The organism is Bacillus sp. FSL K6-1006, assembly GCF_038593175.1.
GTDB lineage: Bacteria > Bacillota > Bacilli > Bacillales > Bacillaceae > Bacillus > Bacillus safensis.
Map to the genome: position 1 here is coordinate 2244446 of NZ_CP151970.1, position 56607 is coordinate 2301052.

At 41.0% G+C, this 56607-nt stretch carries 68 protein-coding genes and 1 tRNA gene (2 of these 69 only partly in view); 17 read left to right on the forward strand and 52 right to left on the reverse strand.

What is annotated here, in order from left to right; genetic code table 11:
• The 4 genes from NSS65_RS11550 to sinR all read left to right on the forward strand — a co-directional run.
• Positions 1-881: the 3' portion of an SNF2-related protein gene (locus NSS65_RS11550; RefSeq protein WP_034280230.1), read on the forward strand. 790 nt of this gene lie to the left of the window's left edge; the window shows 881 of its 1671 coding nt (coding positions 791-1671); its start codon lies off the left edge, out of view; the stop codon is at positions 879-881.
• A 14-nt stretch (positions 882-895) separates the two neighbouring features.
• Positions 896-1693, forward strand: a complete 798-nt coding sequence (locus tag NSS65_RS11555; RefSeq protein ID WP_034280228.1) for a YqhG family protein — start codon at positions 896-898, stop codon at positions 1691-1693.
• Positions 1694-1876: 183 nt separating this feature from the next.
• Positions 1877-2041: an anti-repressor SinI family protein gene (locus tag NSS65_RS11560; protein WP_075623492.1), complete on the forward strand. Its 165-nt coding sequence runs from the start codon at positions 1877-1879 to the stop codon at positions 2039-2041.
• 33 nt (positions 2042-2074) lie between these two features.
• On the forward strand, positions 2075-2410 hold the full coding sequence (gene sinR / locus NSS65_RS11565; RefSeq protein ID WP_024422969.1) for a transcriptional regulator SinR: 336 nt from the start codon (positions 2075-2077) through the stop codon (positions 2408-2410).
• 67 nt (positions 2411-2477) lie between these two features.
• Here the strand turns inward: sinR and NSS65_RS11570 are convergent, their stop codons facing one another.
• The 3 genes from NSS65_RS11570 to tapA are packed head-to-tail and all read right to left on the reverse strand — an operon-like array spanning position 2478 to position 4488.
• Positions 2478-3278 (reverse strand): TasA family protein, encoded by an 801-nt coding sequence (locus tag NSS65_RS11570; protein WP_034280222.1) that lies wholly within the window; start codon positions 3276-3278, stop codon positions 2478-2480.
• Between the two features lie 57 nt (positions 3279-3335).
• Positions 3336-3908 (reverse strand): signal peptidase I, encoded by a 573-nt coding sequence (locus tag NSS65_RS11575; RefSeq protein ID WP_034280218.1) that lies wholly within the window; start codon positions 3906-3908, stop codon positions 3336-3338.
• A 52-nt stretch (positions 3909-3960) separates the two neighbouring features.
• Complete coding sequence (tapA, locus tag NSS65_RS11580; RefSeq protein WP_144496218.1) at positions 3961-4488, reverse strand: amyloid fiber anchoring/assembly protein TapA; 528 nt, start codon at positions 4486-4488, stop codon at positions 3961-3963.
• A 300-nt stretch (positions 4489-4788) separates the two neighbouring features.
• Between tapA and NSS65_RS11585 the strand changes: the two genes are divergently transcribed.
• Entirely contained in the window at positions 4789-5067 is a 279-nt protein-coding gene (locus NSS65_RS11585) for a DUF3889 domain-containing protein (protein WP_061109527.1), read from the forward strand.
• Between the two features lie 34 nt (positions 5068-5101).
• Here the strand turns inward: NSS65_RS11585 and NSS65_RS11590 are convergent, their stop codons facing one another.
• The 9 genes from NSS65_RS11590 to NSS65_RS11630 all read right to left on the reverse strand — a co-directional run bounded on the left by NSS65_RS11590 (position 5102) and on the right by NSS65_RS11630 (position 10366).
• Positions 5102-5296 carry a YqzE family protein gene (locus NSS65_RS11590; protein ID WP_024422974.1) on the reverse strand — a complete coding sequence of 65 codons (195 nt, stop codon included), beginning with the start codon at positions 5294-5296 and terminating at the stop codon, positions 5102-5104.
• A 59-nt stretch (positions 5297-5355) separates the two neighbouring features.
• Positions 5356-5739: a competence type IV pilus minor pilin ComGG gene (gene comGG, locus NSS65_RS11595; protein ID WP_144496219.1), complete on the reverse strand. Its 384-nt coding sequence runs from the start codon at positions 5737-5739 to the stop codon at positions 5356-5358.
• Positions 5736-6263, reverse strand: coding sequence for a competence type IV pilus minor pilin ComGF (gene comGF, locus NSS65_RS11600; protein WP_326134811.1), 528 nt, complete (start codon positions 6261-6263; stop codon positions 5736-5738). Before comGF ends, comGG begins: the two co-directional genes overlap by 4 nt.
• Positions 6175-6489: a competence type IV pilus minor pilin ComGE gene (gene comGE, locus NSS65_RS11605; protein WP_264315972.1), complete on the reverse strand. Its 315-nt coding sequence runs from the start codon at positions 6487-6489 to the stop codon at positions 6175-6177. Before comGE ends, comGF begins: the two co-directional genes overlap by 89 nt.
• Entirely contained in the window at positions 6473-6919 is a 447-nt protein-coding gene (comGD, locus tag NSS65_RS11610; RefSeq protein ID WP_326134812.1) for a competence type IV pilus minor pilin ComGD, read from the reverse strand. Before comGD ends, comGE begins: the two co-directional genes overlap by 17 nt.
• The gene (gene comGC, locus NSS65_RS11615) at positions 6912-7205 is read right to left on the reverse strand and encodes a competence type IV pilus major pilin ComGC (RefSeq protein ID WP_024422977.1); all 294 of its coding nucleotides are present in this window, start codon (positions 7203-7205) and stop codon (positions 6912-6914) included. Before comGC ends, comGD begins: the two co-directional genes overlap by 8 nt.
• 16 nt (positions 7206-7221) lie before the next feature.
• Positions 7222-8262, reverse strand: a complete 1041-nt coding sequence (gene comGB, locus NSS65_RS11620) for a competence type IV pilus assembly protein ComGB (protein WP_070326500.1) — start codon at positions 8260-8262, stop codon at positions 7222-7224.
• A complete protein-coding gene (gene comGA, locus NSS65_RS11625; RefSeq protein ID WP_041117979.1) occupies positions 8243-9313 on the reverse strand; it encodes a competence type IV pilus ATPase ComGA in 1071 nt (356 codons plus the stop codon). The genes comGB and comGA overlap by 20 nt, the downstream gene beginning before the upstream one ends.
• A 177-nt stretch (positions 9314-9490) precedes the next feature.
• Complete coding sequence (locus tag NSS65_RS11630; protein WP_024422979.1) at positions 9491-10366, reverse strand: STAS domain-containing protein; 876 nt, start codon at positions 10364-10366, stop codon at positions 9491-9493.
• A 97-nt stretch (positions 10367-10463) separates the two neighbouring features.
• On the opposite strand from NSS65_RS11630, the gene NSS65_RS11635 reads away from it, so the two are divergent.
• Positions 10464-10534: transfer RNA gene (locus NSS65_RS11635), tRNA-Gln, on the forward strand.
• A 55-nt stretch (positions 10535-10589) separates the two neighbouring features.
• Here NSS65_RS11635 and NSS65_RS11640 read toward each other — a convergent pair.
• A complete protein-coding gene (locus NSS65_RS11640; protein WP_007501232.1) occupies positions 10590-10970 on the reverse strand; it encodes a Spx/MgsR family RNA polymerase-binding regulatory protein in 381 nt (126 codons plus the stop codon).
• Positions 10971-11182: 212 nt separating this feature from the next.
• On the opposite strand from NSS65_RS11640, the gene NSS65_RS11645 reads away from it, so the two are divergent.
• Positions 11183-11425, forward strand: coding sequence for a DUF2626 domain-containing protein (locus tag NSS65_RS11645; protein WP_003217440.1), 243 nt, complete (start codon positions 11183-11185; stop codon positions 11423-11425).
• Positions 11426-11470: 45 nt separating this feature from the next.
• Here the strand turns inward: NSS65_RS11645 and NSS65_RS11650 are convergent, their stop codons facing one another.
• The gene (locus NSS65_RS11650) at positions 11471-12109 is read right to left on the reverse strand and encodes an MBL fold metallo-hydrolase (RefSeq protein ID WP_326134813.1); all 639 of its coding nucleotides are present in this window, start codon (positions 12107-12109) and stop codon (positions 11471-11473) included.
• A 157-nt stretch (positions 12110-12266) separates the two neighbouring features.
• Between NSS65_RS11650 and NSS65_RS11655 the strand changes: the two genes are divergently transcribed.
• Positions 12267-12440 (forward strand): DUF2759 domain-containing protein, encoded by a 174-nt coding sequence (locus NSS65_RS11655; protein WP_003217333.1) that lies wholly within the window; start codon positions 12267-12269, stop codon positions 12438-12440.
• Positions 12441-12663: 223 nt separating this feature from the next.
• Here the strand turns inward: NSS65_RS11655 and NSS65_RS11660 are convergent, their stop codons facing one another.
• The 11 genes from NSS65_RS11660 to rpmG form a co-directional block, all read right to left on the reverse strand.
• On the reverse strand, positions 12664-12978 hold the full coding sequence (locus NSS65_RS11660) for an MTH1187 family thiamine-binding protein (RefSeq protein WP_024427984.1): 315 nt from the start codon (positions 12976-12978) through the stop codon (positions 12664-12666).
• A 76-nt stretch (positions 12979-13054) separates the two neighbouring features.
• The gene (locus NSS65_RS11665) at positions 13055-14308 is read right to left on the reverse strand and encodes an MFS transporter (RefSeq protein ID WP_326134814.1); all 1254 of its coding nucleotides are present in this window, start codon (positions 14306-14308) and stop codon (positions 13055-13057) included.
• Between the two features lie 156 nt (positions 14309-14464).
• A complete protein-coding gene (locus tag NSS65_RS11670) occupies positions 14465-15589 on the reverse strand; it encodes a M14 family zinc carboxypeptidase (protein WP_342467267.1) in 1125 nt (374 codons plus the stop codon).
• 85 nt (positions 15590-15674) lie between these two features.
• On the reverse strand, positions 15675-17594 hold the full coding sequence (locus tag NSS65_RS11675; protein WP_046311768.1) for an LTA synthase family protein: 1920 nt from the start codon (positions 17592-17594) through the stop codon (positions 15675-15677).
• Positions 17595-17807: 213 nt separating this feature from the next.
• On the reverse strand, positions 17808-18761 hold the full coding sequence (locus tag NSS65_RS11680; RefSeq protein ID WP_025092968.1) for an ROK family glucokinase: 954 nt from the start codon (positions 18759-18761) through the stop codon (positions 17808-17810).
• A 13-nt stretch (positions 18762-18774) separates the two neighbouring features.
• Positions 18775-18978 (reverse strand): YqgQ family protein, encoded by a 204-nt coding sequence (locus tag NSS65_RS11685; protein WP_008342322.1) that lies wholly within the window; start codon positions 18976-18978, stop codon positions 18775-18777.
• A 70-nt stretch (positions 18979-19048) separates the two neighbouring features.
• On the reverse strand, positions 19049-20587 hold the full coding sequence (locus NSS65_RS11690) for a rhomboid family intramembrane serine protease (RefSeq protein ID WP_326134816.1): 1539 nt from the start codon (positions 20585-20587) through the stop codon (positions 19049-19051).
• Positions 20588-20673: 86 nt separating this feature from the next.
• A complete protein-coding gene (locus tag NSS65_RS11695; RefSeq protein WP_162176177.1) occupies positions 20674-20847 on the reverse strand; it encodes a hypothetical protein in 174 nt (57 codons plus the stop codon).
• A gap of 99 nt (positions 20848-20946) precedes the next feature.
• Positions 20947-21411: a hypothetical protein gene (locus tag NSS65_RS11700; protein ID WP_326134817.1), complete on the reverse strand. Its 465-nt coding sequence runs from the start codon at positions 21409-21411 to the stop codon at positions 20947-20949.
• A gap of 131 nt (positions 21412-21542) precedes the next feature.
• Positions 21543-22103, reverse strand: a complete 561-nt coding sequence (locus NSS65_RS11705; protein WP_061109354.1) for a 5-formyltetrahydrofolate cyclo-ligase — start codon at positions 22101-22103, stop codon at positions 21543-21545.
• Between the two features lie 48 nt (positions 22104-22151).
• Entirely contained in the window at positions 22152-22301 is a 150-nt protein-coding gene (gene rpmG / locus NSS65_RS11710; protein ID WP_008360061.1) for a 50S ribosomal protein L33, read from the reverse strand.
• Between the two features lie 413 nt (positions 22302-22714).
• Here rpmG and NSS65_RS11715 point away from each other — a divergent pair, with 413 nt between their 5' ends.
• Both NSS65_RS11715 and NSS65_RS11720 read left to right on the forward strand, forming a co-directional pair.
• On the forward strand, positions 22715-23062 hold the full coding sequence (locus NSS65_RS11715; protein WP_024422989.1) for a hypothetical protein: 348 nt from the start codon (positions 22715-22717) through the stop codon (positions 23060-23062).
• A complete protein-coding gene (locus NSS65_RS11720; protein ID WP_070326496.1) occupies positions 23059-23559 on the forward strand; it encodes an endolytic transglycosylase MltG in 501 nt (166 codons plus the stop codon). The genes NSS65_RS11715 and NSS65_RS11720 overlap by 4 nt, the downstream gene beginning before the upstream one ends.
• A gap of 43 nt (positions 23560-23602) precedes the next feature.
• Here the strand turns inward: NSS65_RS11720 and pstB (NSS65_RS11725) are convergent, their stop codons facing one another.
• The 9 genes from pstB (NSS65_RS11725) to NSS65_RS11765 all read right to left on the reverse strand — a co-directional run bounded on the left by pstB (NSS65_RS11725) (position 23603) and on the right by NSS65_RS11765 (position 33202).
• A complete protein-coding gene (pstB, locus tag NSS65_RS11725) occupies positions 23603-24385 on the reverse strand; it encodes a phosphate ABC transporter ATP-binding protein PstB (protein ID WP_034280173.1) in 783 nt (260 codons plus the stop codon).
• A 15-nt stretch (positions 24386-24400) separates the two neighbouring features.
• Positions 24401-25204: a phosphate ABC transporter ATP-binding protein PstB gene (gene pstB / locus NSS65_RS11730; RefSeq protein WP_170825867.1), complete on the reverse strand. Its 804-nt coding sequence runs from the start codon at positions 25202-25204 to the stop codon at positions 24401-24403.
• A gap of 32 nt (positions 25205-25236) precedes the next feature.
• Entirely contained in the window at positions 25237-26121 is an 885-nt protein-coding gene (pstA, locus tag NSS65_RS11735) for a phosphate ABC transporter permease PstA (protein ID WP_025092964.1), read from the reverse strand.
• Positions 26121-27047, reverse strand: coding sequence for a phosphate ABC transporter permease subunit PstC (gene pstC, locus NSS65_RS11740; protein WP_326134818.1), 927 nt, complete (start codon positions 27045-27047; stop codon positions 26121-26123). Before pstC ends, pstA begins: the two co-directional genes overlap by 1 nt.
• 79 nt (positions 27048-27126) lie before the next feature.
• Positions 27127-28044 (reverse strand): phosphate ABC transporter substrate-binding protein, encoded by a 918-nt coding sequence (locus NSS65_RS11745; RefSeq protein WP_046311780.1) that lies wholly within the window; start codon positions 28042-28044, stop codon positions 27127-27129.
• Positions 28045-28258: 214 nt separating this feature from the next.
• Complete coding sequence (locus tag NSS65_RS11750; RefSeq protein ID WP_024427976.1) at positions 28259-30394, reverse strand: penicillin-binding protein 2; 2136 nt, start codon at positions 30392-30394, stop codon at positions 28259-28261.
• A 122-nt stretch (positions 30395-30516) separates the two neighbouring features.
• Complete coding sequence (locus NSS65_RS11755) at positions 30517-31803, reverse strand: MFS transporter (protein ID WP_034280166.1); 1287 nt, start codon at positions 31801-31803, stop codon at positions 30517-30519.
• Positions 31804-31925: 122 nt separating this feature from the next.
• On the reverse strand, positions 31926-32534 hold the full coding sequence (gene sodA, locus NSS65_RS11760; RefSeq protein WP_007501264.1) for a superoxide dismutase SodA: 609 nt from the start codon (positions 32532-32534) through the stop codon (positions 31926-31928).
• 182 nt (positions 32535-32716) lie between these two features.
• Entirely contained in the window at positions 32717-33202 is a 486-nt protein-coding gene (locus NSS65_RS11765) for a DUF456 domain-containing protein (RefSeq protein WP_024427974.1), read from the reverse strand.
• A gap of 144 nt (positions 33203-33346) precedes the next feature.
• Here NSS65_RS11765 and NSS65_RS11770 point away from each other — a divergent pair, with 144 nt between their 5' ends.
• Positions 33347-34105, forward strand: a complete 759-nt coding sequence (locus tag NSS65_RS11770; protein WP_041117993.1) for a DUF1189 domain-containing protein — start codon at positions 33347-33349, stop codon at positions 34103-34105.
• Positions 34106-34177: 72 nt separating this feature from the next.
• Here NSS65_RS11770 and NSS65_RS11775 read toward each other — a convergent pair whose 3' ends face one another.
• Entirely contained in the window at positions 34178-34723 is a 546-nt protein-coding gene (locus tag NSS65_RS11775; protein WP_065214629.1) for a GNAT family protein, read from the reverse strand.
• Positions 34724-34921: 198 nt separating this feature from the next.
• On the opposite strand from NSS65_RS11775, the gene NSS65_RS11780 reads away from it, so the two are divergent.
• Positions 34922-35224 carry a hypothetical protein gene (locus tag NSS65_RS11780; RefSeq protein ID WP_039180007.1) on the forward strand — a complete coding sequence of 101 codons (303 nt, stop codon included), beginning with the start codon at positions 34922-34924 and terminating at the stop codon, positions 35222-35224.
• Between the two features lie 105 nt (positions 35225-35329).
• On the forward strand, positions 35330-36445 hold the full coding sequence (gene ispG / locus NSS65_RS11785; RefSeq protein WP_024423001.1) for a flavodoxin-dependent (E)-4-hydroxy-3-methylbut-2-enyl-diphosphate synthase: 1116 nt from the start codon (positions 35330-35332) through the stop codon (positions 36443-36445).
• A gap of 43 nt (positions 36446-36488) precedes the next feature.
• Here the strand turns inward: ispG and NSS65_RS11790 are convergent, their stop codons facing one another.
• Positions 36489-36851, reverse strand: coding sequence for a DUF308 domain-containing protein (locus NSS65_RS11790; RefSeq protein WP_024423002.1), 363 nt, complete (start codon positions 36849-36851; stop codon positions 36489-36491).
• A 139-nt stretch (positions 36852-36990) separates the two neighbouring features.
• Here NSS65_RS11790 and NSS65_RS11795 point away from each other — a divergent pair, with 139 nt between their 5' ends.
• Positions 36991-37569: a nucleotidase gene (locus NSS65_RS11795; protein WP_041117995.1), complete on the forward strand. Its 579-nt coding sequence runs from the start codon at positions 36991-36993 to the stop codon at positions 37567-37569.
• A gap of 66 nt (positions 37570-37635) precedes the next feature.
• On the opposite strand, the gene NSS65_RS11800 is transcribed toward NSS65_RS11795, so the two are convergent.
• From NSS65_RS11800 to NSS65_RS11820, 5 genes are all read right to left on the reverse strand, one after another.
• Positions 37636-38553 (reverse strand): ROK family protein, encoded by a 918-nt coding sequence (locus tag NSS65_RS11800; protein WP_065214628.1) that lies wholly within the window; start codon positions 38551-38553, stop codon positions 37636-37638.
• A gap of 119 nt (positions 38554-38672) precedes the next feature.
• Positions 38673-39101 carry a Fur family transcriptional regulator gene (locus tag NSS65_RS11805; protein WP_003217433.1) on the reverse strand — a complete coding sequence of 143 codons (429 nt, stop codon included), beginning with the start codon at positions 39099-39101 and terminating at the stop codon, positions 38673-38675.
• Positions 39079-39939: a metal ABC transporter permease gene (locus NSS65_RS11810; protein ID WP_034280150.1), complete on the reverse strand. Its 861-nt coding sequence runs from the start codon at positions 39937-39939 to the stop codon at positions 39079-39081. Before NSS65_RS11810 ends, NSS65_RS11805 begins: the two co-directional genes overlap by 23 nt.
• Positions 39939-40715 (reverse strand): metal ABC transporter ATP-binding protein, encoded by a 777-nt coding sequence (locus NSS65_RS11815; RefSeq protein ID WP_326134819.1) that lies wholly within the window; start codon positions 40713-40715, stop codon positions 39939-39941. The genes NSS65_RS11810 and NSS65_RS11815 overlap by 1 nt, the downstream gene beginning before the upstream one ends.
• 135 nt (positions 40716-40850) lie before the next feature.
• Positions 40851-41732, reverse strand: a complete 882-nt coding sequence (locus NSS65_RS11820) for a YitT family protein (protein ID WP_024427967.1) — start codon at positions 41730-41732, stop codon at positions 40851-40853.
• Positions 41733-41872: 140 nt separating this feature from the next.
• On the opposite strand from NSS65_RS11820, the gene NSS65_RS11825 reads away from it, so the two are divergent.
• Entirely contained in the window at positions 41873-42127 is a 255-nt protein-coding gene (locus NSS65_RS11825) for a DUF2624 domain-containing protein (protein WP_024423008.1), read from the forward strand.
• 48 nt (positions 42128-42175) lie between these two features.
• Here the strand turns inward: NSS65_RS11825 and NSS65_RS11830 are convergent, their stop codons facing one another.
• A complete protein-coding gene (locus NSS65_RS11830; RefSeq protein WP_041117997.1) occupies positions 42176-43069 on the reverse strand; it encodes a deoxyribonuclease IV in 894 nt (297 codons plus the stop codon).
• Between the two features lie 9 nt (positions 43070-43078).
• The gene (locus tag NSS65_RS11835; protein WP_034280145.1) at positions 43079-44398 is read right to left on the reverse strand and encodes a DEAD/DEAH box helicase; all 1320 of its coding nucleotides are present in this window, start codon (positions 44396-44398) and stop codon (positions 43079-43081) included.
• Positions 44399-44553: 155 nt separating this feature from the next.
• On the opposite strand from NSS65_RS11835, the gene vrrA reads away from it, so the two are divergent.
• Together vrrA and NSS65_RS11845 are read left to right on the forward strand one after the other, a co-directional pair.
• Positions 44554-45258 carry a VrrA/YqfQ family protein gene (vrrA, locus tag NSS65_RS11840; RefSeq protein WP_034280143.1) on the forward strand — a complete coding sequence of 235 codons (705 nt, stop codon included), beginning with the start codon at positions 44554-44556 and terminating at the stop codon, positions 45256-45258.
• 157 nt (positions 45259-45415) lie between these two features.
• Positions 45416-46360, forward strand: a complete 945-nt coding sequence (locus NSS65_RS11845) for a 4-hydroxy-3-methylbut-2-enyl diphosphate reductase (RefSeq protein WP_034280141.1) — start codon at positions 45416-45418, stop codon at positions 46358-46360.
• 37 nt (positions 46361-46397) lie between these two features.
• On the opposite strand, the gene NSS65_RS11850 is transcribed toward NSS65_RS11845, so the two are convergent.
• From NSS65_RS11850 to glyS, 9 genes are all read right to left on the reverse strand, one after another.
• Entirely contained in the window at positions 46398-47519 is a 1122-nt protein-coding gene (locus tag NSS65_RS11850; protein WP_326134820.1) for a Nif3-like dinuclear metal center hexameric protein, read from the reverse strand.
• The gene (locus tag NSS65_RS11855; protein WP_120208219.1) at positions 47512-48228 is read right to left on the reverse strand and encodes a tRNA (adenine(22)-N(1))-methyltransferase TrmK; all 717 of its coding nucleotides are present in this window, start codon (positions 48226-48228) and stop codon (positions 47512-47514) included. The genes NSS65_RS11850 and NSS65_RS11855 overlap by 8 nt, the downstream gene beginning before the upstream one ends.
• Before the next feature lie 120 nt (positions 48229-48348).
• A complete protein-coding gene (gene cccA / locus NSS65_RS11860) occupies positions 48349-48708 on the reverse strand; it encodes a cytochrome c550 (RefSeq protein ID WP_034280134.1) in 360 nt (119 codons plus the stop codon).
• 301 nt (positions 48709-49009) lie between these two features.
• Positions 49010-50131 (reverse strand): RNA polymerase sigma factor RpoD, encoded by a 1122-nt coding sequence (gene rpoD, locus NSS65_RS11865; protein ID WP_008342392.1) that lies wholly within the window; start codon positions 50129-50131, stop codon positions 49010-49012.
• A gap of 206 nt (positions 50132-50337) precedes the next feature.
• Positions 50338-52167, reverse strand: coding sequence for a DNA primase (dnaG, locus tag NSS65_RS11870; RefSeq protein WP_024423015.1), 1830 nt, complete (start codon positions 52165-52167; stop codon positions 50338-50340).
• Positions 52168-52200: 33 nt separating this feature from the next.
• Positions 52201-52701, reverse strand: a complete 501-nt coding sequence (locus NSS65_RS11875) for a YaiI/YqxD family protein (RefSeq protein WP_024423016.1) — start codon at positions 52699-52701, stop codon at positions 52201-52203.
• Positions 52702-52962: 261 nt separating this feature from the next.
• On the reverse strand, positions 52963-53784 hold the full coding sequence (locus NSS65_RS11880; protein WP_008342399.1) for a pyruvate, water dikinase regulatory protein: 822 nt from the start codon (positions 53782-53784) through the stop codon (positions 52963-52965).
• Between the two features lie 25 nt (positions 53785-53809).
• Positions 53810-54448, reverse strand: coding sequence for a helix-turn-helix transcriptional regulator (locus NSS65_RS11885; RefSeq protein ID WP_024423017.1), 639 nt, complete (start codon positions 54446-54448; stop codon positions 53810-53812).
• A gap of 167 nt (positions 54449-54615) precedes the next feature.
• Positions 54616-56607 carry the 3' portion of a glycine--tRNA ligase subunit beta gene (gene glyS / locus NSS65_RS11890; RefSeq protein ID WP_120208221.1) on the reverse strand. Its footprint extends 54 nt past the window's final position, so 1992 of the gene's 2046 nt are visible here — the last part of the coding sequence; its start codon lies off the right edge, out of view; its stop codon occupies positions 54616-54618.

A 56607-nucleotide genomic window follows, 5' to 3' on the forward strand; every position in this document is an offset into this window, starting at 1 on the left:
ACACAGGCATCGAGTGGACAAAACGGCATGTCAAAACGATTTCCATTGATTTCTCTCCGACAGAACAAGCATTGTATGATGAAATCTGCAAGCTGAAAGAGAATCCGTCTTATACAAAGCATATGTTTTCCATTATGACCTTGGAACGAGAATGCTGTTCAAGCCGTGAAGCAGTTTATATGACGATTAAAAAAATGCAGGAAGAAGAAAAGCATATTCTCGGATCTTCTGCTATAACGCAAATCATGGAGAAAATCAATCAAGTGGAGCAAAACTCAAAGGCGCTTGAAGTGGTCAAACTCATTCAGCAGTTAAATGAGAAGGTCATTATTTTCACCGAATACCGCGCCACACAAATTTATTTACAGTGGTTTTTACAGCAAAATGGCATCAGCTCTGTGCCATTTCGGGGCGGCTTTAAGCGGGGCAAAAAAGATTGGATGAAAGATTTATTCAGAGAACGGGCGCAAGTGTTAATTGCGACAGAAGCTGGCGGCGAAGGGATCAACCTTCAGTTTTGTAACCAAATCATCAACTACGACCTCCCGTGGAACCCGATGCGTTTAGAACAGAGAATTGGACGTATCCACCGCCTTGGCCAAGAGCGGGATGTGCACATTTACAATATGTCAACAAACGGAACAGTTGAAGAGCATATTTTAAAGCTTTTATATGAGAAAATTCAGCTGTTTGAAAACGTCATAGGCGATTTAGATGATATTTTAACGAGAATTGATATTGAAGATGTCGAAACAAAGTTGCATCAAATCCTCTTCCAGCATGAATCAGGCGGAGACATGAAAAAGAAATTAACCCAGTTTGCTTCTTATTTAACTGAAGCACAAACACCACTTTTAGAAAAAAGACAGCAGGGCTCATAAAGGAGAGTTGATCAATGGAGCAGCATGACATTCACACCTTTCTTCTCCGTTTTTTCAAGGCGAATCAATGCAGCATATTAGAAGAAAGTGCAGGACATATGACCGTACAGCTGACAATCGAAATGGATAAATTAATTATGAACCGTCCTTTTTATTGGCACTGGCTTGAAAAAACTGGCGGTGTACCTGAACCGCGGCAATTGACATTCATCACAGATCAAAAAAAAGCGGGTGATACGACCAGTGGTGAATTTATCCATTTCGGCTCCCCACGGTTATTTCAAATATTTGAGGCGGTCAAAGAGCAGGGCCGTTTTATCCGGCTTTATGAACGAGTCAGCCCGCTCACGAACAACCAGATCGCCCTTGAGCCATGGCTTGGTCTCAATGTAAAAATCTCTTATCTGGCAGACCGGAAGAAGGATAAGCTTTTATCATTAGGCCTTCATCTCATTCGCGGAGAAGTCATTGAACAATTTCAAGAGAAGCTGGAAGCTCGTGAGCTGTCATCTCAAATTCCCGATTATTGCTTTACGATGAGTACAATGATTAAGCCAGAAAGCGGAATCAAACGGCTCTACAGCCTCATGGAGCGTTATGCCCATGAAGAGCCAGATGACTGGGCAGTGCGAGCCGTTCAAAAATGGAAGGAAGACTCCGAACTTTTAAACCAATTTTATGAAGGGACTTCAGACACATCTGTAGAATATGAAATAGAAAGACAAGCACTTAAAACTTTATATGAACCAAAAATCAGTCTTACGATTGAAAATGGCGGACTTTTTTACTTACAGCAAAAAAGAGGAGGTTGACTCATGGTCCCCCTCCCCTTTTATGTGACATACAATTTTCGATCAGTCTAAAGCTAAGTTTGTCTGTTTGTATTGGGCGGAAACATGACGCAAGCAATCTATGAGGTCTTACCACCTATGTCTTTCCATTTCATGCGTTAAGTGCCTGAAATACATGATTCAGTATTTTAGGAGGGTATTTGTATGGAAAAGAAAACGAACAAATTAGACAGTGAATGGATTCAATTATTACGCGAAGCTCGCAAGGCAGGACTAACAGTTGAAGAAGTCCGTCATTTCCTCAAATCAAATGAAAAGTCCTCTGAGTCTCCCCCTCTGGTAAGAAGTCATTCTATCAAACCTTTCTGAATGTGCTATAATATCGAAAGGAAGGTGATGACATTGATTGGCCAGCGTATTAAACAATACCGCAATGAAAAAGGCTACTCACTATCAGAACTGGCCGAAAAGGCTGGGGTAGCGAAGTCTTATTTAAGCTCAATAGAAAGAAACTTGCAAACAAACCCCTCCATTCAATTTCTTGAAAAAGTCTCCGCTGTTCTGGACGTCTCGGTTCATACACTTTTAAACGAAAAAGATGAAACCGAATACGATGGTCAATTAGATAGTGAATGGGAAAAACTAGTTCGAGATGCAATGACATCAGGGGTTTCGAAAAAGCAATTTCGTGAATTTTTAGATTATCAAATCTGGAGAAAAAAGCAAGAAGAGGAGTAAAGCGCACGTTTTAGCGCATACTCCTCCAATTGCTATGCAGACCTTGATATCAGCCTAAAGACTGGCTTTATTTTTTATCTTCGCTGTGTGCTTTTTCGTTTTCTTTCACGTAGCCTTTTTCATCCGTATGCTTTTTTGGATTGATCGTTAAACCATTCCACTGAGTCGCTTCGAAGGAAAGATCAATTTGAATCGCATCGCCTTGGTATTTATTTTGGATATAGTGACCAGCTTTATCCTTCGTCTGGTCATTGATAAATTCAATGATCATTTCCACTTTATCGTAATCAAACGGATTCTTTGGAATGCCGTCATACTCTGGAGCCACTGTTCCATCAACAGTTGCTACATTAATTTTCCCACTTTCATGTAAAAACTTCTCATCGACGGCATGACGAAGCTTTTCAAATGCGGTCTGATCCTGTTTTGACGTTAATTGATGCAAGTCAAGCAGGTTTGCATGGTCTAAAATAATATTTTTCGGATAACCATTTCCACCTTCGGCTCCAACCGTAAGAACACTCACCTGAAACTGGCTGAGAAATTCTTCAGCTGTATTTTTACCGCCATTCTTCGCGGAAGATCCATCTGTAAACTGGCTATAATCAAGACTCATCAGCACTTGGTTTATCGCTAATGATCCCTTATTATCAAAATGAAATTCTTTCTTGATCCGATCACCAGGTTTTAAGTTCGCAAGGTTGATGGCGCCGGAGTTCTCTTTAGCAGATAAATCCAGCTCTCCTGTTGAGTAGACCGCGTTTGCCTTTTCAATATCATTAAACGCCGCCCATGTTCCCCCGCCAATTAATGCAAGACCTAAAGCCCCTGATAATACACCTAAACGAATTGATTTCTTCATTGCCATGAATAATAAACCCCCTAATTTATTGTTTTATTGAAACCTGATTAGGTTACAAACGATTTAAGCTTGTTCCTCTTTCATATGTACATCAGCCGTGTGTCTACGATGTTTCGCTGCGCCCACAAAATGAATGGTTGAATAAACGAGCAGCATGACACCTGGTATGATAAGGAGTAAAGCAGTTCCAGCAGATGTCCCTGCATACGAAAGAAGCTTACCCGCATAAGGAATGTTCACTCCCATATACTGCGCAGTTACCTGATCCGCTTTTACCAGCGTGCCGTCCTGATACATATTGTTGTCACCCTTCGTCTCAAACGCTTTATATGCACCCTTTCCCTTCACCCCAACAATTCGGTGGGTCACAAAGGACTGATCCTGCTTTGTTTGAAACGTAATAATATCTCCTTTTTTGAGCGTCTCAGGTGAGGCGACCTGTTTTACGACAATCAGTGACCCAGCTGAAAATTCTGGTTCCATCGAACCTGATAATACTTGCTTTAATTGATAACCGAAGATCTGAGGTTCTCCTCCTGTTGTTCTTGATGACAACACGACAATAATAGAGGCTATCATCACCGTGAACACCATCACATAAAGAATACTCCCAGACATCTTCATCCATTTTTTCATAACCCCTTCTCCCCTTCGCCTATCATTTTTTCACTTTAAAAGACAGCTCCATTCAGGACGCCTTTTCTTGACACTTTGAGAGCACCATCGGTTTAGACCAAAAGTACGCCTGATCAGATGCGCCAAACCCTTTAGGATAATAGATTTTAAATGCATAGCTTCCATTTGTTTTTGCTTTATCTGTCGTGACAGTCGCTGTTTCTTGCGACAACAGGGACTTTATGGAGCCCTTTTCAAGAATATGACCATCTTGTAATGGCTTCTGATCATTTCCTATTTTATGTAATTCCCACTTCCATTCAGAGTACGCAATAGGCTGTCCACTATTTTTTAGTGTCATGCTCAGTTTTTGAGGTGCGCAGACTGTTCCTTCGATCATCGTTTGATCGATAAGCTCCAATTGACTTAGGTCCCATTTTTTAGGCTGACAATGCTGATCTGTCTGTTCAAAATTTTCACATGTTTTCATGACAAAGTTTTTGTGCTCGACATCGTTAAAAGAAGCATTCGTTGGTGTCATGATGGAAGACGTCAAAATCAAACAAATGGCACAAAAGAGTACAAAGAGCGACTGTTTCATTCATTCCTTCAACTCCTTGAACTTTTGTTCTTTAAAAAGAACGATTATATACAGTATAAGGAAATACCTATAAAACCCAAAACGTCAAATTAGTCCATTTTGTTCTTAAACAAGAACCATTACGAGAAAATTCTCCCATTTTCTCATTTTTTCACCATATTCAATATTTTTTTGTGTGACATTTGTACTTCTTAAAACTTACATAAAAATGTAGGATTTGGTCAGGATATGAAGAGGTGAGGTGATGTTACAGTGCAATATGGAAAAATCATAATCATGCTCAGTTTACTGCTGAGTCCTATGATGCTAGAGTTCAAACCCGTTGATGCGAGAGGTTTGACTGCCGCCGCAGATCAATGGGAAACGCGGGCAGTTAAAGAAGCAAAAAAAAGATACCCGCTAACGCAAGTATTATTTAAACAAAAAGTATGGGACCGCCACCGCGATAAGGAATCTGTGAAGCAGTATCATATTACCTTAAAAGACCATACAAAGGAATTTGGGGTGTTTGTCACCATTTCCTATAATCCTTACTCAAATAAGGTGAATAAAGTGATTGTTGTGGAGGAATACAGCTAAAACGGCATAGAAAAACCGCCTGCTGGGCGGCTTTTTACTTTCGTCTATGGCGCTGGCGTTTTTTAAGCATCATGGATAAGCCAAACGGCAGAACCCCAAATAAACGCTGTGAAAACGGCGGTTTCGTTTCTATTTTTTCTTGTTTGTGTTCCTTCCGTTCGTCACGTGGTGTATTCATATATTTAATGATTTCCTGCGTCATATATTTTACATAGTCATTTGTTTTCAAGCACTTTCACCTCTTCTTCCTTCAAGTCTTACCAGGAAGAGGATGATTTTATACACTGGCTAATCAGGATTTGCCCATATCATGATTTCACCGGTCTTCCAATCCAGCATCAGTTCACGCTCATCGGATAAACCATCTTTTGTATTCACCTTCACCAAAACAAGGACAAGTTTTTTCTTAAGATCGCATTTCATCCGCTTCAGTGTCACACGGCCTTCTTCAGTATCAATATGGGTTTTCTGTTTCGCACAAATACGTTCTACTGTGCTGGCAGCTTCACTCACACCCACCCTAAAAAGCTGCTGTTTTTTATAAAAAGAAATCGTCAGCTCTGCACTTTTCAGTTCTTTTTGAAACCCCATTGTTATCGACCCTAGGATCAAGAGAAAAAATAAAATCGCCGCAAGTACATGCGGATAGATAAACCCTTCCTCTCTTTTCACGATTTACGAACCACTCCTTTATATGTGAAAAAAACGGCTTCATACACTTTACCAGATCCATCTGTGACTTTTAGAATCGCTCTATGCTGACTCGTTCTCACGTGAAATTGTTTCACCTTATGCAATAAAGGAAGATGTCCAGCTTGATCCGTTCGTTTTCGAAGCATCTCTTGGTATGGCTCAATCGTTACCACTCGCCCTTGATCGGAAATATACTCTAACACTTTTCCTCCTTTCACTGATTTCACAGCATCGGCACGACTTAATTCCTCATCTAATTGCAGGACAGTCTGTTTCCACTCCATTTGGGAAAATCCGTTGATGTCTTCAAATGGACGAGCTTTCTCAGCTGCTGAAAAGATCAGCCCACAGCCAAAAGAAAGAAATAGAAATAGCTGCAGCTGCCACAAAGCTTGTAAAAGGATAAAAGCTTTGTCATCGCTCCACATGCCGAAAGCATATGGTCTCTTTTTTTTGTACTTTGTATGAAACACATCCCTTCTGTTTACGCCAATTGAAAACATATATGATCTCGCCTCTCTTCTTTTTGATGGAAGATGTTGTCCCATTTATGAACGCTTCATTCATCTGTTCATGTAAAACCTGATATGCATCAAGCTTGGCTCTCACTTCCTTTTTCCCCATCATGAGTTTTTCATAGGCTGGCATGAGCACTAGGGCAGCAAATAGAAAGAGATGACAGGCAAACAGCGTCTCAAACGTACTAAATCCTCTATTGTTTTTGAACATGAATTCGCCCGCTTCCTAAATAAATCGTCAGTTTATACGATTGACTGCCAAATTCGACAATGAGAGATCCACCGCTGCTTGGATGTCCCTTTGCATTAAAATAGATACCTTGCGAGAATGTAGAAGTTTTGATGCTGCCCTTTTTATGCTGATAAGAAGCAATGACTTCGTTACTCTTTTGATCTATTACCTGATAAGATACATGCGGCGGATGAATCCCAACATGTACACGTGTTTTTTTGATAAATGCAGTATATGATGCCAATTGAAGATCTTGTTTCATGAGGTTTACTTGTCTTTTGGCTTCAGCGCTCTCTATTATATTTGGGATTTTCCCTCCCATAATCGACAATACAATCGATAAAACAAGTAAGACCATCAGCTGTTCAATCAGGGTAAAACCCTTCTCATGTAAAAATAATTTATTCATGCTTCACATTGCCGTTTTGAATGACAATCGCTTTTCCATTAGGACAAGTTAATCCTTTTTTGACATAACCTTCTTTTTCTAATTCAGCTAAAGATGGCGTCTTCCCATCATGCTCCAATTCATATGCCATCACTTGTGTGCTGACCATTGATTTAAGCCCTTCACAGCCCTTTGCCTGAATAGCTTGGTGATGACGTGTAATATTCGGTATGGTAATGAGTAAAAGAATGGATATTACAAGCATGACTATTAACATTTCTAACAGGGTAAATCCTTTATCATTCATGACTCTGTCCTCCTTCTTACACTTGCTCCATTAGTTGATACATTGGTAAAAGAATAGATAAATACACGATGAGTATAAGAAGTGCTGTTACCCCATAAATAACCGGCTGCAGCCAAGAAATCCATTTTTCAATTTTTAGCTCTGCATTCTCTAATAGAAATTGGCTGTACGTGTACATTTCTCTCGCAAGCATTCCGCTGGCTTCACCATGCTTGATGATGGCTGCAAAATGTTTTTCGAAAAAAGGAGACACGCTTACTTGATGGGCCATGCTTTCTCCTTTTCTTAACTCTTCCATCATTTGTTCACCTATTTCTTGAAGAAAAGGCAGGTAGCTTTGCTGTTTAAAAGCTTGCAAACCTTCGTACATCGATAACCCAGCCTGAAGCAGTCCGCTGAGCTGAAGAGAAAAAAGGTACGTATGCATCAGCTGCATCCCTTTATATAAAAAAGGCAGCTTGCTCATCACCCTCATTTTCTCAAGGGTCGACTTTTTCCTAAAAAAAACAGCATAATATCCAATAAGACAGATACACAGACAACTAGTGATGAGCAGAAAAGCATGAAGGAATTGAAATAGTCCAAACATCCCTTGAATCAGCCAAGACATGCGGGTATCCATCGATGAGTACAAAACAGAAAATTGAGGAATGATCATTTGCTGAACGAGTACCAGCACGACCAAAACCGTGAAGATGAGGAAAAGCGGGTAACGTAACATACGTTTAAACGTGTCTAACTGTTTGATTTTTTTCTCTAAAAAACGGGCGCTTTGTTCTAAAGCACGGGCTAGACTGCCATGCTTCTCAGAAAAACATAGTATAGCGATGACTTCCCTCTGAAAATGGAGTCTCTCCAGCACTACATAAAAAGGCTCGCCTTCGTGCAGCCACTGAATACCTAGCTTTAATTGCTGCCGCTGTTGTTTTGATAACTGGATATTCACCATCACTAATGCCTCAATCAATGTATATCCAGCCTGAATTAATTGAGCCAGTTTTGATAGGCATTCAGCTTGATCCTTTTTAGACCATACTTTAGAGGCTCGCTTCTTCATAAACCCAGCGATGGTAAGTGTTTTTTGATAAATAGCCGAGTGCCACTCCTTTACGAATTAATCTTTGCAGTGTTTCATATGACGAGTGAGCATATTCTCCTTTAGCCTCCTTGATACACTCACCAAGCTCTTTTCCGAACAGCAGCTCAAATACATTTGTTCGTCTGATCGGTCGATTTAATTTACAGTAAAGCTGACATCTCTCTCCGCAAAAAGGACAGGTGAGCTCGATTAATCGCTGGGCAGCAATCGCAACCATTGTTTGTTCAAGTTCATTCATCGTCACACCAAATTCAAGCATACGGTAAAGGGCTCCTTTTGCATTTTTTGCATGGAGCGTACTCAATACTAAATGGCCTGTCAGTGCTGCTCTAATCGCCGTTCTGGCCGTTTCAGCATCTCTTATTTCTCCTAGCACAATCACATCTGGATCATGTCTTAAAATAGCGCGTAATCCAGCGGCATACGTGATGCCGGCTTTTTCATTCACTTGAACCTGCAGCACTTCTTCATTCCTTGTTTCGACAGGATCTTCAAGGGTAATAATATTTCGGTTAAAATTCTTTTTTGCAAACTGAATCAATGAATATAGTGTTGTTGTTTTCCCTGAATTTGTTGGCCCAGTAAATAAAATGAGTCCATGCGAGTGGTTTAAAAAGGATAATAATCTGGCTGAGGCTTTCGGAAATAATGATAGATGTTTTATTTTCGGAACATGATCCTGCGGTAAAATTCTAATCACTAAGCTCTCATCATTCACTGTCGGCAAGGTAGACATCCGAATAAACACTTGACCGTTTCTTAGCATCACAGCTAGTGAGCCATTTTGCGGCCTCCTTTTTTCCCCGATATCCATAGAAGATAAAAACTTAAAATGTGCAATAAGCCTCTCTCCGCTTTTTTTATCAATGGTTCGCTGCTGGATTAAATCTGAATCAACACGAAATGACACCGAAGCTTCCTTTTCTTTTGGCACAATATGCACATCAGAAGCCCTCATGCGGCATGCTTCTTCTAGCAGCTCTTGCCTTAAATATTCAATCCCATACAAGTGGATCACTCCTTTCTCTGATCACATTGTAGAATGGCGGAACGTGAATGACAAAAGAGCAATTTATGATTTTCATGACTAAACAATGATGAAAACCCTCAACTCACGATGCATTACATCATTTTTTAGAAAAGAGCATATAAAAAAACCTGACTTTTACAAGTACAGGTTTTTTGGTCATGATGTGGCTTCTTGCGGCTGCTCTTCAAAGATACGAAATCCTCTTTTTTCTAACGCTTTTGCAAGGCTATGCTCAGTATTTACTTTTGAGAAATCAATGCCCAGTTTCACTACAGTTTGAGCGATCTCTGGGCGGATGCCTGAAATAATCGTCTCAATTCCTAGCAGCTTCGCACTATCGACCACTTTAAACAGCTGATAAGCCACCATCGTATCAACAACGGGAACACCAGAAATATCAATAAATAAGTGTGTTAGACGCAGTCTTGAAGCCTGTTCTAGTACGGACTCCAGAATGATTTTGGCCCGGTACGTATCGATTTCCCCAATCAGCGGCAAAATCCCAATTTCCTTTGATACTGGAATAACTGGGGCACTTAGCTCTTGAATCATTTCTCTTTGTGCATTCAGCTGACTAAGTGTCACGCGGTCATATTCTTCTGATAAACGCTCAATCATGTCATCAAATGTGGCGTGAAAGTGCTGATTCCACTGACACACATCTTGCAGCGTCACTTCAAGCTCTGTTTCTTGGGTGAATGTCTCAATTCTCGAACAGAAAATGTGGCGGAAAATCTTAAACTGTCCAATGATTTCATATAACGGCACCTCGTGCACTGCTCGATCACGTGCAATATCAACAGACCACTTTTTCAAATGGTTTTCTACTTTGTCAGACAGTGTCACAAGCGTGGCTGCAATGGTTTGAATAAACGCTGTGTTCTGTTCCTTCAGCTTCTTTTCCGTTTCCTCTGAAGCATGTTTAGAATATAATGAGCCTTCTTCTGTTCTTGTTTTTAGCCATTCTTCGGTCATGACAGGGGCTTCTTTTAGGATAAATTCGTATAATTGCTTTGATTTTTCATTTTTCATTTATTTCTTTCGCTCCTTTTTCACTAAAACTCGTGACATACAACTTTTATGTATAAATGACCGCAGATGGTGAACAATAACATTACACGTTTGATATTGGGCTATAGCCAAGTGGTAAGGCAATGGACTTTGACTCCGTGATCGTTGGTTCGAACCCAGCTAGCCCAGTTCAGCACAAAAACGAAGACGGCTGAAGCTTGTTTCAGCTGATCTTCGTTTTTTATTAGGATACCGATTGATGAATCGCTTTCTTCTTTGATATTTTCATGAGTTCTCCGGGATTATAGCCGACCACTAATTTATTCCCATCAATGATGATTGGTCTCCGGAGCAGCTTTGGTTTTTCAATGAGAAGCTGTAAGACCTCGTTTACTTTTAAGTCATTAATATTTAAATTTAAGCTTTTAAAAGCCTGACTTCGTGTGGCTAAAATTTCATCCATTCCCTCTGTTGTTAAAGAAAGAATCTTTTTTAATTCATCTAGTGTTGGCGTTTCTCTGAAAAGGTGACGCTCTTTAAAATCAATTTGATTCGCCTTTAACCAATGTTTTGTTTTGCGGCAAGACGTGCAGCTCGGGTATGAATAAAAAGTAATGTCACTCATTAGTCTTCCTCCTTAGGTCGTTAACCTTTTCTCTTATGGAGTAAGTACCCTCATGTTTTTCGGCATAAACACTTTTTCATCATTTTTTCAAAAAAATTTTTTCTGCATTCAAAATAAATTGTTCACATGATGTCAAAAATGTAAATGTTTACATAACAAGTGATGATCAGCTATAATATGAATCAAAGGGGTTTTTAAGGGGAGGGAAAGAAATGAATCGCATGTTCCGCGTTCTTGGCTTTTGGACGGGTATTTTTGCTGTCATGTTCTATTTAGGACATATGAAAGATGCATCGCTGCTATTCTTCGGTCAAACCGTTCTTTTTGTATTTTTATCCTACTTGAATTTATCCGAAAGAATGTATATTTACATTTTCGGAGCGTACTTGACGATTTTCTTTGCCGGATTTACATATTATTCGATTTTCATCATGGTTCCCGGTACCGGACATTAATTGAAAAAAGCATCTCTATAAAAAGAGATGCTTTTTTTCATACGTTTAAAGAGAAAATCCATTAATAAACGGATTTTGCTCCTGCTCCGTCAGCACAGTCGTTTCCCCGCCATGTCCGCTTAAAACAAGAGTTGGTTCTGGCAATGACAATAATTTTTGATGGATTGATTGTAGCAGCACTTCCTGACTGCCGCCTACTAAATCTGTTCTCCCGATGCCGCCTTCAAATAGCGTGTCACCAGAAATAACAAAGCCCTCTTCCGCCGAATAGTAAGACACACTGCCTGGTGAATGCCCTGGTGTATGGAACATTTCTAATGTAAACGACCCAATTTGAAGCGTTCCTTCTGACGTAATCAATTTTTCAGCTTCTTTGACCGTAATTCCATTCCCAATCAATCGAGCTGAACCGTTTAATTCAGCGTTCGTGAGCCATTCTTTTTCATTTTCGTGTACATACAGCGGCACTCCCCACTCTTCGCGCACCTCATCTGCCGCGCCAATATGATCAAAATGAGCATGTGTCAATAAGACAGCAAGCGGTGTAAGCTGTTTTTCTTTTACATAGGAAATCAGCTTTTGCGCTTCACCGCCTGGATCAAAAATTAAGCATTCTCCCTGCTCATTTTTCCAAATATATGCGTTCGCTTGTACATAGCCTAGTGGCATTCTTCTCCAATTCATTTTCATCACCTACTTTATTCATTCTTTTTTATTATGAAGGCTATTCAATAAAAATTCAAACAATCGTCAACTGGAATCTACTCGACAAGCTTTATGAAAACGGTTAAAATGAAAAGAAAGGAAATCAAGGGGATTGATGACAAAGGGGGACTTTCACATGATGCTCGTCATTATTTTTGGTCTAGTCACGATTTTAGCTGCGCTCGGCATCTATCGCTCACTAAAAAAAGTGAACGTACTTGCCATCGCTTTTGCAGGCGCTACATTTTTGGTTTTTGGATGGTTCACTGTCATGACCATCATCTATAGCGGTTATCCAACCGCACATTAAAAGCCTGCTTATAGCAGGCTTTCAGACTGTTGACAAAGGGCTAAAATGATCTTGATTTTAGCCCTTTGTCTTCTTTTCAGCGTGATAGAAAACCTTTGCAGCCCTAGGAAGGGCGAGTACCGGAGAGGAGCGAATTGAAACATTCGTGAGCACCGGAGCGCAGACCTGACACCGAATGCGAGGGTTTGTCTACACGCTGAAAGCCTGCCGATAGCAGGCTTTTTTATTGATTTAAATGCTTATTCACGCTTTCTAATTTGCTTGTAAGTGTTGTGGTTTGGTCCCGTCTGTCATCGATGCGAATATTGGTCGCTACTCGGTGCAATCCCTTTTCAAAAGGGGCTTCATGAATACGCTGAATGACCTCAAATAAAACGGATAATTCGCCTTCAATTAACGTATTCATCGGTGTTAATTGATATTTGATTTTCCCTTCTTGTTGAAAGCCTTCTAAAATTCTTTGTACATCTGCTACATAAGCACTGACACTTGGTGTTTCAGTGCCTATCGGAATGATGGTGACGTCTGCTATAGCCATAATTTTTCCCCTTTCCATTAAATTCTCATGTTTTCTCGTCCTCATTGTAACCTATCCTCATTCAATCATGCCATGCTTACGTTGCGTTTACGGCAGGTTTGTCTCGTTCTATCGTCAAATCCGCTCTCTCTACCTTCCCGATCTTTGTAAACAGAAGCAGGCATATACCTGAAACAGCTTCAATGATGCCGCCGGCCGCAATGACATACCCAGATCCAAATATTGTTGCCATATAGCCGCCAAGGAGGGCGCCTAACGGAATCATTAAGTAGGAAATCATGTTGATGATCGCATACACTTGCGGCTGATCCTCTGCCTTTACTGACAATTGAATCATCGTATGTTCGGGTACGTTAACTGCACTAATTGCTGCTCCTAAAGCAAAAGCTGATATAAACACAAGAGGCAACAATGCGTTCATACCTGTGATGAAGAAGGCGATTCCATCAACGATCCCAGCGCCTATAAACAGCAATCCATACCGATTCACTTTTATCTTTGTCAAAACAAACCCCATCAAAAATGCGCCTAGTGCAGTTGTGACTTTGATGAATGAATAGACGACCGGTCCACTATGTAAGTCTTCTGTTAAATAAATAACAGACAATGCTTCCCATGGTGCCGCAGCAAAGTTTGAGCAGACACAAAAAATCGCTAATGGAAACAAAATATGGTGGCTTCTAACAAGTGAAAAACCTCGAATTAATCTTCTGCCGTAAGATAATCCTTTTTTGGCTTTATCGATGATGACGTCTGTTTGATATGAAATCATGAACACCAATAAAGCGGACAAAAGGTAAAGAGGAATGATCACAAGCATTGTATAACCTACGCCTGCAAATGCAATCATGACACCACAAATCGTGACCGTCACAAGTCTTACTACATGACTTGCTGATTGGATGGTTGCATTCGCTTTTTGTATGAGGTCCTCATGGACAAGCTTTGGAATAATCGATACAGATGCCGGTTCATAGGAGCCTCCTGTCGCCGAATGCAGCAGCATACAGCCAATGATGAGGACTAATGGTGTGAAACCATAAAAGTAACTAACCACGATTACAAGGATAATCGCTGCTCTTGTTAAATCAGCAAAGCACATCCAGAATTTCAATTGATGCGGCTTCATCATGGGCGTAATAAATGGCCCAACAATCGCTTGAGGAACAAAGCTGACCGCAATAAAAAAAGCTGTCCCTATGGCCCCTTTCCCTCCTAGTACTAAAAGCCACAAGATGGTGTTGAAAGATAAACTATCAGCCGTAATTTTGCACATTTTAGAAACAAATAAATAAGTAAAATTTCTTTTCCACAGGCTTTGCGCACTCAATAGTCGACATCTCCCTAAATCATATCCTTTTTTTTACATCCATATCTTTCACAATAGCTTACAAGGAGACCTTCGTCAATTGCTTCAACATTGTTTTTATTGACCATAAGCAATTGATTGTTTCTCAGAATATGAAAAAGCACCAGACAGGTGCTTTTAACACTTACACGCTTCCCACAAAAGCCGCTTTGTTTTTTCATAGATCGAATCAAATTGAACCATGGAAAGAGGATTTTTCCCTAGACCAAGCTCGACTGTATAGCCCTCATTATGAAATTGATAAATAAACCAATCGCGATAGCCTGCATAGCTGTCGAGATATTGGATCGGTTTGTAGCCGCTCACTTGTTCGAATCGTTTGACCGTTTCTTTTGAGATGGCTGGCTCATGGCCAAGAAACCCCCAATAGATCTCTTCTCCTTGTGTATGAAGGGCGATCAGCCGGTCAAATCGTTTTCGCAACGCAAGATTTGCCATCGCTTTCGCTTCTGGTTCTGTTAATGGCTCGCGCCCAGGATAATCCCGGTAGGACGGTGCCTTCGACTGATGACGATAGTACTCGATCTCCCAATAAGCTGGGAATTGATTGTTTAAATCCACCCCTCGAATATTTGCTTTCCATTCCCGGTAATCAGTATATCCACCGTTTAGCAGTGTGAATTCTTCACGATGAAGACCTAGTGACTCCGGTCCATTACGAACCAAATCCACTCCATCTGGATTGACCATTGGCACGATGGATAAAGCGGTGGTCTGCAGGATATGAACCGCTTCATAATGTCTTGCCTGAACCGGGTCAGACGCTGCTAAGCAAAGCGATTTCAACCATTTTAATAAAACAGACGTCGTGATCCATTCATTTGCATGAAATGAGGCATTGAGATGAATAGAATGTAAATGCTGAACAGGCTCTGTTCGGATCTCATAAATAGGTGTATCAAGCACTGAATGGCCAATGACGCTAATATGAAGAAAAGGAAATACGGCTTTCAAGCGGCTCAGCTCTTCTTCTAATCGAGCGCTATCATATTCAAATGTTCCATTAATCCAATCATCGGATTGCTGCAGTCTGTAAGGTGAAATAAATCTCTGCACATCACCTATCGAATCAAATACATGGACTCCTTCTGGAAGTCTATATCCCGGTAAAAGAAGCTCATCAGTGCTTGTTTGATTTGATAAATGAAAAGCCGCTTTTCCTATGCCAAGCTGCTTTGCCACAGCATCCCTCCCTGCTTCATCCAGCTGCCATTCAATTTTTCCAAACGACGTTGTCTTCATTTACATCCCTCCTCTCATACTATATGAGCCGGAAGGCAAAAAAAGAAAACCCCTGCTTCTAAAATAGCAGAGGTTTTTTCATCTATTAGGACGCCTTTTTCAGCTCCGTTTCACCTTCTTTTTTGGATGGTGAATGGTCCGGGCTGTTTCGATCATAAAATCTAAGGAGATCCCCGTAGATGATTTGATCAGAGAACTGAAGCTCCTGCTTCGCCTTCTCTTCATAAGACTGACACACGTTTTTATCATCTGCTGGCTCGCCTGTTTCTTTATTGTAGCAAACACCATCTGTAAAAATGCTGTCTTTCGTAATAAAGCTTCCATCACGGAGTACTGTAAAGTCATTCTTATCTTTCGATAAAAGGTCATGACCAAATTGAATTTGTTTACTTGTATCAATCCCTAGAAGATTGAGTACAGTTGGGCGGATATCGACCTGACCGCCTACCGTATCAATTTCTTTTGGATGTTGATCTGTCACCCCTGGAATGTGTACAACAAACGGGACTTTTTGAAGCTGTACTTCTTCAAATGGCGTAATCTCTTTATTTAAAAATTGTCCCATGGCTTCGTTATGGTTTTCAGAAATTCCGTAGTGATCCCCATACAAAACAAAAATGGAGTTATCGTATAACCCAGCTTCCTTCATCTTTTTAAAGAAAAGCTTAAGGGCTTCATCTTGATAACGCACTGTAGGGAAGTACTTGTTCAGCGTTTTGCTCTTTGAATCATATTCATCAATGAGCTTATCTTCTTCATCTAAATCAAAAGGGAAATGGTTCGTTAATGTAATCAATCTCGTATAGAAAGGCTGCGGGATCGATTTCATTAATTCAGCGGACTGCTCAAAGAACGGACCATCTTTCAGTCCCCAGCCAACTGAGTTTTCTTCATTCACATCAAATGATTTAATATCAAAAAACTTATCGTAGCCAAAGCTATCGTAGATAAGGTCACGGTTCCAGAAGCTTTTGTTATTCGCATGAATAACAGAAGAGTGGTAGCCCTCATCCTTTAACAGCTCAGGTGTCGCTGTAAACTCATTGCTTGGATTTGTGAAGAACACAGCCCCTCTTCCAAGTGGATAAAGAGAATTATCTACAATAAACTCTGAATCAGATGTTTTCCCTTGACCTGTTTGGTGATAGAAATTAGTAAAGTTATAGCTCTTCTTGATCAATTTGTTTAAAAACGGAGTAATTTCTTTCCCGTTTAATTTTTCATTGATCACGAAACTCTGTGTAGATTCAAGTGATACAAGAATGACATTTCGTCCTTTTGCTTGACCAAATGTCTTTTCATTACGGTCCGTTTGATTTGCGCTTACATAGTTTTCAATTTCAGTTAAGCTATTACTGTCAGCAAGAGCTCGTTGGGCGGACTGCTTCGATTGCAATACCCCATCATAAATATGGAAGTTATATAAGCTGATATTTTTCACCAGCATCTCACGGTCAAATGAGCGAGTAAGGAGTTCTGGTCGTTCTGTTTCAGCTAAACCAAGGTTAAAGAAGAATGTAGCTGCCACAAATAAGTAATAGGCCGCTCGTTCTTTTCGTGAAATTGTGACATCTGTTCTAAAGGAAGGCTGTTTTTTATAGAGCCAAATTAAAATGATGATATCAACAAACATCAGTAAATCGACTGGTTCAATTAAAGAGGTAATACTTGACCCGAGGTCACCCATATTGTTTGTTTGAAATAGGACGGGGATGGTTAGAAAATCACTATAGAATCGATAAAACACAATGTTGGCTAACAAAACGAATGTTAGGATAAAGCTTGTCACGATGATATATCGATTGCGGTTTTTTTCTTTGAAAAATAAACCGATACCGAAGATAAACAAGAGAAAGCTAAGCGGATTAATAAACAGGATAAACTCCTGCATGAAATTTTCAATTTTAATATTGAAGCTAGATTTATAGATAACATAGGTTTTGACCCACATCAGCAATGTCGCAATCAGTAAAAATGAAATCGCCTTTAATCTATTCTTTCGCATTGTAACCTCCTTATGCTAAGCGCGCACCCAGGCTCTGGATATACCCTAATTATTGGTGCTTCTAGAAAAATAACTAAAGTATATCTTATCCTGTATATGATGGAAAATCAATGTCTTTTTCCTCATGACAAACTTATGAATATGCTAAACATCCAATTTCATGCCTATCTATCGCTTTTTTTAATAAAAATGACATCATTATGACTTTTTTGTTCAAGACAGCCATTTGGTTTTTGCCATCCATGCCCCGCCGATAACACCCGCATCGTTTCCGAGGGATGCAATTACCACTTCAACATCGTCAGCGCAAGGCGGGAAAGCATGTTGTTTCACAATGCGCTCTACTTTACTGCGAAGAAGCTCACCTGCTTTTGAAACACCGCCGCCAATCACAATTTTTGTTGGGTTTAAAGCACTAGCAAGATTCGCTAGGACAAGTCCAAGATGTGTCGTCACTTCTTCTACGACACGCATTGCAAGATCATCTCCGTTTTCTGCCGCTTCAAATACATTCTTTGCCGATAGCGAAGCGAGCTTGCCAAGTGAAGATGTATGCTGCTCGGTTTCTAATTTATCCTTTGCAATCCGGACGATGCCAGTTGCAGATGCGATCGTTTCAATACAGCCTGTTCTTCCGCAGTTACACGGTGCACCTTGAAATGGAACAGCACAAATATGGCCAATTTCTCCGCCAGCTCCTGTTTCCCCTTGAACAACTTCACCGTTGACGATGATGCCGCCGCCAACCCCTGTTCCAAGTGTGACCATCAGGATATTTTTTGCGCCATCGCCTGCCCCCTTCCACATTTCACCGAGTGCAGCAATATTCGCATCATTTTCAATGACAGATGGAAGTCCCGTCTCTGCCTCTAGGTGATCTTTCAAGGGGTAGTTTGTCCAGCCCAGATTCGTTGTTTTATAGACGATGCCAGATACTTTATCTACAGGTCCAGGTGCACCCATTCCGATCCCAATAAGTGCTGATTTCGGCATACTGATCTCAACCAGTTTATGGTCAATTGATTTGGCAATATCGACTGTGATCGTCTGCCCGGATTTATCCGTAGGAATCTCCCACTTATGCTGAATTTCACCATATAGATTAATGAACGCAAGCTTAATTGTCGTACCGCCAAGATCAATACCTACAAACCAATCCCCTGTCATATGCCCTCCACCTTCACATTGTTTTTCGATTTAATTTGGCTAGCTCCATTTGAAGAATCGTCATTGCGTTTGACCATTCGGTCCGGTCAATGATGCCTGATGTATACATTTCCTTCAATTCGTCTGCCATAAATTCTAATTCTACTTCACGATCTCCGAAATACACATAATTTCCAAATCTCATGAGCAGCTGCTGTACATCATATAACGTTTTCATTGTTTCCACCATTTCTTCTCATTAACAGTTAGGATAAGCGTATTCATAAATGCGCTTTCAGTCAAGTCATTCAACGTGTTTGACTATTTTCTATATATTGTTTCAGCTTTAAAAATTGATCATTTTGAGGATCTTGTTTTAACGCTTTCGCTAATAGATCCTCTGCTTTCGCTGTCTCTCCTTTTTCTACGTATAAAAGCGATAAATGATACAGTTTATTTGGATCATCTGGATCTTTTTCAAGCGACTTTTGTAAAAATTGAATAGCCTTATCAAGTCGGCCCTGCTGCGCTTCCGATAGTGCATAGATATGAAGTGCCTCAGCTGATGCATCTTTATCGTGCACATATTCCTCTAGTCGTTCACTTGCTTCGCTGTACTTTTTCTCATCAAATAAACTCGCTGCTTCGCTTGCTGCCGCTGCTTCCTTTTGATCGTCAGAATGAAACCCTGTATACAATCCAAAACCGCCAATAAAGAGCAAAGCAGCACTCGCAAGAAGCATTTTGACAGGCTGCACCTGTTTAGGCAGACGGACTGCTAATGCGGTGAAAAAACCGCCAACCAGGCCGCCAAGATGCCCTGCGTTATCAATACCTGATACAGTGAAGCCTATTCCTAGGTTAATGAGGATAATGACAATAATATTTGTCCCCATCGTCCGAAAGAAAAGCTTTCGATTTGAGATGGCTAAATATAACAGTGCGCCTAAGCAGCCAAAGATCGCGCCAGATGCGCCGGCTGCAATTGCCGTATTAAACACAAAGCTCGCTATGGAGCCAAAAATGCCGGAAATGAAATAGATGAGCAAAAATCTTCCCGACCCATAAATTCTCTCAACAGCCGCTCCAACGGACCAAAGAGCAAAAGTATTAAAGAGTAAGTGCGTCAAGCCAATATGTAAAAACATTGGTGTCATCAAGCGCCACCATTCACCCTCTAAGATCAGCACATTATTTTTAGCACCAAATGCTGTTAAAGTTGCGGTATTGGTACTTCCGCCTGACAGCTCAAGTAAAAGAAACATCATCACTTGGACAGCGATCAGCAAGTAGGTAAAAATGGGTCTGCCATTTTGAAAGACGGCCCGTTCTCGTTCGCGCTGCTTTTCCTGATCATCAAATGCCTGAAGCACGTTCCTTTTCAGCTGCATGGCATCCTCAGCTGTGTCTTTCTTCGCTTCTTCTACATTTACTGCAAGCGATGTATTCAGCCATTTTTGCAGTTCGTTTACATCGTTTTGAAGCGTGTCTGCATTGAGTAATACAGGAGTAACTGTCACCTTATTCTCTTTTTGCGGCTGACCGTTTAGGTCTTCCCAATCATCTACTGGAACATCAGATGTAAATTGCAGCTGTAGGAGATGAAGAGATCGTTTACGCATAGCTTCTCTCAGCTGATTGATACGATATGTTTGCTCCTCGATATCTCGAACGATCTCCTGCCTGAAATTCACATCTTTTCTATATAGACGGATGAGATCATAACCTGAGTTTCGTGGTGCTTCAAAAAATATTTCATCTTCTGGGTACGGACTTTGAATCATCTCGTATCCTTTTTGTCTTAGTTCATCAACAACTCGCCAAAATAAACTATCTATGACATTCATACATTCGCGCTCCATTTTTTACATTATTATAGCAAGAATCGTTCTTATCCGCATTTCTAAACAAAAAAATCCCGGCTTTTGCGGGATTAGAATGCTTGGCGAATAAATTTCGTCCGAAAATATGGGATTTTCATCAGCCATTTAATCAAAAAGTGTCGGACTTGATTTTGCCCTAAAACCAAATTCATGAGCCGATAACGATTTTGCACGAGAACGAATGCAAACAGTGTGAACACAATGCTCCAAATCATTTTATTCATCATATTCCCTCCTATGTTCGTATCGTGGCTTAAATAGGATTTGTTTATGCATGAACCATCGTTTTTATCGCTTAAAAGGTCCCTTTCATAAGCAGGCCTTCACAATCTAATCCCTTGCTCTTTTGATTGAATATAATAGACCTCTCCGCACTCTGATTGATCATAAGAAACGTCAAATTGATGAAGGTCGATTAAATCCATGAAAGTATGAGGCAGCTTACAATTCTGCTCTAACTCCTCCACCTTGTGCGGAAAGCAACTGTCGTATGGATTTGGTGTATAAACATATACAGCGTCTAAACCAGGGTCATGTTCGTGAATACAAATCCAAGTTTGGTATGGCTTTTCAAAGCCTTCTAGCTGTTTTAGCAGCCTATAATATAAAGCGATATGAGCTTTGATATGCTCTCTTCTTATTTTTAAGCTATTTCCCCCGACTCCAAAAAAATCAAGGTGCGTATGCCAAAAATAAAACCATAGATCACGATCAAGTTTTAAGTCACAAGTATTCACTTCCTCCCACATATGACGGAAGTATCTTTTCTTTCCACGAAATTTTTTCAAAACATATCCCCCGTCAGCTAAAATGCCTTTTTATGAAGAATGTTGATTGCTATCTTTCTTGTGACTTTTGATCACAAACAAGACCTTCGCTCAACACAAAAAGCCCGTTCTTACGTATAAGCAGCGGACTTTTATTTTGGATATATGGTACCTTTCTCACTGACCATGATTGAGACCGGGATGTCGTGCGTTTCAGCCGGAATATGCTCAGTTTGCTGTACTGTCAAGCAAAGGGCAAGCGTTTCGCCGTGATAGTCAGCTAAGTAGCGGTCATAATAGCCGCCCCCATATCCGATACGGTAGCCTTGTCGATCGAAGCACACACCAGGCACAATGATCAAATCGATTGATTCTTTAGATGCAGCAGCCGACGCCAGAGGGTCTGGCTCTATTAACCCAAAGTAGCGGGATATCATTTTCGTTTCCGGTGTATATTCATAAAACGTCATCTCTTTTGTTTCCGGAAAACAGGTGGGTACACATACTGTTTTCCCCTCCTGCCATGCTTTTTCAATTAGAGGCATTGTCGGTACCTCTTTTCCTCTAGACATGGTGAGTGCAATCGTATCCGCTTGTTTCCATGCTGACAGTTGAAACAAGCGCTCATGAAGTAAAGCAGTGCTTCGCTTGAATTCCTCGGCACTCATCTGGTCCAGCTTGGCTAATGTTTGAAGACGAAGCTCTTTTTTCACACAGATCATCTCCCATCATAAAAAAACAGCAGGAAAATTCCCTGCTGCTTACTTTGTTTCACGATGTAAAGTTTGTTTTTTATCACGTGAGCAATACTTTTTGAATTCAACGCGATCTGGATTGTTTCGCTTATTCTTTTTAGTAATATAGTTACGCTCACCGCATTCAGTGCAAGCTAGAGTAATATTTACGCGCATGTTTTTCCCTCCAAACTAAAATCAATTCACATTCAGACCTAACTATAATACCACTTCTAGCTTAGGAATGCTAGAATGTTTTTTCACCAATTTGAATTTCAGTGCAATCCATCCACGTTCTGATCCATATCACACGGTCATTTCATGAAAAATGGCCTGCTCCCCTATAAAACCTCAATCTTTGTCGTACTGTATACATGAGGAACCCTCTTTTATTTTGACAGCGAGCAAGATTTTCATACTCGTTTTTCATATAAAAAGAAAAAAGATGAAAAAAAGGTGATTTTTTCAGCAATTCCTTTTGAAACTAGCTTTTTTATGGTATAAAAAAGAAGGGTCGAAAACTGTCTGAAACAATCATGAAAGCCTTTTATGGCTTTCAGCATTAAAATATGAATAAAAGGTGATGAAACATGGAAATTGCAATTATCGGATTGCTTGTTGTCAGTATCGTACTGATCGCATTCTCATATTTTCAAAGAGAGCCGATTAAAGAAGTCGAGCAGGAACTTGAAACACTTCAACTATCTGCAATGCAAGAAATCTATAAACTGAAAAAGAAAATGAAGGTTCTTGAAGAAGAATTGCTTGAAACAAACATTGTCGTCCGCAAACATTCAGAAATTGATCCATCTATCGCAAGACAAATCATTTCAAAGCATCAAAATGGCATGTCTCCTGAGGCCATTGCGCGCGCTGAGCATGTATCTGTAGATGAAGTCAACATGATCATTAAAGACAACGAGAAGGTGCTTGTATGACGAAAAAAAGCATCCAAACGTTTGCGGCAGGTATGATTCTTGCAACTGGTGTTCTGGCGATCGTTTTTTTCCTCACTGGAAAAGATGAAGCTGCGGCTGATACAACCACAAAAGAAACACTCGCAGCGAAAGTAACAGACACTGATGTGAAAAACTATTTAGACTCTAAAAAAGAAGTCTCCGTCAGCCGTGAAACATATCAGCAGCTTCTTGATTATAAAGAAAAAGCACTGAAGGCAAATGAAGACGGCGATTCTAAAAATGATAAAGAAACATTAGACAAGCCTAAAGGCAAATCGGTCAAATTTGTTATTAAAAACGGGATGAGCACAAGTGATGTTTCAGACATGCTTGAAAAGGACGGAATTATCAACTCGTCTAAAGATTTTAATGATTACGTGATTGACGCCGGCTACCATAAAGAAATTCGTGCAGGCAAGTTCAATTTAAAAACAGGGATGACGTTTAAACAAATCGTCAAAGCCTTAACAAAATAATAACAAAAACCCCCTGGCGGCGCTGACCTCCAGGGGGTTTTTGTTATCCAAATCGACCAGATATATAATCATTTGTTCTTTGATCATTTGGCTCAGAGAACATCACATTCGTATCATTGACCTCAACAAGCTCTCCCATTAAAAAGAAGGCTGTTCTATCTGATACCCTCGCCGCTTGCTGCATGTTATGCGTCACAATGGCAATCGTGTATTTCTCTTTTAATTTCATAATCAATTCTTCAATCTTTAATGTTGAGACAGGATCAAGCGCTGATGTTGGTTCATCCATTAGTAAAATGTCTGGGCTTGTGGCAATAGCTCTTGCGATACAAAGACGCTGCTGCTGACCGCCGGAAAGACCTAATGCAGGCGCACTTAAACGATCTTTCACTTCATCCCAAAGGGCAACATCACGAAGCGCTTTTTCAGCGATTTCTTTCAATTGCTGCTTGCTCTTCACGCCATGAATTCTTGGTCCGTAGACGACATTATCAAAGATTGACTGAGGGAATGGGTTCCCTTTTTGAAAGACCATCCCGACGTTTTTACGCAGTTCCACTAGATCAACGCGGCCTTTTAAAATATTGTCGCCGTTATACATCATATCTCCAGTGATTTTCACACCTGGCACTGTTTTGACCATAAGATTTAAGGTCTTGATAAACGTTGACTTCCCGCAGCCGGACGGACCGATAATTGCTGTGACTTCATGCTCTCTAATGTCTAAATCAATATGCTTCAGTGCGTGATGCTGTCCGTACCAAAGGTTCATATCATTCACACGAAACACTTCTTTTTTGGCTGTTTCAGTAGCTATTGCATTCATCAAAATCCACCCGCCTTATCCAAATCGACCATTGATATAGTCTTCTGTTTTTTGCTGCGCAGGACGTGTAAAGATACGTTCAGTGGCATCATATTCTACTAGATCACCGTTCAGGAAAAAGGCTGTATGATCAGATACACGTAACGCTTGCTGCATGTTGTGTGTCACAATGACGATCGAATAATCATTTTTCAACTCTGATAATAACTCTTCAATTTTTGCATTTGAAATCGGGTCTAGGGCAGATGCGGGTTCATCTAATAAAAGAACGCTGGGCTTCATCGCAAGTGTACGCGCAATACAAAGGCGCTGCTGCTGACCACCGGATAATGACAAAGCCGAGCGGTGCAGACGATCTTTGACCTCATCCCAAAGCGCTGCTTTTGTTAAGCTTTCCTCTACCGCATCATCAAGCACTGATTTTCTTTTTTCCCCCGCATACTTTAACGCATGGGTAATGTTATTGTAGATCGATTTAGGAAATGGGTTTGGTTTTTGGAAAACCATGCCGATTTCTCTTCGTAAATTCACCACATTAATGCGGTCATCCAAAATATTGAGCCCTTCGTACATGATCGCCCCTTCACTTCTCGCACCTGGGATCAAGTCGTTCATGCGGTTAATGCTGCGTAAAAAGGTTGATTTCCCGCAGCCAGATGGGCCGATTAATGCGGTAATTGCGTTCTTCTCAATTTCAAATGAAATGTGATTGACTGCTCTTTTTTCACCATAATAAATGCTTAAATCCTGCACCTGTAAAATCTGTTCCGCTTGAAGTGGAGCCTTTTTTGCTGCAATCTCTTTTTTTTCTGCTAGCATTTGAACCATATCCCCTTCACACCTCTCTCACATTATTTTGACGTAAGCTTTTTATGAATAAATGAACCAAGCCATCTAGCTGCTAAGTTGAATACTAAAACTGAAAGCACAAGTACGGCTGATGCACCATTTGCAATGGCCTCTGCATCTGGAATGATTCCTTGTGTATTGACGTTCCATATATGAACGGCTAATGTTTCTGCCGGTCTAAAAATATTCAGCGGTGACGTATCAGAAAATGGACTCCAGTTTGTAAAATCAAGACGCGGTGTGGTGAGGCCTGCTGTGAAAAGAAGCGCTGCTGCCTCCCCGAAGACTCTTCCTGATGCTAAAATCGCACCGGTAATAATAGAAGGAATCGCACCTGGAATCAGGACCGTCTTCACTGTATGCCATTTCGTCACACCAAGCGCTAGTGATGCTTCCTTTTGATCCTTCGGTACAGAGCGAAGCGCGTCTTCTGTCACCCTCACCATCACTGGCAGGTTAAACACCGTGAGCGCAAGAGCTCCTCCGATGATCGTATAGCCCCAGCCTGTTAAATTGACAAACATGAGTAAACCAAACATACCAATGACAATAGAAGGAAGTGAAGACAGCACTTCAATACATGTGCGAATAAAATCAGTGACTTTGTTTTGAGGCGCATATTCAGCCATGTACACTCCGCCGCCGACACCAAGTGGTACTGTGATCAGCATTGTAATAAACAAAATGTAAAACGAGTTAAACAGCTGATCCCTAATACCGCCGCCAGAGCCAATTGCACTTGAACGGGTTGTCAAAAAGTCAAAGTTTAATTCTTTTGCACCGTTGAAAATGATATAAGAAAACAAACCAACTAGGATCGCCGTAATAATGGCAGCACATAATCCAAAAACAAACGTGGCAAAACGATCGGTCATTTTGCTATTCATTAAATCTTCCTCCTAGACGACAAGTATCTGATAATGAGAATGAACATAAACGATACAACTAGAAGGACAAGCCCCATGGACCAAAGTGTATTGTTTTCAACACTTCCATACGTTGTGTGACCCATGTTTAACGTAATAATGGTTGTTAATGTACCAGCTGTATCCATAATGCTCTCTGGTAAATTACGCGTATTTCCAATGACCATCTGAACGGCAAGGGCTTCTCCAAATGCTCTTGCCATCCCAAGAACGACTGCTGTCATTAATGTTGGAAGAGCTGCTGGTACAAGTACACGTCTAATCGTTTGCCATCTTGTAGCGCCAAGTGCATACGATCCCTCACGTAAGCTTTTTGGAAGGGAAGCCATAGCATCAGTTGCAATGGATGTAACGGTTGGCAGAATCATAATAGACAGGACAATCGTTCCTGCTAACACGCTATGCCCTGAGCCGCTTGACTTGAAATGTCCGATAAACGGCACCAATACTGTAAGACCTATGAATCCGTAAACAACGGATGGAATCCCTACAAGCAATTCAATGACTGGCTGAAGAATTTTCCGGCCCCATGCAGGTGCAATTTCTGTCATAAAGATCGCTCCTGCGATGCCTAGCGGCGCTGCAATAAGTGCCGATAGAAGCGTGACGGCGATCGATCCAAAGATAAAAGGAAATGCGCCGTACTCCGGGGTTTCTGCTGTTGGGTTCCAATTGATACTGGTTAAGAACTCAATTGGGCTTACACCATTTACGATGAAAGATTGTAAACCCTTAATGCCAAGGAAGATGGTGATGGCGATGGATACTGCAATCATTAAGAATGCGCAGAATTTCACCAAAATACTTCCTCTTACTTCATCCATTTGCCTATTTTTCTTCGAGCTGATCAGCCGATCGCTCGCTTCTGTATGTTCTATCTGCTTCATCTTTTTCTACACTCCTATGAATGTCATAAAAGGAAAAGTGAAATGCTCCACTTTTCCTTCATCAGCAATTCAAGACCTCTTACTTATCTGATTGTTTGCCTGTTGCGTCTCTTTCTACTTTCATATTAGAGACTGAGATGTAGCCTTGGTCTTTGACGATTTCTTTTTGTACTTCGTCACTCATAAGGTAATCTAAGAATTGTTTTGTTAGACCTTCCGGCTCACCTTTTGTATAAGAGTGCTCGTATGCCCAAATTGTATATTTACCGCTTTCTACATTGCTTTCTTCTGGTTTCACACCATCAATGCTAAGCGGTGTAATTTTGTCATCTGTTAAATAAGAGAATGCTAGGTATCCAATCGCACCTGGTGTTTCTGCAATCAGCTTTTTCACTGTGTTTGAAGAATCTTCTGTGATTCCTTCTGCAGGTGTTGCACCATCAAGTGCATATTTCACAAATGTTGCACGAGTTCCTGAAGAATCAGGTCTGTTGACAAGCGTGATTTTTTGGTCTTTCCCGCCAAGCTCTTTCCAGTTTTTGATTTTACCAGTGAAGATTTTTTTCAATTCGTCCTTTGTGATGTCTTTGACACCCACTTCAGGGTTTACAGCTGCGGCCATTCCAACAACTGCTACTTTGTGGTCTTTTAAAGCTTTTGCGTCGATTCCGTCTTTCTCTTCAGCGAATACATCTGAGTTCCCAATTTGTACAGATCCTTCTGAAACTTGAGAAAGTCCTGTTCCTGAACCGCCGGCTTGTACTTGAATATCGGCTTTTGGATGTTTATCCATGAATTTTTCTGCTGCCGCAAGAACTAAAGGCTGCATCGCAGATGATCCTGAGATGGTAATGGAACCTGATGCCTCATCTTTGTTTGAAGCATTTCCTTTACTGTCTTTTGAATCTCCGCTTGAGCTGCTGTTTCCGCATGCTGTGACGAATGCTAACAATGCGATAGTAAGGAAAGTAAGCAGCCATAATTTGTTCTTTTTCATTTCAAGAATACCCCCTGAATAATTTGTCCTACGAGTAATACATTAAAGGTTCTTTATTAATTTCGTTTAAATGGAATGTTAAGGTTTTGTAAATGTCGAAGTTTTGTAGAGAAATTGCGGCGTTTTTTATGAATTTTGTCAATTTATATCGAAATTTTTGAAGAAAACGTAAAAAAACGCCCACAAAAAGTGAGCGTTTTTACCTATGAAAGGTCTAGTTATTTGTTTCTGCTTCATTTTCAATTTTGTTTTTGTTTTTCGCCTGTGTATCATTGCTTTCCTGTTTTGATTTCAGTTCAAAGTACTTATCTAATACTTGTTCACCAATATCATTTGTAATTGGATAGCGCTGGTTGTAGTCTTGATACACCCATGGCACGACAACGGAAATGGCTACTTCTGGATTATCAGCAGGCGCATACGCAACAAGAGTTGTGTTATACGTCGGTGTACCGCGCTTGCTTTTAATTGGACCGTCATAGAATGATTGAGCGGTTCCTGTTTTGCCAGCTGGATTATACTTTTTGTTGCCAAAGTTTGAATAGGCTGTCCCTCTTGGGTTCTGCATCACAAGCTTGAAGCCTTGCTGGACACGCTTGATTTCATCACTTGTCATGTCTAGCTTATTCAATACATCCGGTTTGACGGATTCCGTCACAGCTCCAATGCCTCGCTGCGGATCTGGCTCTCTCACTTCTTTGACAAGCTGCGGACGTAAACGGTACCCGCCGTTTGCAATGGTTGAAACGTATTGCGCCATTTGCAGCGGTGTAAACGTATCATACTGTCCAATCGCATAGTCAAGTAAGAGCCCCGATTGTGTAGACGTTCCTCTGTAGCCCGTTGCTTCGTTTGGCAGGTCAATACCTGTTTTGACGCCAAGACCAAATTTACTGAAATTGTAGCGGAACGTATCAAATGCTTTCGGATCAATTGGGAGCGCCTGATTCTTACGATATTCGCTTTTCCCAATGGCGATTGCGGTTTTGAACATATATACGTTTGATGAACGCTCTAGTGCTGTTAAATCATTAATGAGTCCCATATTTTGATAGGATTTCTTTGGCGGCGACTGGGCGATATAGAGAGGTTCATCGTATTGGGTACTTCCAATATGAATAGCACCTGTTTTATATCCAGTCAGTACCGTTGCCCCTTTTACGGCTGATCCCATCGCATATGAGGATGTCATTGTTCCTAATGCGTAGTCATCGAATTTGTATTTTCCGTTTTTGTTTGAAATCTGCTTACCCGCAACAGAGAGAACCTCTCCATTTCTCGGGTCCATCATGACAACAAATGCGCGGTCAAGAAGCTCAGTTCCCCCTCTTTGTTTCGCACTTCTCAAGTTCTTTTCAATAATTTTTTCAACCGCTTTTTGCAGCTGAATATCAATTGTAAGCACAAGGTCTTTCCCGCTCTTACCTTCTGTTAACACTTTAGAGCTTGTGACATTGCCCTGTTTATCAGTTGTACTCTGTTCTTTTTCCTTTTGGCCCTGCAGGACATCTTCATATTGATATTCGAGATAGCTTTTTCCTACACGGTCATTTCGGCTGTAGCCGAGTGATAGATAATGCTCAAGAAGTGACTGCGGAAGACCTTCATCACTCGAAGACACACTGCCGAGCATACTGCGGAGCAGTCCTTTATACGGGTAGCTGCGTGACCAGTCTGTCGTCACATCAACACCTGGCAGCTCGTCCAAATGCTCAGAGACGTAAGCAATTTCGCTTGGCTTTACATCTTCATTTTTAATAAATTGAGGCGTAAGTGCATAGCCTCCATCCATCTGCCTTTTAATGGCAAGCACTTGTAAATCTTTTTTCGTCAGTTGATTTAATTCCTTGTCTGTGATGCGTTTTAGCTGAAGCTCATATAGTTTATCATCAGAGACCTTATCGTCACCCTTTAATTCTGATTCTTTTTGAACAAGCTTTTTCGCTTCATTCGGATGCGTTAAGATCCAGAAATCTTTTTTGTCACGATCTGTGATTTTTTTCGTACTCACATGGATCATATCCGCTAATTTTGATGCCACTTTGAGCCGCTCTTCTTGTGAAGTCGTCGAGGTTCTCGTATATGTAATGGCATTCAGCGCTTTATTGCTGACAATCGTATTGTAGTTTCGATCATAAATTTTTCCGCGCGGAGCAGATGAGCTGACATTCACATCCTCTTGTTTTTCTGCCTGCTTTTTATAATCTTCTCCATTGACAATTTGCACAAACCCGAGTCTAACGACAACGCCGGTAAAAATAATAAAGGCAGCTAAAAATAATAAATTCAGCCGGATCGGAAGTGTTTTGCGCCCTTCCTTCGCGTCTTTTTTGTTTTTCTTGTTTCTCATCACATCACCTTTTCTATCAAGAAAGAAATGGCACCCCTTTTTGTGTATAAAAGGTGCCACCATCATTTTAGCGGTTTTTCTATCATTTATCTAGAAATTTGATGTTCCATTGGTAAGAAATTTTACCTTTCTCCCTTAATAAGGTTCGTTTGAGAAACTGGCTTTTGACCGTCAGCCTCTTTCATATCAGCTGTTTTTTCTTTCAAATGAATATCTTTTACAAAGTAATAAATGAGGGTGTGCCCCGCTCCGAGCACAACAAGTGATGCAGGGATTCCGAGCTCATCACCTAGTAAGGTGACAGACAGCAGGAACAAAACAATCGAACAAATACGGCCGGCATTTAAAAATAGCTCTCTGACCACAATATATTCAATTCGGGCCTTTCTGGCATACCTTGCATGGCCGATAACATCATATGTTAAGGATACATAAGGAACAAGCAGGAGCGGATATCCTATTGCAATGGCTACCGCATACATCAGAAGTGATACATAGGACAAGTGGAAAACGATTAAAAACAAGGCGCCGTATAAAATCAGCCCGCCAAGCATGATGGCCTTCTTCCGCCACTTTTTCTTAATCAAACGTGTAGCGAAGAAATAAGTAAAAAAGGCAACACCTGAATTCACTAAACCAAACGTCCCGAGAGCAAGCTCACTGTTTGTTGCAATAAACACGAAGACACTGATTAAGAAGACAAAGACCCCTTCACGAAGCCCTTGAAAAAAGTGAGCTGTTGTAATCCTACGCCAATTCTCATCTGCATGACGTTCTTTCCAAATTTGTTTGATCATAAATTTGCCTTTTGACTGCCTTCTTTTGAGGAAAAAGCTCATCACAACCGCTAGTGAAAACAAAAAGAGCGATAATGTGAAAATGACGGTGTAGCCTGTATCATCCGTTAACTGAGAAATGACAATCCCCGCAATGAGCGGACCGATCATGCCGGCAGTTGAGGAAAGCACCCCAAGAAATCCATTAAAGAAATCTCTTGTTTCAGGCTCAGTGATCTCAAAGGTGAGTACGTTAAAAGCAAGCCAGTAAAAACCATAGCCGATCCCAAGGACACTTCCCAATAAAACTAGCCGTGCGGCCGCTTGTTCTCCTGCCATTAAGACAATTAAATAAAAAGCGGCTAAAAAGATGACACCGAAACGAAGGACAAACGCCCGGTCTATTTTTTTTGCGAGCCGGCCAGCGAATAAAAAAGTAATGGGCTGAAGCACAACAATGGCCAAATTATAAATCGCAAGATCTGTGAATTTCCCAGACTGTTTCCATAAGTACACATTTACAAACGTATTCGAAAGCGCAATGGCAAGTGCGTATAACCCGCCAATCGTGAGGAGGAGCAATAAATCTTTTGTAACATCCATGTCCCCGAACATTTTCTTTAATCTGCTCATACCATTCATTCTCCTTTTCTACACAATAGTCTGTCTCATCAAAAGGCAGATATGTAAAAAAAGGAGGGAAAATATAAAAAGACCTGCTTCTCTAAAGAGCAGGTCTTTTCAAATCAAATGATTTATTTAGCCTCGCTGTAAAGGCGAGCTACTTCATCCCAGTTCACAACATTCCAGAATGCTGAAATGTAATCAGGACGACGGTTTTGGTAGTTTAGGTAGTAAGCATGCTCCCAAACGTCTAGTCCTAGAATTGGCGTTTTTCCTTCAGTTAAAGGAGAATCTTGGTTTGGCGTGCTTGTGATTTCAAGTTTTCCGTTGTTCACAACAAGCCATGCCCAACCAGAACCAAAGCGTCCTGCAGCTGCTGCAGCGAAATCAGATTTGAATTTTTCAAATCCGCCTAATTCTTTTTCGATTGCATCTGCAAGTTCACCAGTTGGTGCGCCGCCACCGTTTGGTGAAAGAAGCGTCCAGAATAATGAGTGGTTCGCATGTCCTCCGCCATTGTTGCGTACAGCTGTACGAATGTTTTCAGGCACTGAGTTTAAGTTAGCCACTAGCTCTTCAATTGATTGATCTTCAAGAGCTGATACACCTTCGATTGCTTTGTTTAAGTTTGTTACGTATGTGTTGTGGTGTTTAGTGTGGTGAATCGTCATTGTTTCCTTGTCGATATGTGGTTCTAATGCATCGTAAGCATATGGTAATTCTGGAAGTTTAAAAGCCATGGTTAAATTCCTCCTTAAAATGTATGTACTGAAATGCTTCCTTTGTAAGTCAGCAATTCACCCTACTCAAAGAGTATCAAAAGAAACAGCTTGTTTCAACGTTATTGCTCATGTTCTGAAACATTTCAGTGTTTATTTTGTATTTAGCCCTTTTGAAAAAGTTTTAAACACCCTTTTTCAACTTAGCGAAGGACATAAAATAAAAAGATGCCAAGCATCAGCGCTTGAATCAATCCTTTTGCAAAAACACCTGATACAAATCCAATTAATGAGCCTAATCCGACTTTCACACTCGTCTTCAGATCTTTTTGATGAACAAGGAGCTCTGCAATGACACTCCCAAGAAATGGACCAATAATAATTCCTGCAATGGGTATCACAAAAGGACCAGCTAATAACCCAATGGTGCTTCCCCAAATAGCTGCCTTGCTGCCGCCAAAGCGCTTTACCCCAATCAGGTTTGAGACATAATCTGCCGCAAATAAGACGGCAGTAAACATGGCTTGAATAAGCCAGAACGTCAGTGTAAGCGGCTCGAAGCTAAAGAAGAAACCATATAGAATAAATCCGAGAACCATAAAGACTACACTCGGGATAATTGGATAAACCAGTCCAACAAACGCAATGATAAATGCACAGCCAATCAGTATCCAATACAAAATGTCCAAGACCCTGCCGCCTCCTTTTATATGCTGTATACATTATGCCTCATTCCTTCTATCTTAACCAGTGATGAAGGCCATACTTGTACTTGATGGATAGACATTGATACAATATGAGAAATAGAAAAGAATGTAGGAAGTGAATGGGTATTGAACGTATTTAATCTATTGTTAAAAGGAATTTATTCACCAAAAGATATTGCTAAAGCACGCTTTACAGGGATCGGTAAAGCAATTTTATTCATTTTTATCCTTTCAATCATCGCAGCAGTTCCTCAGGGGTATCATATGAGCCAAGAGATCTCGAATGCGATGTCAGGATTTCAGCATGTGATCAAAAAAGATTTACCCGACTTTTCAATCGAAAAAGGAAAACTTCAAGCGGATCAAAGTGCACCAATAGAAAAAGAAGAAAACGGCATCACGATCATCTTTGATCCTGCTGAAAAAATAAAAGCAAGTGAGCTAGAATCAAAGCAAACGGCCATCGCTTTATTAAAGGAAAAAGCAGTGATTGCCATTGATGGGCAAATGACAGATATCCCCTACCAGCTTCTTGGCGGAACGCTGACAAAAGATGAACTCGCCCGCGTCACAAATCAGAACCAAGCGATTATCATCCCTGTCATCTGTGTACTACTATATTTATCAACTGCGGCTCTCATGTTTATCAGCGCAACATTCCTTGCGATGCTCGGTACATTTATTAAACGAATGCAGCAAAAAGAGCTGTCCTTTCAAATGCTTTGGAAGCTCTCCGCTTATTCACTCACATTAACAACGGTCTTTTTCGCCATTATGAGTGCATTAAACACGCCTGTTGCAAACTCATTTTTATTAAATTGGGTCATTAACTTTATCTTTTTATATCTTGTTGTGAAAGAAATTCCTGCCAAAAAAAGCAAATGATCCATCCAACAAGGATTTGTCTACACAATGAAAGCTCCCCCGGCTCGGAGGAGCTTTTTATGTATGTTCATGCTAGGACTCATCTGGATGGATGATTGCAAACAAATAGTGATCCTCCCACACTCCATTAATCTTTACTTTTTTACGATTTAGTCCCTCATGTTCAAAACCTGTCTTTTCAAGTACACGAATGGAACCCTTATTACTCGGCTTTACTCCAGCCTCAATACGATGGAGATTCAACTCAAAAAAGGCATATTCAATGATTAAGCGAATGGCTTCTGTCATATATCCATTTCCGCCCTGCCTTTGATCGAGTACATACCCGAGCCAAGCTCCTTCTATCGGACCTCTTACGACAGAACTTAATGAGATCGTCCCAATTAAAGCATCGGTTTCATTTAAGAAAATACCGTGCATGTAAGATTCATCTTGTGCACTTCTTTGCCTACTCCGCTGAATTCGCTCAATTTGGCGAGGTAACGTGAAGAAATCATCTTTGATTAAAGGTGTAAATTCCTGAGTATATGAGCGGTTCTCAAGCTCTAATGTTAACAGTGATTCTGCATCATTTTCTGTTAGTGTTCTCACATATATATGCTGACTAACCTTCTTCATAAAATCCCCATTATTATTTTATCATACTGGCCATATGAGGTTGCTCTCCTATTTACTACACCAACGACCCAAGAAGTTTTTATTACAAGACATACTAGGACTAACTAGAACCATCCTTTCCAGCTTTTCTCCTCTTTTTGGTTCTATCATTTCAGGACATGCATAGACTGAAGTAAACTCTTAAAAGCGGTGAGTAAAATGCGGCGAATTCTTTTTTTACTAATCAGTTTGTTTGTCCTCTTTATTATCTTTTTTGATTTAAAAAATGGAACCATTCCTGTTGAGGAAAACCCAGCTGTCCCAGCAAGTGCCCTTCAAACAGCTGAGAAAAAGACATATAAGAACGTCACTGTAAAACAAGGTGAAACGGTCCTCTCCATCGTACATACAAGCAAGCCGCTTGATGACGTCATTAAAGATTTCGAGGAGCTGAATCAAGGTGTTAAAGCGAACGAAATCAGGGCAGGCAGCACATATAAGTTTCCTGTCTATAAGAGATAAAACGTTAATTCCTTGTCATTCATACAAAGAGACTGTTACAATATGAACTGTAAAACACGACGTACACGGCAAAGGATTGCTTGTACACTAAGGAGCGATTGACAAGTGAGTGAAGTCACACATCGTACTAAAACGCGTCCCGTCAAAGTGGGACCTTTAACTATAGGTGGAAATAATGAGGTTGTCATTCAAAGTATGGCAACAACCAAAACACATGATGTCGAAGCGACAGTCGCTGAAATTAAACGTTTAGAAGAGGCAGGCTGTCAAATCGTGCGTGTCGCATGTCCAGATGAGCGTGCAGCAAATGCAATTGCGGACATTAAAAAGCAAATTAACATCCCGCTTGTTGTGGATATTCATTTTGACTATAAGCTTGCCCTGAAAGCGATTGAAGCAGGCGCAGACAAAATCCGAATCAATCCAGGAAACATCGGAAGAAGAGAAAAAGTCGAAGCGGTTGTCAAAGCAGCAAAAGAAAAAGGCATTCCAATCCGTATTGGCGTAAACGCTGGTTCATTAGAGAAAAAAATTCTTGATAAATACGGCTACCCAACAGCAGATGGTATGGTCGAAAGTGCACTGCATCACATTAAAATTTTAGAAGACCTAGACTTTCATGACATCATCGTCAGTATGAAAGCATCTGATGTAAACCTTGCAATTGAAGCATACGAAAAAGCGGCTAAAGCCTTTGATTATCCTCTTCACCTTGGGATTACAGAATCAGGTACGTTATTTGCAGGTACAGTCAAAAGTGCAGCTGGACTAGGCGCTATTTTGAATATGGGGATTGGGAACACACTCCGTATCTCATTAAGCGCTGACCCAGTTGAGGAAGTAAAAGTAGCACGTGAATTGTTGAAATCATTTGGTCTTGCATCAAATGCAGCAACACTGATCTCCTGCCCAACTTGTGGACGAATTGAAATTGACCTCATCAGCATTGCAAATGAAGTCGAAGAATATATTTCTAAAATTAAAGCACCGATTAAAGTAGCTGTTCTCGGCTGCGCTGTTAACGGTCCAGGTGAAGCGCGTGAAGCGGACATCGGAATCGCAGGCGCTAGAGGCGAAGGCTTATTGTTCCGTAAAGGTGAAATTGTTCGTAAAGTACCGGAAGAAACAATGGTCGAAGAACTGAAAAAAGAAATTGATAAAATCGCTGAAGAACATTATGCGAAAATGGAAGCTGAAAAAGAAAAACAAGCGAATGCCTAACAAAAAACGCCTGACGTCATAGTCAGGCGTTTTTCTGTTCTTGTTAAAAGAACGGGGTGATAAATATGCCTAGGATGACGGAAACAATTCCGATCCCAATTGACCACGCGCCAAGCGCATGTGCTCCTTTTCTTCGTGCAATATAACCAACGACGATTGCCGCTACCCCTAATAGCACCGGCAAGACAAATAATGAGATAATCGCAATCGCGAGTGCTGTATAGCCTATCCCTTTACTGCCTGAATCGTCACCTGCTTGGTCACGTCCTCGTCTATCTTCTCGATCTCTTGAAGCTTGATATGGCTCTGCAATTTCAGCAGCTGTTTCCTCTAAATAGCCATCATCATTACTAAAGTGTGTGTCGATTTCACGATCATTTCTTCTGAAATCCTCGTCTCTTTCCATGATCAATTCCCCCTTTTGGTTAATAGAAAGGAGCTTTTTTAGTATGAGCAAAAATGTCTGTTTCATGATTGCTAAAACTTGCTGGAATTGTGAATTGATTATGTTACACTTTAAGAGTATAAAAATGAGGAGTGTGGGCATGTTACGTTTAGGAATTGATATTGATGGTACAGTGACGGCGCAGGACACCTTTGTTCCCTACTTAAATGAGTCGTTCCAATGTGCCATGACACTAGAAGATATGACAGAGTATGATTTGACGAAGCTTTTAAAGATTTCTCAAGAAGAATTTTGGGGCTGGATGGATCAGCACGAGCCTCTTATTTATAAACAGGCAGAGCCTGCTGAGGGTGCAAAAGAGATCCTCGAACAAATGAAGCAGCAGCACAGACTGATTTATATTACCGCAAGAAGGCAGCAGCATTCAGATATCACCTACAAGTGGTTTCAAGAACATGACGTGCACTATGATGCTATTGAGCTGGTTGGCGGTCATCATAAGCTGGAAGCCGTTCAAAAGCACAAAATTGATGTATTTTTTGAAGACCATCATGGCAATGCCACAATGATTGCAAAAGAGGCTGACATCCCGGTTATCCTTTTTAACTCCCCTTATAACCAGATGCCGATCGACGACAGAATTATACGCGTAAACAACTGGCAGGAAGCATCTAAGTGGATCAAACAATACGAGCAGCGTCTGCAAACTGCTTATTAATGTAACTGAGCGAGCACCGAAGCGGAACAAACTCGAGGATTTGTCTACACGCTGAAGCCGATACATTTAATGCATCGGCTTTTTTAATGGAGCAAGCTGCCCTTCTTTCATGAGGAAATGGTAAAGTGCCCCCTTCATGCCTGCCTGATTTAAGTAGCAGCAAGTTTCGAGCTTCACCTGAATGTTCTTCCATGCATGCAGTGTATGTAAATGTTTTTCAATATTTTGTAATAAATCTGGTCTTGCACTTACGCCTCCTCCGATGAGAATTTTCTCCGGGTTAAGAACAGTCGCTACATTGTAAACGCCAATGGCTATTCGCTTGTACCATTGATCCACCAGCTTCTCAATGGCCGGATCATGCTTCGCCTTTTCAAAAATTTCTTGACCGTCTATTTGAGTACTTTGCGGTATTCCTTGCTTTTCTTTATAGCTCCGAATTAATCCAGCCGTTGAAGCGCTGCTGTTAAGAGTTGTAAACTGGCCATTTTCCGTTTCTGTCAGCATCATGCCAAATTCACCACCGCGGAAGGATGCACCGCGCACAAGCTGACCATTAGCAAAAATACCCCCGCCGACACCCGTGCCAATTGTCATACAAATAAAGCTGTCACAATCTTTCGCATGACCGCTGTATTTTTCTGCGAGAGCTGCACAGTTCGCATCATTTTCCACTTCTACACGAAGAGACGTTTTCTCTTCTAAAAGTGCTTTTACATTTTGACCATTTAAGGCGATGATGGCGCCTGCAAATTCTGTATAACCTGATTCACTGTCCACAAAGCCTGGTAGACTGATGGCGATACCACTGATATTCGTCATCCTTTGATATTCCTTGACCACATCTGCCATGGCTTCTAAAAACGGTTCAAGCTGCCGGCAGTTCGTCTGATAGTCACCGCTAGAGACCAGCTTTCCATCCTGATCCATTAATCCATGTTTCGTTCTCGTCCCGCCTACATCAAACACGACATAATAGGCCACCTTTACCCCTCCCTTTACTTCAAAATGTAGTACCTTGATCTCATTTTAATGAAACAGCCTCCCTTTGTAAAACGTTTTCAAAAGAGAAAACAAAAAAGCCAGCTCCAGGGCTGGCTTTCTCATGAGTGAACTTCCTTCGGTTCGCAGGAAGGACACGTTCCATATATTTCAAATTTATGTCCGCTAATATGATAATCCTCTAAATCGGCGTCGAGCTTGTCCATTGGGCAGGCATCGATCTCTTTTGTTTTCCCGCATGTAAGACAAATGAAGTGATGGTGATGATGGGAAAATGAACATTTAAAACGGAATAGTTTCTCCCCTGACAATTCTGTTGTTTCTAATATTCCAAGGTCTTCATATAGTGACAAGTTTCGATAAATCGTATCAAAGCTGAGACCAGGGTAGTCTTCACTTAGTGCCGTCAGCACATTTTTAGCCGTCAAGTATTTATCAGAATCAGAAAACAATTGAAGCATGTCTTCACGTTTGCTTGTATATTTGTAGCCTTTTTCCTTTAATAAATCAAGCGCTTCTTGTACGTTCATGTTGATTCCCCCTTCTGAATTTCCCAATACTAATACACCCGATTAAAATCAAGATAGACAGCATCACAATGGTTCCGCCTGGCGCTAAATCAAGATAATAGCTTAAAATCAATCCGGCCAATACAGACAATTCACCAAATAAGATCGAAAGGAAAATTGCCTGTTTGAATCCTTTGGCAATGCGGATACTTGCCGCAACAGGAAGCGTCATGAGCGCCGACACAAGCAGTGTACCGACGATACGCATCGATGCCGCAATGACAAGTGCAACGACTAAGATAAAAATAAAATGAATCCATTTTGCTGAAATACCAGAAGCCTTTGCATGCTCTTCATCAAAAGAAAGCAGAAACAATTCTTTATATAAAAGCACAACAACTAACACAACAACGAGTGAGATCCCTACAATAATCCAAAGATCAAGTCTTGAAACCGCACTGACACTTCCGAATAAATAACTAAACAAATCTGTATTAAAGCCATTCGCTAGTGAAATGAAGATGACGGAGATCCCAATACCCCCTGATAAAATAATAGGAATGGCAAGCTCCTGATAATGCTTATACACTGAGCGCAGGCGTTCAATAAACAATGAACCCGCAACAGAAAAAGCCATCCCTAAGTAGAGCGGGCTTACCCCTGTCAAAAGGCCAAACTTTTTATCAAGAAATAGACTTGCGGCAATACCGGCAAGTGATACGTGACTGAGGGCATCTGCAATAAGCGAGAGCCTTCTTACGACAATAAATACACCAAGTAAGGGCGCAATAAAACCAATCAGTATACCTGCGATAAACGCATTTTGTAAAAATTCATAATGAAAAAATGGAAATAGCATTATTCATGTCCCCCATGATGGTGATGGTCGTGATGAATCACTTGAATGTCATGCCCGTAAAATTGGGATAGCACCTGATCATCCATTGAATCAAACGCTTCTGCATCCCCGTGGAAATGCAGTGTCTGATTTAAACAAGCCACATGGGTGACTTTATCAGAAACGGTGCCAACGTCGTGTGTGACGAGAATTAAAGACATTCCTTTTTCTTTGTTCAATGTTTCGAGCAGCTGATAAAAGCCTTCTACTGTCCGCTGGTCTACTCCAACCGTGGGCTCATCCAAAATGAGCAGCTTCGGCTGGCTGACAAGCGCACGGGCAATAAATGCACGCTGCTGCTGTCCGCCAGAAAGCTCACCGATGTTTTGATGCTTTAAATCTTGTATGCCAACTGAGCGAATGGCATCTTCTACTTGCCATTTATCCTGCTTGCTCATTCGTTTAAACAAACCAATTTTCGCGGTCAGTCCGCTTGCGACGACCTCATATACAGAAGCAGGGAAACCCGTATTAAAGCTATTCGCCTTTTGAGAAACAAATCCAATTTGATCCCAGTCTCTAAATTTTGAAACAGGCGTGCCAAATAGCTTTAATTCACCTTGCTGCGGTTTAATGAGCCCAAGCAGGCATTTTAATAAGGTTGTTTTACCAGAACCATTCGGTCCAACAAGTGCTAGAAAGTTTCCTTCCTCTACTGTTAAATGAATGTGCTCAATGACATTTCGCTGTCCATACGAGTACGAAATGTCCTTCATTTCAATAATTGGCTTTGCCATGAATCTTTCCACCTTTAATCAATATAAAAAGAATGATTACGATTTATACAACAAAAAGAAAATGGCTTTTGCCATTTTCTCTGTCCATACATACATTTCATTATATAAAAGAAAGATAAAAAAGTAAAATAAAAGCTAATGAATGGCTGTTTTGAACTTACCGCCTTTTGTTTCATGCGTATCCATAATCGTGATAAATGCTTGGTCATCAATTTCAAATACAATGGATTTCAGCTTTGTAATTTCAAGCCTTGTGACAACGGCGTAGATGACATCTTTTTCTTCATCTGTATAGCCGCCTTTTCCTCTCAGCTTTGTCGTTCCCCTGCCGAGTCGATGCAGAATCGCATCTGAAATTTCATCATAATAGTCTGATACGATAATCACAGCTTTTGTTTCATCAAGCCCTTGAATAACAGCATCAATTGTTTTCATTGCCAAATAATATGTCATGACAGAATACATAGCCTGCTCTGGTCCGAAAACAAAGCCTGCCCAAATAAAAATGAACACATTGACGATCATGACAAACTCACCGACGGAGAAAGGAATTTTTTTCGTCAGAAGAATTCCCAAGATCTCTGTTCCATCCATTGAACCTCCATTACGGATGACAAGTCCAACACCAAATCCAAGTAATAGCCCTCCAAATACAGTGGCTAAGATCGGCTGTGTTGTAAATGCCTCCACATGATGAAGTGAAGATTCAATCACGGCTAAGCTGACAATCCCAATCACAGTGGAAATCAGAAAGGTTTTCCCAATATGCTTGTATCCTGATATCATAAATGGAATATTTAAAATGACAACAATCGTCGCAAAATTTATAAACGGGTTATCTGTAAAGAGATAATCCAAAATAAGCGAAATGCCGATGATGCCTCCATCAATAATATTGTTTGGCACTAAAAATAATTCAATGCTGACTGCTGCACATGCAGCTCCTACTAGAATCAGAAAAATTCTCAAAATAAAATGAGGCACTGATTCCTTTCTATGCTGTTTACTATTTGCCATACGTTCTCCCTTCTACACATGTTAAATTTTCAATGAACATTTTATTCACTTTACTATTTTATCATTTCACAGAATAAAATAAAATTTTTTGCACATTTTCCGTTTTCGCCCATACATTGTTACAGAGGGGAGGAATGGAATTGATTTTAATTCAAAAAATTGTCCTGCAGCGGCTCAATCAGATCACAGCAAACGATCTGTTAAGGTATGCGAAACAGTACGGCGTCAGTTTAACGTCTCATCAAGCTGCTGAGGTTGCCAAACTCATGAACGGGAAAAACATCAATATTTTTAATGACTCAGAGCGTAACCGGCTTCTTAAGCAAGTGGAAGCGATTACTTCTAAACAGACAGCACAGACTGTGAATGATTTGTTTAACCAGTTTACAAGTTAAGCAAAAAAGGGCCGCATTTAGCGGCACCTCAACATGTTGCATCCTTTTTTACTGACCCGTAATTTTGTCTAGTAAGCCTTCATCAAATTGCTTTTCTTTCAGCATCGCAATTTCGAATTTGTAAGGTGGTTTTTTGTTCTTTTTATCTTCACCTACATAAGGCGTTTCTAGAATTTTCGGCACATCTTGAAGCTGCGGATGATGCACAATATAGCTCAGTGCATCGAAACCAATTTCACCAAAACCGATATTTTCATGTCGGTCTTTTCTTGCGCCTTGTACGTTTTTACTGTCATTAATATGAAGAACTTTGATTCGGTCAATACCGACGATTCGGTCAAATTCTTCTAATACACCATCAAAGTCACTCACAATCGGGTAACCAGCATCATGCGTGTGACACGTATCAAAGCAGACAGAAAGAGCTTCGTTATGTGTCACTCCGTCGATAATTTGGGCAAGCTCTTCAAAGCTTCTTCCGCACTCTGATCCTTTTCCTGCCATTGTTTCAAGTGCAATTTGAACCTCTTGACCTTTTACAATGACTTCGTTTAAACCTTCAATGATTTTTTGAATCCCTGCTTCTGCCCCTGCTCCGACATGCGCACCCGGGTGGAGAACAATTTGTCTTGCTCCCAGCGCTTTTGTACGCTCAATCTCAGATCGAAGAAAGTCTACACCAAGCTCAAATGTCGCTGGATTCACTGTATTTCCAATATTGATAATATACGGAGCATGCACGACGATATCCGTCATGCCATGCTCTTTCATATGCGCTTGTCCAGCTTCAATATTCAGGTCTTCAATTTTTTTGCGGCGCGTATTTTGCGGTGCACCTGTATAAATCATAAACGTATTCGAACCATAAGAGGCAGCTTCCTCACTCGCTGCAAGAAGCATATGTTTTCCGCTCATGGATACATGTGAACCAATCTTTAACAATGTTTCCCCCTACTTTCCATTACGCTTTGACTTTCTACGTTCCTGTCTTTTGATTTTATCCATCTCACGTGTCATTTTCTTTTTATATCCAGGTTTGACGGCTTTCGGTTTTCTCACAAGACGTTTTGCTTTTTCTTCAATTTCATTCGGGGCTTTTTTACGTCTTTGACGCTTCAGACGGTCATCTGCATCTCGCCATTCGCCATGAACAATGGTTTTGTTTTCAAACACAACGCCCATTTTCTCAATTTGAATGAGTGCATCCTCATCAGCCAGCTCATAAATGGTCATGGCAATTCCAGATGAACCCGCACGAGCTGTTCTTCCAACTCGGTGCACATAAAAATCAAGATCAGATGGAAGTTCATAGTTAATCACGTGGCTGACACCTTTGATGTCAATCCCGCGTGCTGCAAGATCAGATGCCACAATATAAGTGAACTCCAAATCTTCAATTTGTTTCATGACTTTTTTACGTTCGCGCGGCGTTAATCCGCCATGAAGCACACCGATTTTCATTCCTTTTTCTTGTAGGAATGCGGCGATTTCATCAACAGTTGTTTTTGTATTGGCAAAAATGATTCCTAAATAAGGCTGTACATTCGTCACCATTTCATGGAGCAATTTTAATTTATCACGCTGTTTAGACGGAACTAAAATATGCTGAATGTTTTCTGCTGTAATCCGTTTTGGTTCAACATGCGCATACTTTGGATTGTCCATATATTTTTTCAGGAAAGGCTTTAGTTTTTCTGGAATGGTTGCAGAGAACACAAGCATTTGCAGCTGTTCTGGCATTTGTGCACCAATACGGTCCACATCTTCTAAAAATCCCATATCCAGCATTAAATCAGCTTCATCAATAACAAGAGAGGTCGCTTTATAAACATTCAGCGCCTGCTCATGAATGAGGTCAGCAATACGTCCAGGTGTGCCGACAACCAAATGCGGCTGGTTTTTTAGCTTTTGAATTGATTTCTGCTTGTCCGTTCCGCCAATGTAAAGCTTTGCTTTGATCTCTTCTTCTGGAGAAGCATTCTTTAAAATCGTTTGAGCTTCTTTGAAAATTTGATTGGCTAATTCTCTTGTAGGTGCAGTAATCACCACTTGTACCTGTTCTTTGCTTGGATCAATTGAATGAATCAGCGGCAGTAAGTAGGCATGAGTTTTTCCTGTTCCGGTTTGTGACTGGCCAATCACGCTTTCTCCTTTTAAAACAGCAGGTATGATTCTTTTTTGAATATCAGTCGGCTCATAAAAGCCTAGTTCATGAATAGCATCTATAATAAAAGGCTTTAATTCATATGTCGTAAATTTCGTTTCTTTCATGTTTTCACTCCTTAAGGCAATGCCTTTTTGCTCATCTCCTCATTATAGCTGATTTTCAGTAAAAAAACCATGTCCGCTTTTCCTACAGGAAACCAATTGGTGCTTCCTTGCATAACCTATGAAGAGAAAGAGAATGCAGTAAGGGAGGTACAAGTATGTTAGGGCAAAGGCCTATGGGCGATTTTCAGCCGCGCCGTCCCTCACGCCGGCACCTTGGAAATGGCGGACAGCCCGGAATGTTTCAAAGAGGACAGCAGCCTCCTATCCAGCAGCCTTTTCAAGGGCAGGGCAATCCATTTCAGCAAATGATGCCTCGCTCCCCGTCTGTACAGGGAGGCGGTTTACCCGGGATGGGTGGAATTCCAGGAGGTGAGAGCCGTGCACTAGGCGGCGGCGCAGGAATTAAAGGCATGCTCTCTAAATTTCTTCCTGGCGCAGGAGGAGCTGGAGTCTCTGGAGGTGGTGCGGGAGTACAAGGAATCCAGAGCTTCACAAATCCTGCAACCCTCTCAAGCATGTTAGGAAATGTTCAAAAAGTGCTCGGGATGGCGCAGCAATTTACGCCAATGATTCAGCAATACGGTCCATTAGTGAGAAATTTGCCTGCGATGATTAAACTGTACAGCCAGCTTGGCAGTGCGGATGATGATGAAGAAAGTGCAAATGATGCTGATGCAGAATCAGCGGAGACTAGCGCGGAAACAGAAGTGCCCGAGGAAGAAGCACAAACTGACGAAATAGAAAAAAATAAAGAACCAGAAGACATCCTCGTCAAAAAAACAGCACCTCACACATCACCTGCTCCTGAAGCAAAACCGAAAAAAAGATCTGGCAGCTCTGTTCCAAAACTATATGTCTAGTGATCTTTTAACGGCGAAGTGTTCACTGCGTATAACAATCTTTGATATATACGCTTACTTTGGCTATAATGGAAGCAAGAGAATGATAAAAAGCCGTTTTTTACGGCTTTTTATATTGTTCTTCTCTAGCAGCACTTCCCTACAGGAGGACGAATAAATGAATGTAATTAAAATATCGCCGCGTGGCTATTGCTATGGCGTTGTGGATGCAATGGTCATTGCTAAAAATGCCGCACTTGATAAGAACTTGCCACGCCCAATTTATATATTAGGAATGATTGTGCACAACAAACATGTCACTGATGCCTTCGAAGAAGATGGTATTTACACACTGGACGGACCAAACCGCTTAGACATTTTAAAGCAGGTTGAAAGCGGAACAGTCATTTTCACGGCTCACGGCGTTTCTCCTGAGGTTCGTCAAATCGCAGAAGAAAAAGGCCTTGTCACCATTGATGCGACCTGTCCAGATGTAACGAAAACTCACGAACTCATTTCAGAGAAAACAGCCGATGGCTATGACATTATTTATATTGGGAAAAAGGGTCATCCTGAGCCAGAAGGAGCTGTCGGAGTAGCCCCTGACAAGGTACACCTTGTCGAAACAGAAGCTGACATTGAGGCACTCGATTTAACATCAGAAAAACTGCTTATCACGAACCAAACGACGATGTCTCAATGGGATGTCCACGACCTGATGGAGCTGATTAAAGAGAAATACCCTCACGTCGAGTATCATCAAGAAATTTGTCTTGCGACACAGGTGCGTCAGGAAGCAGTATCGCAGCAAGCTGGCCAAGCCGATTTAACCATTGTTGTCGGCGATCCAAAAAGTAATAACTCTAACCGTCTCGCACAAGTGTCAATGGAGATTGCCGGAACGCAGGCTTACCGTATTGGCGACTTAAGTGAACTAAAGCTGGAGTGGCTGCAGGGCGTCAAAACCGTTGCCGTTACTGCTGGTGCTTCAACACCAACACCTATTACAAAGGAAGTCATTCGTTTCTTAGAAAACTATGAACCAGATGATGAAACGACTTGGAAGATTGAACGGACTGTTCCCCTTTCTAAAATTTTACCTCGCGTCAAAACAAAGAAATAAGAAAACGTCAGAGCATATCCGCTCTGACGTTTTTTGTTTACATAAATTGAAATGGGTTTGTGTTTGATTCAGAAACAAAGAGCTGTACGTCATATTTTTTATCCGCACACAGCGATTGAAGCTTCGCCTTTACGCCCTCTTTCATAATTTTTTCAGCATAATGCCCCGGGTCCACAACGTTCAGCCCTAGCATCATGGCATCGTGCGCAACATGGAAATAAAGGTCTCCTGTCACATACACATCTGCACCCATTCTTTTCGCTTGATGGATGTATTTATTTCCGTCTCCCCCAAGCACCGCCACTTTTTTCACAACAGCGTCTTGGTCTCCTACAAAACGAGCACCATTCACAACTAGCTTCGTTTTCACAAATTGTGTGAAATCTCTCAGTGTCATTGGCTCATTTAGCTCTCCAATACGGCCAAGACCTTTTTGAATAGGAGAAAGATCTGTCGTGTGTACACTATAGGCGACTTCTTCATAAGGATGTGCTTTGATCATTTCGCGAATCACTTGTTTTTCTATACTTGCTGGGAAAATGGTTTCAATCCGCACTTCTTTCACAAATTCTAATTGACCCGACTCACCAATAAACGGCTCAGCTTCTTCTGATGGCAGAAAGCTGCCTGTCCCTTCATTTGAAAACGCACAATGGCTGTAGTTGCCGATATGGCCGGCGCCCGCATTTCCTAAAGCTGTCCGGATGGCCTCTTCAAATTCCACTGGGACATACAGAGCAAGCTGTTTGATTGGATCTTCGTATGTCGGCACTAACACTCTTGTTTCTTCAAGCTCTAAGGCCTCAGCAAGCAGGTCATTGACTCCGCCATCAGCTATGTCTAAATTCGTATGTGCCACATATACCGCAATATCATGTTTGATGCATTTTTCAATGATACGTCCAGCCGGCTGATCCGTCGCTACATGTTTTAATGGACGGAAAATCGGCGGATGGTGGGCAATAATAAGATCCACTTTTCGCTCGATCGCCTCATCTACTACATTCTCTAATACATCCAAGGTAATCATCACATTGGTTACTTTTTTATTTAAAGTCCCAATCTGAAGACCAATTTTATCCCCTTCCATGGCGTATGCCTTTGGTGAAAATTGTTCAAACAATTGGATGATTTCATGCCCGTTTACTGTTTTAGCCAACAGTCAAAACCTCCTTTAGCATCTTTATTTTCGCATTCAGCTCTTCAAGGCGTTCTTTATTTTCTTCTGTCCGCGCCGCCTGCTGAATTTGACTTTCTATCTTCTCCATATGCTGAAGCTCTTGCATCCACTTGCGCCGGAAGACGTCATTTTGCTCTTTCGCAAGAAACGGTCCAACCAGCATGCCTGCTTCAAGTGACATTCCTTCATAGGCTTTATTTTTATCGCCTTTTTCTGCGATGATGATTTCGTATATTTTGCCGTCCTCTTCTAAAATGACTTCATCTATCAATTCATACCCCTCTTGATAAAGCCATAAACGAATATGGTGAGCATGGATATTCGGCTGAAGAATGAGCCTCTCATGGCCTGCGAGCTTATGCCTTCCTTCATTTAGAATGCTTGCGATGAGCGCCCCGCCCATACCTGCTATCGTCACTGCATTCACTTCGCCTTTTTCAATGACTTCAAGGCCATTTCCTTTTCTGACCGAAATTTCTTCATCTAATTCAAGTCTATGTACTTGCTGCTGCGCCGATTGAAGCGGTCCATCGGTAATTTCACCAGCAATGGCTTTCACTGCTTTTTGATGCAGAATCGCATAGCATGGCAAGTAGGCATGGTCTGAGCCGATATCAGCGAAGACTGCCTCATCTGGTAAAAAGTCTGCGACTTTTTTTAATCGTTTCGATAAATTCATTTCATTCATACGTATCACTACTTTTCTTTAATGTTCATACTTGTCTATCTTATATAAATTATGGACTTTTTAAAAGTCGTTTTCAAATGAAAAAAGCTCTTCTTTTGAAAAAGAGCTTTTTGTGTAAGATTATTTAATTTTAGACACCCATTCCGCCATTTCATCGAGCTTTTCATTCGGAATCAGCCCGCCTGGCATCCCGTTGCCGCCTTCTTGGATTTTCTTCTTGATGTCAGCTACTTCAAGCTTGTCTCCAACACCTTTTAATGCAGGACCTGCGCCGCCTTCATAGTTTTCCCCGTGACAGCTTAGACAGTTCTGCTTATACAATTCTTCCGGCGTTGCATTTGCTGTCTCTTCTTGCTTTTGCTCTTTGCCCCCAGAGGCAATTTTTTCTTCATCTTTCAGCCCCTTCATTGATAAGAAAAAAGTGAGTCCAATACCTAAAATGGCAATCAATAAAAATGGTATAAGTGGATTCCGTTTCATTTCTTTCATCCTCCCCTTTGTGAAAACCCCTTTGAGACTATGCAAACAATTCTAATTCTACTTTAATTTTACAAAAAGTAAACGAATTATGATACAAAACTTTGGTCAAGTTCACAGATTAGACAAAAATGATTCAAGATGAGAAATGAAGCCTTCAGCACATTTAGATGTATTTTTTATACATCTTTTCTCTAAGAACGTTGCAAATTCATTTGTTATTCAGTAAAATATAATCAGATTGAAAAAAGCGTTTTCATTTTTGATAAGAAAGAACGGATCTCTTTTAAGATCCGTCCGGTTTCTACTCTAAGAAGTCTTTTAATCGTTTACTTCTGCTTGGGTGTCTTAATTTACGAAGAGCTTTCGCTTCAATTTGTCTGATACGCTCTCTTGTTACGCCGAACACCTTTCCAACCTCTTCTAACGTGCGAGTTCTTCCGTCGTCTAGTCCGAAACGTAGTCTCAGCACATTTTCTTCACGGTCCGTCAGCGTGTCTAATACATCTTCAAGCTGCTCTTTTAAGAGTTCGTACGCAGCGTGGTCAGATGGAGATGTCGCCTCTTGGTCTTCGATAAAATCACCAAGATGCGAGTCATCTTCTTCACCAATAGGTGTTTCTAAAGATACAGGCTCTTGCGCAATTTTAAGAATCTCTCTTACCTTTTCTGGAGTTAAATCCATGTCTTCAGCAATTTCCTCAGGCGTTGGTTCTCTGCCTAGGTCTTGCAGAAGCTGTCTTTGAACACGGATCAATTTATTAATCGTTTCCACCATATGAACCGGAATCCGGATTGTTCTCGCCTGATCGGCAATCGCACGTGTGATCGCCTGTCTAATCCACCAAGTCGCATATGTTGAGAATTTATATCCTTTGCGGTAATCAAACTTCTCAACCGCCTTCATTAGACCCATGTTTCCTTCTTGAATCAAGTCAAGGAACAGCATACCACGACCGACATAGCGTTTCGCAATGCTGACAACGAGACGAAGGTTCGCTTCCGCTAATCTTCTTTTTGATTCCTCATCGCCCTCTTCGATCTTTTGAGCATACGTAATTTCTTCTTTAGCAGATAACAAATTGACGCGTCCGATTTCTTTTAAGTACATACGAACAGGATCATTGATTTTGACACCTGGTGGTACGCTTAAATCATTTAGGTCAAATTCTTCTTCTGCTTTAGCCAGCTGCTGAACATTTGGGTCTTCTGTCTCTTCGTTTTCACTAATGAGCTCTACACCCTGTTCGCCTAAGTATTCATAGTATTCATCCATTTGGTCTGATTCAATTTCAAAGCTAGACATACGCTCTGCAATTTCTTCGTATGTTAAAACGCCCCGTTTTTTACCCGTTTCAGTGAGCTTATCTCTCACCTGTTCAAAGGTTAATTCAGTTTCGGTTTCGTGGGCTTGTTTATCAGCCATTATGGATCCCTCCTTCCAAAGCTTGCAACGAATTCTAAAGTAACTTGCGATTTACTTCCGCCCTGCTTTTCTCTCTCTATCAAACAGATGACGAAGCAAATAGGAAATAAAATAAATAATGATGAAGGCAAGATGCTTGCGGTCTTATGCTCCTCCCGTAAAGGATTCATTGCCAGCCGTAAGTCCTGTCATTAATAATAGACGTATTACTTCAGCGAACGGTTCAACTGAATAATTTCTTTTGCAAGTGTTGCCGCTTTGAAGAAATCTTTTTGCCTCTCCGCTTCTGCACGTTCTAGCTCTTTTTCCTTTATCATTGACAAATTCCGATGATTCAACACTTTTTTTACATAATCACTTAATTCAGCTTCACTTAGTTCGTCTCCGACTTGAATCATCAATATATCCGTCAACAGCTGATTCATGACATCATCTTCTATCCGGTTCATCAGGTGCTGCGGCGTTGGTTCTTTGCCTTCTTCATACAAGGCATAAATGTACGTTGCCAGCGCCCTGTGCGAATCTATATTAAATTCAATCCCGATTCTGTCAAGTACTTTGCGGATCACGTCATCGCTTTTTAACATATGAGCAAGCAGCATTCGCTCTGCATTTTCATATGCCGGCCGCAGACGCTTTCTTCTCACTTGTGTTGACAGATGTGCACGCCGTTTTTCAAGCCCGTTTTCTTCCTGCGTGCTTTTGGTTTCTTGCCGTTGCTGTTTTTCAAACAGCTCCAGTTGTTCTTTTAATGAATCAAGTGAGATCGAAAACTCCCCAGCAAGCTGTTTCATGTAAATCTCTTGCTCCAAAGAGCCGTTTAACCGGCTGATTTCTCGGAGAACCTGCTTCATATAAGTAAGACGGTCTCCTTCGTCTGATAAGTTTTTTCCTCTTCGGAAAAAATTCATCTTAAACGTCATTAATGTCACACTTGCATCTATGATGTCATTCCTAAATTTCTCGCCGCCATATTTACGAATGTAATCATCTGGATCAAGTCCATCTGGTATCATGGCAACGCGAACTTTACATCCTCTTTTTCCAAGCAAATCTGATGCTTTCATGGTCGCTTCGTATCCGGCCGTATCAGAGTCATAGCAAAGGATGATCTCTTCTACGTTCCGCCTGAGAAGCTTTACGTGCTCTTCTGTAAGAGACGTACCCATTGTTGCAACACTTTCACCGACACCTGATGTAACAGCTGAGATGACGTCTGCAAATCCTTCAAAAAGAACCGCCCGTTCGCGTTTGCGAATATGCATACGTGCGTCATGAAAGTGATAAAGCAGCTTACTTTTATGAAAAAGCGGCGTTTCAGGACTATTCATATATTTAGGCTGCTGATCACCAAGCGATCTTCCGGAAAAAGCGATGACCGTTCCATGATGATCATGAATGGGAAACATGACACGATCTCTAAAGCGGTCAAAAAAGCCTGTGCCGTTTTCACGTTGAATCAAAAGACCAGCCTTCTCCATCATCACAGGATCAAATCCTCGTTTTTCTAAAAACTTGGTCACGAAATCCCAAGAATCAAGAGCATACCCGATCTCAAACTTGGCAATTGTTTCATCCGTAAAGCCTCTGGACCGTAAATAATCGAGTGCGTTTTGACCTTCCTTTGTATTTACCAGCAAATGGTGGTAAAATTTCTTAAGAAGCTCATGGGCCTCAATCATTTTATGATCTGCAGTGTCCTCTTGCTGAGAGGAACTCATCTGAGCATTCGCTACCTGATCAGGCAGATCAATATGGTACTTATCAGCCACATGTGAAACGGCTTCAATAAATGAGTAGCCTTCCATTTGTCTGAGGAAAGAAAACACATTGCCTCCTGCACCACAGCCGAAACAATGGAAGATTTGCTTATCTGCTGAAACAGAGAATGAAGGAGTATTTTCACCATGGAATGGACAAAGACCGAAGTAATTTCGACCTTGCTTTCTAAGCTGTACGTATTCTCCAATCACTTCGACAATGTCTGCGTTTTTTTGGATCTGCTCCAAAAGTTCATCTGGTATACGTTTGCTCATCCTAATAACACTCCGTCGTACATTATTCGCCTTTTAATTTAAAAATCCTTCATGATTCGACAGGATTTTTTGTAGTTGCGCCATAAATCGCTTCTTATCCTCTTCTAAAAGCTTTTTGGGACCTTTTCCGTATACACCTTTTCTTCGCTGTTTGCTAGAAACATGTCTGCGTTCCAAATCAAAATCAATTGTTTCGTTTGTGTACATTCGTCCTCTTTCAGACAGAACAATGACCTGTCTCGGAAGCAGTAAGGAGGCAAGACCAATATCTTGGGTGACGACAATATCATGTGCGGCAGCTGAGTTTGCAATGACTAAATCCGCTGCTTCCTTATGTGTATCTACAAACCGCCAATCTTCAAGTGGAGATCTTTTGGTTTGAAAATGCTCATATGAAGCAATGAATGTCACTGGTACTTGAAATTGAGATGCGACAGAAAGGATTTCGTCTTTTACAGGACAAGCATCTGCATCGACATAAATCGTCCTCTCTTTTTTACGTTCATTCAGGTGACTAATTCTCCATCCCTCCACCTTATTCCTGCTTTAGAGAAGCAAAAAGACCATACTTTTCCCCCATAAAGCAATCAACAGTAAAACTCATTTTGTCGAAAAGTTATGTTCAGAATCACTTGACTTCTGCCAATATTAGTTTATTCGTTCTTGACTTAACTTAAACCTAAAATCAATCATTTTATCACAATTTTTTATTATAATACAAATGCAGCAAATATGCCATTGTTTTTGTTTACCCGTTTCCCACCATAGGAAAAACCCAGGAGGAGCATCCTGAGTTTATTCGGAACCTCTTTTGGTCAGCATTTGATGAATGACATTTGCCGTTTCCTCAACTGCTTTATTCGATACATCAACGACTTGACAGTTAATGCGGTCAACCACTTTTTCAAAATACTCTAGTTCCTCTTTAATCCGCTCAATGTTCGCATAAATAGCGCGATCATTTAAACCAAGAGATTTTAAACGCTCTTTGCGAATATGATTTAGTTTGTCTGGACTAATTTTTAAACCGATACATTTCTTCGGATCAACTGAAAATAACTCTTCTGGCGGATCAACTTCAGGTACAATTGGAACGTTCGCTACCTTCAGCCGCTTATGTGCCAAATATTGAGATAATGGTGTCTTGGACGTGCGTGATACACCAATGAGCACAATATCAGCCTTTAGAATACCTCTAGGGTCTCTGCCGTCATCGTATTTCACAGCGAACTCGATGGCTTCTACCTTTTTAAAATAGTCCTCATCTAATTGACGTACACGACCCGGCTCATGTTTCGCTTCATTTCCATATGCCGTTTCCATTTTATCAATGAGCGGACCGATGATGTCATAATAAACGACACCGTTGGCTTCTGCTTCCTCGATTAAGAATTGGCGCATTTCTGGCACAACAAGAGTAAAGCAGACGATCCCATTATCTGCTTTCGCCAGTGAAATGACTTCTTTAATCGTACCAACATCCTCTACATACGGGATTCTTCTAATATTTGAATGGTCTGATGAGCCGCCATCAAATTGGCTAAGTGCCGCTTTGACCACGAGCTCTGCCGTTTCTCCAACTGAATCTGATACCACAAAAATTACGCGATTACTCATAACATCCCCTCGCAGTCTTCTGTCATTAGATTATTTCGTTCTCCGATAAGCTGACAAGTATTTTCGTCATGTTTGTTTTCGTAATTCTTCCGACCACTTCAAAGCCTTTATCCGTATCTTTTATCACAGGAAGTGCATCTATTTGCTTTTCAATCAAGTGCTTCGCCACATCCATAATGAAATCTTCCTTGCGGCAAACGGTGATGTTCGGCATTCTTGTCATAATAATATGGACAGGGATAGATGGAAGCTCCTGTTTCCCTATACTTGCGCGAAGGAGGTCTTTTCTGGATAACACGCCTGTTAAAATAGAGTGATCGTCCACAACAAATAATGTGCCCACATCCTCTAAAAACATCGTACAAATCGCATCATAAACCGAAACATTCTCATGTATTACCACTGGAATGGATTGAAAGTCTTTCACTTGAAGTTTTTTCAGCTTATCTGCGAGAAGCTGCGTGCCTGTTTTTCCTGTGAAAAAGTAGCCGACCCTTGGTCTTGCTTCTAAAAAGCCTGACATTGTTAAAATGGCTAAATCCGGTCTGAGGGTCGCCCTTGTTAAGTTCAGCCGATCGGCGATATGCTCTCCAGTGATCGGACCATTCTCTTTGACAATCTGTAAAATCTGCTCTTGCCGTTTATTTAACTCGATTGTACTCACCACCTTTAAATAGAGAGAGCGAAATCTTTATTTTATGTATATCATTTTCATAACTCATCATATTATAGCGCATCTTTGTCCGAATGAAACAAAAATCCACTCAAAAACCGTGAATTAAATGAGTAAAAAACGATTGCCCTTCAGAAAAGGCAACCGTTCTTAGGTATTTATTTTACAATTAAATTGTTCATATTCGCAAATGATTGAATGACTTTGGCTAGTTTGACCATTTGTGCTAAACGATTTCGCTTCAGTTTTTCATCATCCGCATGAACCATTGTATGATCGAAATAATGAACAATCGGTGTTTTTAACGTATCCAGCGCCTCAAGTGCCAAGCTGTATTGTCCTGCTGCTACATGTTCCTTTACAGCTTTCTCTACTTGCTGATACGCCTCAAACAGCTTTTGCTCATGTTCATTTTCAAACAGTTCAGGCTGAATCTCTGCATCTTCCCCTTTTTTACTGATTGAAATGACGCGCCCCAATGCTTCAGCCGTTTCTTTGAAGCTTTCTTGTTTCACACTCTCTTCAAGAACAGCTGCTTTTTTGACGACTGCATATGGCTCAATATTTTCAACATCCAGCACTGCATCAACAACATCATGGCGGATATGCTCTGCTTGAAGAACATATTTTAAACGATGTGTTAAAAATTCAATCAGAGCAGCTTCATGTTCTGCCTTTACTTGTGCAAGTGCTAGCAGCTCTTTAAATGAAATATTCCAATGACGGTCGAGCAGGATTTGAACGATACCGCTCGCTTGTCTTCTAAGTCCATAAGGGTCTTGAGAACCCGTTGGGATCACATCAATTGAGAAGAATGAACAAATAGAATCAAGCTTATCTGCTACTGCCACAATCGCACCAATCAAAGTGGACGGCGCCTCGTCACCAGCAAAGCGCGGCATATAGTGCTCGTTGATGCTTCTTGCTACTTCTTCATGTTCACCAAGAGCTCTTGCATATTTCTCACCCATGATTCCTTGTAATTCTGGGAATTCATAGACCATTTGAGTCACAAGGTCAAACTTCGAAATACTTGCTGCTCTCGCCACACGTTTAGTGGTTTCATCATCTGCTCCGACATGCGCCGCTAGACGAGTTGCAATGTCTGTCACTCTCTTCAGCTTGTCGCCGATTGTTCCAAGTTTCTCATGGAATACCACTTTATCAAGCTTTTTAATATTGTCTTCAATCACTAGTTTTTCGTCTTCTTTATAGAAGAATGCAGCATCTGATAAACGCGCACGAAGTACTTTTTCATTCCCTCTTGCGACATTTTCGAGCGCCTCACTGTTTCCATTTCTGACTGTAATAAAGTGCGGCAATAATTCCCCTTGCTCATTTTTTACAGGGAAGTAGCGCTGATGCTCTTTCATTGTCGTCACCAATACTTCTTCCGGCAATGCAAGAAACTCTTCTTCAAAGGAACCAGACAGCACAGTTGGATATTCTACAAGGTCGTTCACTTCTTCTAAAAGTTCAGGATCAACAGGAATGACCCAGCCTTTTTCTAAAGATAGCGCATCTAGCTGTTCAGTAATGAATTGTTTTCTTTTCTCTGAGTCTGCAATCACAAATTGATCGCGCAAAGTTTGTTCATAGGAAGCAGGTGTGTCAATGCTGGCTGTCGTTCCAAGGAAACGGTGTCCTCTAGTCTCACGGCCGCTTTTTACCCCAGCAATTTCAACAGGTACAATCTCTTTTCCAAATAAACAAACAATCCATTTAATCGGACGGATATAGCGTAAATCCTCGCTTCCCCATCTCATGTTCTTTGGAAAACTTAATGAAGCGGCGATTTCACCTAACGCTGGCAGGAGGTCTTTGACTTGCTTTCCTTCTTGAAACTTTTGGACATGGACATAATCCACTCCTTTGATCTCTTTGAAATAGAGATCATCTGTTGAAGCACCTTGTCCTCTTGCAAAGCCTTCAGCTGCTTTTGTCCAATTGCCTTCAGCATCTTGGGCAATCTTTTTAGCCGGGCCTTTTGCTTCTTCTTTGATGTCTTCTTGTTTTTCTGCGACACCTTTCACAAGTACAGCAAGACGTCTAGGTGAGTTAAATAAAGCAGTCTCTTCGAATGAAATATTTTGCGTTTCAAACCATGCTTTTACTTTCTCACCCAGCTGCTTTGTGCTCTCTGGCATGAA

Bases quoted from the DNA above. Each gene is read 5' to 3' on its own strand.
- NSS65_RS11555 (WP_034280228.1), top strand. From the start codon at position 896: ATGGAGCAGCATGACATTCACACCTTTCTTCTCCGTTTTTTCAAGGCG.
- NSS65_RS11560 (WP_075623492.1), top strand. From the start codon at position 1,877: ATGGAAAAGAAAACGAACAAATTAGACAGTGAATGGATTCAATTATTA.
- NSS65_RS11570 (WP_034280222.1), bottom strand. From the start codon at position 3,278: ATGGCAATGAAGAAATCAATTCGTTTAGGTGTATTATCAGGGGCTTTA.
- NSS65_RS11575 (WP_034280218.1), bottom strand. From the start codon at position 3,908: ATGAAAAAATGGATGAAGATGTCTGGGAGTATTCTTTATGTGATGGTG.
- tapA (WP_144496218.1), bottom strand. From the start codon at position 4,488: ATGAAACAGTCGCTCTTTGTACTCTTTTGTGCCATTTGTTTGATTTTG.
- NSS65_RS11585 (WP_061109527.1), top strand. From the start codon at position 4,789: ATGATGCTAGAGTTCAAACCCGTTGATGCGAGAGGTTTGACTGCCGCC.
- comGF (WP_326134811.1), bottom strand. From the start codon at position 6,263: ATGTTTTCAATTGGCGTAAACAGAAGGGATGTGTTTCATACAAAGTAC.
- comGE (WP_264315972.1), bottom strand. From the start codon at position 6,489: ATGTTCAAAAACAATAGAGGATTTAGTACGTTTGAGACGCTGTTTGCC.
- comGD (WP_326134812.1), bottom strand. From the start codon at position 6,919: ATGAATAAATTATTTTTACATGAGAAGGGTTTTACCCTGATTGAACAG.
- comGC (WP_024422977.1), bottom strand. From the start codon at position 7,205: ATGAATGATAAAGGATTTACCCTGTTAGAAATGTTAATAGTCATGCTT.
- comGB (WP_070326500.1), bottom strand. From the start codon at position 8,262: ATGAAGAAGCGAGCCTCTAAAGTATGGTCTAAAAAGGATCAAGCTGAA.
- NSS65_RS11630 (WP_024422979.1), bottom strand. From the start codon at position 10,366: ATGAAAAATGAAAAATCAAAGCAATTATACGAATTTATCCTAAAAGAA.
- NSS65_RS11640 (WP_007501232.1), bottom strand. From the start codon at position 10,970: ATGAGTGACATTACTTTTTATTCATACCCGAGCTGCACGTCTTGCCGC.
- NSS65_RS11645 (WP_003217440.1), top strand. From the start codon at position 11,183: ATGAATCGCATGTTCCGCGTTCTTGGCTTTTGGACGGGTATTTTTGCT.
- NSS65_RS11650 (WP_326134813.1), bottom strand. From the start codon at position 12,109: ATGAATTGGAGAAGAATGCCACTAGGCTATGTACAAGCGAACGCATAT.
- NSS65_RS11655 (WP_003217333.1), top strand. From the start codon at position 12,267: ATGATGCTCGTCATTATTTTTGGTCTAGTCACGATTTTAGCTGCGCTC.
- NSS65_RS11660 (WP_024427984.1), bottom strand. From the start codon at position 12,978: ATGGCTATAGCAGACGTCACCATCATTCCGATAGGCACTGAAACACCA.
- NSS65_RS11670 (WP_342467267.1), bottom strand. From the start codon at position 15,589: ATGAAGACAACGTCGTTTGGAAAAATTGAATGGCAGCTGGATGAAGCA.
- NSS65_RS11675 (WP_046311768.1), bottom strand. From the start codon at position 17,594: ATGCGAAAGAATAGATTAAAGGCGATTTCATTTTTACTGATTGCGACA.
- NSS65_RS11680 (WP_025092968.1), bottom strand. From the start codon at position 18,761: ATGACAGGGGATTGGTTTGTAGGTATTGATCTTGGCGGTACGACAATT.
- NSS65_RS11685 (WP_008342322.1), bottom strand. From the start codon at position 18,978: ATGAAAACGTTATATGATGTACAGCAGCTGCTCATGAGATTTGGAAAT.
- NSS65_RS11690 (WP_326134816.1), bottom strand. From the start codon at position 20,587: ATGAATGTCATAGATAGTTTATTTTGGCGAGTTGTTGATGAACTAAGA.
- NSS65_RS11695 (WP_162176177.1), bottom strand. From the start codon at position 20,847: ATGAATAAAATGATTTGGAGCATTGTGTTCACACTGTTTGCATTCGTT.
- rpmG (WP_008360061.1), bottom strand. From the start codon at position 22,301: ATGCGCGTAAATATTACTCTAGCTTGCACTGAATGCGGTGAGCGTAAC.
- NSS65_RS11715 (WP_024422989.1), top strand. From the start codon at position 22,715: ATGGAAATTGCAATTATCGGATTGCTTGTTGTCAGTATCGTACTGATC.
- NSS65_RS11720 (WP_070326496.1), top strand. From the start codon at position 23,059: ATGACGAAAAAAAGCATCCAAACGTTTGCGGCAGGTATGATTCTTGCA.
- pstB (WP_034280173.1), bottom strand. From the start codon at position 24,385: ATGAATGCAATAGCTACTGAAACAGCCAAAAAAGAAGTGTTTCGTGTG.
- pstB (WP_170825867.1), bottom strand. From the start codon at position 25,204: ATGCTAGCAGAAAAAAAAGAGATTGCAGCAAAAAAGGCTCCACTTCAA.
- pstA (WP_025092964.1), bottom strand. From the start codon at position 26,121: ATGAATAGCAAAATGACCGATCGTTTTGCCACGTTTGTTTTTGGATTA.
- pstC (WP_326134818.1), bottom strand. From the start codon at position 27,047: ATGAAGCAGATAGAACATACAGAAGCGAGCGATCGGCTGATCAGCTCG.
- NSS65_RS11745 (WP_046311780.1), bottom strand. From the start codon at position 28,044: ATGAAAAAGAACAAATTATGGCTGCTTACTTTCCTTACTATCGCATTG.
- NSS65_RS11750 (WP_024427976.1), bottom strand. From the start codon at position 30,394: ATGAGAAACAAGAAAAACAAAAAAGACGCGAAGGAAGGGCGCAAAACA.
- NSS65_RS11755 (WP_034280166.1), bottom strand. From the start codon at position 31,803: ATGAGCAGATTAAAGAAAATGTTCGGGGACATGGATGTTACAAAAGAT.
- sodA (WP_007501264.1), bottom strand. From the start codon at position 32,534: ATGGCTTTTAAACTTCCAGAATTACCATATGCTTACGATGCATTAGAA.
- NSS65_RS11775 (WP_065214629.1), bottom strand. From the start codon at position 34,723: ATGAAGAAGGTTAGTCAGCATATATATGTGAGAACACTAACAGAAAAT.
- NSS65_RS11780 (WP_039180007.1), top strand. From the start codon at position 34,922: ATGCGGCGAATTCTTTTTTTACTAATCAGTTTGTTTGTCCTCTTTATT.
- NSS65_RS11790 (WP_024423002.1), bottom strand. From the start codon at position 36,851: ATGGAAAGAGACGAGGATTTCAGAAGAAATGATCGTGAAATCGACACA.
- NSS65_RS11795 (WP_041117995.1), top strand. From the start codon at position 36,991: ATGTTACGTTTAGGAATTGATATTGATGGTACAGTGACGGCGCAGGAC.
- NSS65_RS11805 (WP_003217433.1), bottom strand. From the start codon at position 39,101: ATGAACGTACAAGAAGCGCTTGATTTATTAAAGGAAAAAGGCTACAAA.
- NSS65_RS11810 (WP_034280150.1), bottom strand. From the start codon at position 39,939: ATGCTATTTCCATTTTTTCATTATGAATTTTTACAAAATGCGTTTATC.
- NSS65_RS11815 (WP_326134819.1), bottom strand. From the start codon at position 40,715: ATGGCAAAGCCAATTATTGAAATGAAGGACATTTCGTACTCGTATGGA.
- NSS65_RS11820 (WP_024427967.1), bottom strand. From the start codon at position 41,732: ATGGCAAATAGTAAACAGCATAGAAAGGAATCAGTGCCTCATTTTATT.
- NSS65_RS11835 (WP_034280145.1), bottom strand. From the start codon at position 44,398: ATGAAAGAAACGAAATTTACGACATATGAATTAAAGCCTTTTATTATA.
- vrrA (WP_034280143.1), top strand. From the start codon at position 44,554: ATGTTAGGGCAAAGGCCTATGGGCGATTTTCAGCCGCGCCGTCCCTCA.
- NSS65_RS11845 (WP_034280141.1), top strand. From the start codon at position 45,416: ATGAATGTAATTAAAATATCGCCGCGTGGCTATTGCTATGGCGTTGTG.
- NSS65_RS11855 (WP_120208219.1), bottom strand. From the start codon at position 48,228: ATGAATGAAATGAATTTATCGAAACGATTAAAAAAAGTCGCAGACTTT.
- cccA (WP_034280134.1), bottom strand. From the start codon at position 48,708: ATGAAACGGAATCCACTTATACCATTTTTATTGATTGCCATTTTAGGT.
- rpoD (WP_008342392.1), bottom strand. From the start codon at position 50,131: ATGGCTGATAAACAAGCCCACGAAACCGAAACTGAATTAACCTTTGAA.
- dnaG (WP_024423015.1), bottom strand. From the start codon at position 52,167: ATGAGCAAACGTATACCAGATGAACTTTTGGAGCAGATCCAAAAAAAC.
- NSS65_RS11880 (WP_008342399.1), bottom strand. From the start codon at position 53,784: ATGAGTAATCGCGTAATTTTTGTGGTATCAGATTCAGTTGGAGAAACG.